General features: G+C 66.0%; 41 protein-coding genes (1 of these 41 cut by a window edge). 21 read left to right on the forward strand and 20 right to left on the reverse strand.

Going from position 1 to position 41,610, the window contains the following annotated elements; all coding sequences use genetic code 11:
- The 4 genes from E1J61_RS14265 to E1J61_RS14280 all read right to left on the reverse strand — a co-directional run.
- Positions 1-616, reverse strand: the 5' portion of a protein-coding gene (locus tag E1J61_RS14265) for an ABC transporter permease (RefSeq protein WP_133094678.1). The gene continues 311 nt to the left of window position 1, outside the view; the window shows 616 of its 927 coding nt (coding positions 1-616); it begins with the start codon at positions 614-616; its stop codon lies off the left edge, out of view.
- Entirely contained in the window at positions 616-1,572 is a 957-nt protein-coding gene (locus E1J61_RS14270) for an ABC transporter permease (protein ID WP_133094679.1), read from the reverse strand. Before E1J61_RS14270 ends, E1J61_RS14265 begins: the two co-directional genes overlap by 1 nt.
- Positions 1,573-1,807: 235 nt before the next feature.
- Positions 1,808-2,947 (reverse strand): acyl-CoA dehydrogenase family protein, encoded by a 1,140-nt coding sequence (locus E1J61_RS14275; protein ID WP_133094680.1) that lies wholly within the window; start codon positions 2,945-2,947, stop codon positions 1,808-1,810.
- A gap of 45 nt (positions 2,948-2,992) precedes the next feature.
- The gene (locus tag E1J61_RS14280) at positions 2,993-4,177 is read right to left on the reverse strand and encodes an acyl-CoA dehydrogenase family protein (RefSeq protein WP_133094681.1); all 1,185 of its coding nucleotides are present in this window, start codon (positions 4,175-4,177) and stop codon (positions 2,993-2,995) included.
- A gap of 533 nt (positions 4,178-4,710) precedes the next feature.
- On the opposite strand from E1J61_RS14280, the gene E1J61_RS14285 reads away from it, so the two are divergent.
- From E1J61_RS14285 to E1J61_RS14320, 8 genes are all read left to right on the forward strand, one after another.
- The gene (locus tag E1J61_RS14285; protein WP_133094682.1) at positions 4,711-6,063 is read left to right on the forward strand and encodes an MFS transporter; all 1,353 of its coding nucleotides are present in this window, start codon (positions 4,711-4,713) and stop codon (positions 6,061-6,063) included.
- Between the two features lie 59 nt (positions 6,064-6,122).
- The gene (locus tag E1J61_RS14290; protein WP_133094683.1) at positions 6,123-8,204 is read left to right on the forward strand and encodes a 3-hydroxyacyl-CoA dehydrogenase NAD-binding domain-containing protein; all 2,082 of its coding nucleotides are present in this window, start codon (positions 6,123-6,125) and stop codon (positions 8,202-8,204) included.
- A gap of 186 nt (positions 8,205-8,390) precedes the next feature.
- The gene (locus E1J61_RS14295) at positions 8,391-9,242 is read left to right on the forward strand and encodes an STAS domain-containing protein (protein WP_133094755.1); all 852 of its coding nucleotides are present in this window, start codon (positions 8,391-8,393) and stop codon (positions 9,240-9,242) included.
- 14 nt (positions 9,243-9,256) lie between these two features.
- On the forward strand, positions 9,257-9,625 hold the full coding sequence (locus E1J61_RS14300; RefSeq protein WP_133094684.1) for an STAS domain-containing protein: 369 nt from the start codon (positions 9,257-9,259) through the stop codon (positions 9,623-9,625).
- Positions 9,622-10,035 (forward strand): anti-sigma regulatory factor, encoded by a 414-nt coding sequence (locus tag E1J61_RS14305; protein WP_133094685.1) that lies wholly within the window; start codon positions 9,622-9,624, stop codon positions 10,033-10,035. The genes E1J61_RS14300 and E1J61_RS14305 overlap by 4 nt, the downstream gene beginning before the upstream one ends.
- A gap of 28 nt (positions 10,036-10,063) precedes the next feature.
- Entirely contained in the window at positions 10,064-11,062 is a 999-nt protein-coding gene (locus E1J61_RS14310) for a SpoIIE family protein phosphatase (protein WP_133094686.1), read from the forward strand.
- A 2-nt stretch (positions 11,063-11,064) separates the two neighbouring features.
- Complete coding sequence (locus tag E1J61_RS14315) at positions 11,065-11,973, forward strand: sensor histidine kinase KdpD (RefSeq protein ID WP_133094687.1); 909 nt, start codon at positions 11,065-11,067, stop codon at positions 11,971-11,973.
- 2 nt (positions 11,974-11,975) lie between these two features.
- Positions 11,976-13,961, forward strand: a complete 1,986-nt coding sequence (locus tag E1J61_RS14320) for a response regulator (protein ID WP_133094688.1) — start codon at positions 11,976-11,978, stop codon at positions 13,959-13,961.
- 16 nt (positions 13,962-13,977) lie between these two features.
- On the opposite strand, the gene E1J61_RS14325 is transcribed toward E1J61_RS14320, so the two are convergent.
- Positions 13,978-14,436, reverse strand: a complete 459-nt coding sequence (locus tag E1J61_RS14325; protein ID WP_133094689.1) for a hypothetical protein — start codon at positions 14,434-14,436, stop codon at positions 13,978-13,980.
- A 375-nt stretch (positions 14,437-14,811) separates the two neighbouring features.
- Here E1J61_RS14325 and E1J61_RS14330 point away from each other — a divergent pair, with 375 nt between their 5' ends.
- From E1J61_RS14330 to E1J61_RS14350, 5 genes are all read left to right on the forward strand, one after another.
- Positions 14,812-15,117 (forward strand): DUF485 domain-containing protein, encoded by a 306-nt coding sequence (locus E1J61_RS14330; protein ID WP_133094690.1) that lies wholly within the window; start codon positions 14,812-14,814, stop codon positions 15,115-15,117.
- Positions 15,114-16,775 (forward strand): cation acetate symporter, encoded by a 1,662-nt coding sequence (locus E1J61_RS14335; RefSeq protein WP_133094691.1) that lies wholly within the window; start codon positions 15,114-15,116, stop codon positions 16,773-16,775. The genes E1J61_RS14330 and E1J61_RS14335 overlap by 4 nt, the downstream gene beginning before the upstream one ends.
- 304 nt (positions 16,776-17,079) lie before the next feature.
- Complete coding sequence (locus tag E1J61_RS14340; protein ID WP_133094692.1) at positions 17,080-18,327, forward strand: CaiB/BaiF CoA-transferase family protein; 1,248 nt, start codon at positions 17,080-17,082, stop codon at positions 18,325-18,327.
- Between the two features lie 125 nt (positions 18,328-18,452).
- The gene (locus tag E1J61_RS14345; RefSeq protein ID WP_133094693.1) at positions 18,453-19,430 is read left to right on the forward strand and encodes a tripartite tricarboxylate transporter substrate binding protein; all 978 of its coding nucleotides are present in this window, start codon (positions 18,453-18,455) and stop codon (positions 19,428-19,430) included.
- 214 nt (positions 19,431-19,644) lie between these two features.
- Positions 19,645-20,586 carry a GntR family transcriptional regulator gene (locus E1J61_RS14350; protein WP_133094694.1) on the forward strand — a complete coding sequence of 314 codons (942 nt, stop codon included), beginning with the start codon at positions 19,645-19,647 and terminating at the stop codon, positions 20,584-20,586.
- Positions 20,587-20,610: 24 nt separating this feature from the next.
- On the opposite strand, the gene E1J61_RS14355 is transcribed toward E1J61_RS14350, so the two are convergent.
- Positions 20,611-21,441 (reverse strand): alpha/beta fold hydrolase, encoded by an 831-nt coding sequence (locus tag E1J61_RS14355; protein WP_133094695.1) that lies wholly within the window; start codon positions 21,439-21,441, stop codon positions 20,611-20,613.
- Positions 21,442-21,451: 10 nt separating this feature from the next.
- Positions 21,452-22,693 carry an MFS transporter gene (locus tag E1J61_RS14360; RefSeq protein ID WP_133094696.1) on the reverse strand — a complete coding sequence of 414 codons (1,242 nt, stop codon included), beginning with the start codon at positions 22,691-22,693 and terminating at the stop codon, positions 21,452-21,454.
- A gap of 102 nt (positions 22,694-22,795) precedes the next feature.
- Between E1J61_RS14360 and E1J61_RS14365 the strand changes: the two genes are divergently transcribed.
- Positions 22,796-24,826, forward strand: a complete 2,031-nt coding sequence (locus E1J61_RS14365; protein WP_243736865.1) for a transcriptional regulator — start codon at positions 22,796-22,798, stop codon at positions 24,824-24,826.
- A 33-nt stretch (positions 24,827-24,859) separates the two neighbouring features.
- Here the strand turns inward: E1J61_RS14365 and E1J61_RS14370 are convergent, their stop codons facing one another.
- The 4 genes from E1J61_RS14370 to E1J61_RS14385 form a co-directional block, all read right to left on the reverse strand.
- On the reverse strand, positions 24,860-25,627 hold the full coding sequence (locus tag E1J61_RS14370; RefSeq protein WP_133094697.1) for a ParA family protein: 768 nt from the start codon (positions 25,625-25,627) through the stop codon (positions 24,860-24,862).
- An 82-nt stretch (positions 25,628-25,709) separates the two neighbouring features.
- Positions 25,710-26,138 (reverse strand): GNAT family N-acetyltransferase, encoded by a 429-nt coding sequence (locus tag E1J61_RS14375; protein WP_133094698.1) that lies wholly within the window; start codon positions 26,136-26,138, stop codon positions 25,710-25,712.
- 145 nt (positions 26,139-26,283) lie between these two features.
- Entirely contained in the window at positions 26,284-26,655 is a 372-nt protein-coding gene (locus tag E1J61_RS14380; protein WP_133094699.1) for a PHA-granule associated protein 4, read from the reverse strand.
- 342 nt (positions 26,656-26,997) lie between these two features.
- Positions 26,998-27,264, reverse strand: coding sequence for a hypothetical protein (locus E1J61_RS14385; protein ID WP_133094700.1), 267 nt, complete (start codon positions 27,262-27,264; stop codon positions 26,998-27,000).
- A 180-nt stretch (positions 27,265-27,444) separates the two neighbouring features.
- On the opposite strand from E1J61_RS14385, the gene E1J61_RS14390 reads away from it, so the two are divergent.
- On the forward strand, positions 27,445-28,032 hold the full coding sequence (locus tag E1J61_RS14390; protein WP_133094701.1) for a hypothetical protein: 588 nt from the start codon (positions 27,445-27,447) through the stop codon (positions 28,030-28,032).
- Positions 28,033-28,496: 464 nt separating this feature from the next.
- Positions 28,497-29,573: a porin gene (locus tag E1J61_RS14395; protein WP_133094702.1), complete on the forward strand. Its 1,077-nt coding sequence runs from the start codon at positions 28,497-28,499 to the stop codon at positions 29,571-29,573.
- A 53-nt stretch (positions 29,574-29,626) separates the two neighbouring features.
- Here E1J61_RS14395 and E1J61_RS14400 read toward each other — a convergent pair whose 3' ends face one another.
- From E1J61_RS14400 to E1J61_RS14410, 3 genes are all read right to left on the reverse strand, one after another.
- On the reverse strand, positions 29,627-30,103 hold the full coding sequence (locus tag E1J61_RS14400; protein ID WP_133094703.1) for an RES family NAD+ phosphorylase: 477 nt from the start codon (positions 30,101-30,103) through the stop codon (positions 29,627-29,629).
- Positions 30,100-30,555: an antitoxin Xre/MbcA/ParS toxin-binding domain-containing protein gene (locus E1J61_RS14405; protein ID WP_133094704.1), complete on the reverse strand. Its 456-nt coding sequence runs from the start codon at positions 30,553-30,555 to the stop codon at positions 30,100-30,102. The genes E1J61_RS14400 and E1J61_RS14405 overlap by 4 nt, the downstream gene beginning before the upstream one ends.
- 103 nt (positions 30,556-30,658) lie before the next feature.
- The gene (locus E1J61_RS14410) at positions 30,659-31,465 is read right to left on the reverse strand and encodes a hypothetical protein (RefSeq protein WP_133094705.1); all 807 of its coding nucleotides are present in this window, start codon (positions 31,463-31,465) and stop codon (positions 30,659-30,661) included.
- A gap of 452 nt (positions 31,466-31,917) precedes the next feature.
- On the opposite strand from E1J61_RS14410, the gene E1J61_RS14415 reads away from it, so the two are divergent.
- The 3 genes from E1J61_RS14415 to E1J61_RS14425 all read left to right on the forward strand — a co-directional run bounded on the left by E1J61_RS14415 (position 31,918) and on the right by E1J61_RS14425 (position 35,408).
- Entirely contained in the window at positions 31,918-33,444 is a 1,527-nt protein-coding gene (locus E1J61_RS14415; RefSeq protein ID WP_133094706.1) for a Fic family protein, read from the forward strand.
- Positions 33,445-33,564: 120 nt separating this feature from the next.
- Entirely contained in the window at positions 33,565-34,008 is a 444-nt protein-coding gene (locus E1J61_RS14420) for a DUF305 domain-containing protein (RefSeq protein WP_133094707.1), read from the forward strand.
- A gap of 11 nt (positions 34,009-34,019) precedes the next feature.
- Positions 34,020-35,408, forward strand: coding sequence for a hypothetical protein (locus E1J61_RS14425; RefSeq protein ID WP_133094708.1), 1,389 nt, complete (start codon positions 34,020-34,022; stop codon positions 35,406-35,408).
- 8 nt (positions 35,409-35,416) lie between these two features.
- Here E1J61_RS14425 and uraH (E1J61_RS14430) read toward each other — a convergent pair whose 3' ends face one another.
- The 3 genes from uraH (E1J61_RS14430) to E1J61_RS14440 are packed head-to-tail and all read right to left on the reverse strand — an operon-like array spanning position 35,417 to position 37,643.
- The gene (gene uraH, locus E1J61_RS14430; protein WP_133094709.1) at positions 35,417-35,752 is read right to left on the reverse strand and encodes a hydroxyisourate hydrolase; all 336 of its coding nucleotides are present in this window, start codon (positions 35,750-35,752) and stop codon (positions 35,417-35,419) included.
- A 27-nt stretch (positions 35,753-35,779) separates the two neighbouring features.
- Positions 35,780-36,301 carry a hydroxyisourate hydrolase gene (gene uraH, locus E1J61_RS14435; RefSeq protein WP_133094710.1) on the reverse strand — a complete coding sequence of 174 codons (522 nt, stop codon included), beginning with the start codon at positions 36,299-36,301 and terminating at the stop codon, positions 35,780-35,782.
- Between the two features lies 1 nt (position 36,302).
- Positions 36,303-37,643 carry an MFS transporter gene (locus E1J61_RS14440; RefSeq protein WP_133094711.1) on the reverse strand — a complete coding sequence of 447 codons (1,341 nt, stop codon included), beginning with the start codon at positions 37,641-37,643 and terminating at the stop codon, positions 36,303-36,305.
- Positions 37,644-38,054: 411 nt separating this feature from the next.
- On the opposite strand from E1J61_RS14440, the gene E1J61_RS14445 reads away from it, so the two are divergent.
- Positions 38,055-39,011, forward strand: a complete 957-nt coding sequence (locus E1J61_RS14445; protein ID WP_133094712.1) for a LysR family transcriptional regulator — start codon at positions 38,055-38,057, stop codon at positions 39,009-39,011.
- 130 nt (positions 39,012-39,141) lie between these two features.
- A complete protein-coding gene (uraD, locus tag E1J61_RS14450; protein ID WP_133094713.1) occupies positions 39,142-39,666 on the forward strand; it encodes a 2-oxo-4-hydroxy-4-carboxy-5-ureidoimidazoline decarboxylase in 525 nt (174 codons plus the stop codon).
- On the opposite strand, the gene E1J61_RS14455 is transcribed toward uraD, so the two are convergent.
- From E1J61_RS14455 to E1J61_RS14465, 3 genes are all read right to left on the reverse strand, one after another.
- Positions 39,650-39,916, reverse strand: coding sequence for a hypothetical protein (locus E1J61_RS14455; protein ID WP_133094714.1), 267 nt, complete (start codon positions 39,914-39,916; stop codon positions 39,650-39,652). The genes uraD and E1J61_RS14455 overlap by 17 nt on opposite strands.
- 106 nt (positions 39,917-40,022) lie before the next feature.
- On the reverse strand, positions 40,023-40,478 hold the full coding sequence (locus E1J61_RS14460; RefSeq protein ID WP_133094715.1) for a toxin-activating lysine-acyltransferase: 456 nt from the start codon (positions 40,476-40,478) through the stop codon (positions 40,023-40,025).
- Positions 40,475-41,610 (reverse strand): TolC family outer membrane protein (locus E1J61_RS14465; RefSeq protein WP_133094716.1); only part of this gene is annotated, 1,136 nt, incomplete at its 5' end. The genes E1J61_RS14460 and E1J61_RS14465, both read right to left, overlap by 4 nt.

The raw sequence follows: 41,610 nt of genomic DNA on the forward strand, positions 1-41,610 counted from the left end.
CCCCCATCGACTGCGCCGCATGCACGTACATGTTCTCGCGCACCGACACCACCGCGCTGCGCACGATGCGCGAGCCGCCGATGCCGAGCAGCAGGCCCAGCGTGCAGACGATCTGCCAGCTGCCCGGGCCCAGCACCGACACCACCACGATCAGGATCACCAGGTCGGGAAAGCTCATCCAGGCATCGACCATGCGCTGCACCACCAGGTCGAACTTGCCGCCCAGGTAGCCGGTCAGGATGCCCAGCGCGAGCGAGATCGCCGTGGCCAGCGTTGCCGCCGACAGCCCGATCACTACCGACAGCCGGGCGCCGTACAGGCAGCGCGAGAACATGTCGCGGCCGAGGTTGTCGGTGCCGAACGGATGCGCCCACGAGGGCGGCTGCAGCCGCGCCATCATGTTGATCTCGTTCATGCCATACGGCGCCAGCAGGTCGGCGAACACGCCGCAGAACAGGAACACCGCGCAGATCACCGCGCCGGCGGCGCCCAGGGGCTTGTCGCGGAACAGCCGCCGCAGCAGCGCGAAGCGAGGCTGGCGTTGCCGGCCGGAGCGGGGCAGGGCGCCAGGCAGGGTGGCGGAAGCGGCGTGCGGATCGACGGTCGGGGGTGCCATCAGCGGTGCCTCACTTTGGGGTCGAACAGCCCATAGCTCAGGTCGACGAGCAGGTTGATCAGCATCACCGCGACGCCGACCACGAGGAAGATGCCGGTGATCAGCGGATAGTCGCGCTGGTGCACGGCATCGAGCAGCAGCAAGCCCATGCCCGGCACCACGAAGATCTGCTCGATCACCACCGCGCCGCCGATCAGCAGCGGCGCCTGCAGGCCGATCAGCGTCACCACCGGGATCAGCGCATTGCGCAGCGCATGCCGCAGGATCACCAGCGGCTCGTTCAGGCCCTTGGCCCACGCGGTGCGGATATAGTCCTGGCGCAGCACCTCCAGCATCATGGTGCGCGTCATACGCATAGTGATCGCCGACAGCGCCATGCCGAGCACGATGGCCGGCACCAGCATCTGCCTGACATGCTGCACGGGGTCCTCCAGGAAGGGGACGTAGCGCACTTCGGGCGACCAGCCCCACCACACCGACGGGAACACCATCACCATGGTGCCCAGCCAGAAGCTGGGCACTGCCAGCATCAGGATCGAGAAGGAACGCGCCACATAGTCCGCCGCGGTGTCCTGGCGGATCGCCGACAGCACGCCGATCGGCAGCGCCACCGTCAGCGCCACGGCCAGTGCCAGCACACCCAGCGAGAAGGTCGCGGGAATGCGCGCCATCACCATCCTCAGCACCGGCTCGCCTTGCCAGAGCGACTGCCCCAGGTCGCCATGCAGCACGATATTGCCGACCCAGTGCAGGTACTGCTCCCACATCGGGCGGTCGAGGCCGAGCGCATGGACCAGGTCTTCGCGGGTGCGCGTATCGGCGCTGATGTCGTTCTGGCTCAGCATCAGGTCGACCACGTCGCCCGGCACCAGCCGCACGATGGCGAACACGATGATGCTGGCGAAGACCAGCGTCGGCAGCAGCGCCAGCAGGCGGCGCAGGAGATAGGCGCTCATGGCCGGCCTCCGTGCATGGGCCGGCATGGTGGCGTGCCGCCAGCCATTGCGGTCGCTAGCGTGAATGCGGGGAATGCTGGTGCCCGGGGATTTGCCGACATGCTGCCTCCTTGCTGGCGGTCGGGCCGGTGCGGGCGCGTGGCGCCGCAACCGGGGCGTCCGTTGCCGCCTCAATGTTGCGTGATGTCCTGCAGGCCCCTGCGGATGGGGCCGAATCTCTCAGCTTCTCAGCCGCTCAGTAGCCGCGCAGCGTGGCCCAGCGGTCGAGCTGCCAGTTCGCGTCGCCCAGCCATTCCTGCGCGGTGCGGGCGCGCTTCATGAAGAAGCCGATATCGAATTCGTCGGTCATGCCGATGCCGCCGTGCATCTGCACGCCTTCCTGCACCGCCAGCGTGGCGGTATCGCCGGCCTTGGCCTTGGCCACGCAGACCAGCGGCTCGGGACCGTCGGCGTTGCCTTCGTCGAGCCGCTGCTGGCAACGCAGCACCGCGGCGCGCGCCAGTTCGATCTCGGCAAAGAGATGCGCGGCGCGGTGCTGCAGCGCCTGGAATTCGCCGATGGCCTTGCCGAACTGCCTGCGTTCCTTCAGGTACGCCAGCGTGCGCGCGAACGAGGAATCCGCGATGCCGAGCAGTTCCGACGACAGCACCGCGCGGGCGATGTCCAGCACGCGCTCCAGCATTTGCGCCCCGGCACCCTCGTCGCCCAGCAGGGCGTCGGCCGGCACCCGCGCGGCGTCGAAGACGATGCGCGCGGCATTGGTGGCATCGGCCAGCACGGACCGTTCCACCTGTACGCCGGCGTGGTCGCGCGGGACCAGGAACAGCGAGACGCCGTCGCTCGCGCCGGCGGCGCCCGTGCGCGCGGCGACCACCAGCGTATCGGCCACATGGCCATCGACCACGAAGACCTTGCTGCCATCAAGCACATAGCCGTCCGCGTCGCGCCGCGCCTGCGTGGCGATGCGCTCGGGCCGGTGCCGGGCAGTTTCATCCAGCGCCAAAGCCATCAGGTGCCGGCCCGCGGCGAGCGCCGGCAGCAGCGCGCTGCGCTGGCTGTCGTTGCCGTACAGGCCGACCAGCGATGCGCCAAGCACGGCGGTGGACAGGAAGGGCAGCGGCGCGAGCGTGGTGCCGATCGCTTCCGCGATCACGCCGGCCTCGACCGCGCCGAGGCCGCTGCCGCCATAGGCCTCGTCGATCATTACCCCGGTAAAGCCCAGCGCGGCGCAGCGCTGCCACAACTCGCGCGAGAAGCCGACGGGGTCGCGGGTGTCGCGCAGCTCGCGCAGCGCGGAGATCGGGGCGTTCTCTTGCAGGAACGTCATGGCGCTGTCGCGCAGCATCTCCTGCGTGTCGGTCAATACGATGGGCATGGCGGCGTCTGGCAGATGTTGGGTCGTGGAGGATGGCGCGGCGGCTCAGGCGCCGGGCAGGCCGAGCAGGCGCTTGGCGACGATATTGAGCTGGACCTCGCTGGTGCCGCCCTCGATCGAATTCGCCTTGGTGCGCAGCCATGCCCGCGCCACCGCGCCTTCCTGGCTGCGCGGGCCTTCCCATTCGAGCGCATCGGTGCCGCCGACCGACATCAGCAGCTCGTAGCGCCGCTTGTTCAGTTCCGCGCCGTAGTACTTCAGCACGGACGAGAACGCGGCCATGCCTTCGCCTTGCCGCGCCAAGTCGCGGGCGCGCTCGCCGGCCGCGGCGAAGGCGGCCTCGTCGACCTCGAAGCGGGCGATCTGCGCGCGCAGCACCGGGTCGTCGAGCCGGTGGCGCTCGTCCACGCCAATGGCCTTGGCGGCATGGCGCCCCAGCGGCTGGCGGAAGCCGCGGCTGCCGATCGCGCTGATCATCTCGCGCTCATGCGTCAGCAGGTACTTGGCGATGGCCCAGCCACCGTTAAGCTCGCCGACCAGCTGGTGGCGCGGCACCTTCACGTCGTCGAAGAAGGTCTCGCAGAAGGGCGACTTGCCGGAGATCAGCACGATCGGGCGGGTCGAGACGCCCGGCGACGCCATGTCGAACAGCAGGAAGCTGATGCCGGTGTGCTTCTGCGCCGCGAAATCGGTGCGCACCAGGCAGAAGATCCAGTCGGCCTTGTCGGCATACGAGGTCCAGATCTTCTGGCCGTTGACCACAAAATGGTCGCCGTGCTCTTCGGCGCGCGTCTGCAGCGCGGCCAGGTCGGAGCCGGCGTTGGGTTCGGAATAGCCCTGGCACCAGCGGATTTCGCCGCGCGCGATCCTGGGCAGGTGTTCGCGCTTCTGCGCCTCGGTGCCGTATTTCAGCAGCGCGGGCCCGAGCATGGAGATGCCGAAGCTCTGCAGCGGCACGCGGCAGTGCAGCCGCTGCATCTCGGCGCGCAGCACCCGTGCCTCGGCCGCGCTCAATCCGGCGCCGCCATACTCGCGCGGCCATTCCGGCACGGTCCAGCCCTGTTCAGCCATCCGCTGCAGCCACAGCCGCTGCGCCTCAGACTGGTAGCGGAACTTGTGGCCGCCCCAGCAGATGTCGTCCTCGTCCTGCATCGGCAGGCGCATCTCAGGGGGGCAATTGGCCTCCAGCCAGGCGTGTGCCTGCTGCCGGAACGTTTCCAGTGCGTCCAAGCTCGTCTCCTTGTTGTGCGCCTGTGGGCCCGTGTCCTGCGCTGTTGCCTGGCGGCCGGCAGAATCAGGGGCACTGCAATAGCAGTCTTGATTTTCGAAAAACGTCGACAGCTACGCAGCGGCAGGAACTTTTATACAAGCGGCTTCTGGCATCGTCAATACTCCAAAACCTAAAATGGACGGCAGAGCGCTGTCATCAGGAAATGGAGGGAAGAGCCACGATGGGACTGGAAGCAGCCACGGCAAAGGCATTGCCGCGCTAATGCGGTGCAGCAAACGTGCGTGATATGCGGAATTTTCATGGCATGTATGGCCAAAATCGCGGGACTCGTGCCGCATTGCGACCGCCTTGGAAGGGCTCGCCTCCCCGCTTTCGATGCCAGCTCGCCGCCTCGATTCCCTAGTTTCGAAACTGCTCAATGTCGCCATGCTCGAAAAACGAACGCTTGTGCTAGCATTTATCGCAGCCATACCAGAAACACGAAAAAGCATCCGGCATCGACCATTGCGCCGGACCCACAGCGGGAGACAACGTGACAACGCAGGCCGGCATAAGCGGCGCGCTGCTGGGCGAAGCCGCGGAGGCGGAGCAACAGCGCGCCGAACAGCATTTCCGCGACCATGTCGACCGCCACCTGCCGCGCAACGCGAAGGCGTTCCTGATCCATGGGATGCTTGGCATGACCGGTTTCCGGCTGGTGACCGCGCCCACCTTCGTGCCCGCTTACCTGTACCTGCTGTCGGGTTCGAAACTCACCGTCGGCCTCGTGCTCGCGGCCCAGTATGCCGGCATGGCAGCCTCGTCGATCTGGGGCGCGACGCTGATCGAGCATCGCCAGCGCGTGATGCCGCTGATCTACCTGGTGGGCTGGCTGGTGCGCGGCCAGATCCTGGGGCTGGGGCTATCGGCGCTGCTGCTGAGCGGGCGCGGCGCGCTGGTGGCCGCGGCGGCTTTCCTGCTGCTGTTCGGGCTGCTCAACGGCGTGCAGAACGTCAGCTTCAACTACCTGACCTCCAAGATCATCCCGCTGGCACGGCGCGGGCGGCTGACTGCGCTGCGCAATTTCTTCGGCGGCCTCACCGCGGCGGCGGTGGCGTGGATGGGCGGGCGCTACCTGGTCGGCAACGATGTGTTCGGCAACGGCTATGCCGCCACCTTCCTGGCCGCCTTCGTGCTGACCAGCCTGGGGATCTCGGCGCTGGCGGGCATGCGCGAGCCGGCGCTGCACGACGTGCGCGTGCGCGCGGGCTTCGGCCGGCGCGTGGGTGAGTTGCCGGCGCTGCTGGCAGCCGACCGGGATTTCGTGCGCTTTTTCCTGGCGCGGGCACTGGTGGCACTGGGCATGATGGCGATGCCGTTCTATGCGATCTACGCCGGCCGGCTGCTGGGGCTGGATGGCGCCACGCTCGGGTACCTGAGCCTGGCCTACCTGCTGGCGCAGACGGGCAGCAATCTCGCCTGGGGCCGCGTCGCTGACAGGCATGGCTACCGGGTCGTGTTCCTGGCCAGTATCGCCACGTGGGTCGCCGCCACGGCGTGGCTCCTGGGGTGCGCCACGCTGCCGGGCTTCCTGCTGGCGTTCTGCGGCCTGGGCGCGGGCTTCGGCGGCTTCTTTATCTCGGCGGACAACCTGGTGATGGAGTTCGGGGCGCGCAAGGACCGGCCGATGCTGCTCGCCGTTTCCGACACGGCCACGTTCAGCATGATGGCCGTCGGTCCGGTGATCGGCGGGCTGCTGGCCCAGTCGGTGCACTTCCCGCTGGTCTTCGTCGTGGCCATCGCGGTCAAGCTGGCCGCCTTTGTGCTGGCACTTCGCATTGCCGATCCGCGGTCGCGCCGGAACCGGCCGGACCGCGCCGACGACATGGTCGGGCTGCGTGACTGAGGCATTGCCGGCCGATTCCCCTGTCCCCTTTCCTTTCCCCGAAAGTACAAGGAGCTTGCATGACCGCCATCAACGCAGTCACCAGCCTGGCCGTGGACGGCAATATCGCCGTGCTGACCGTCGATTCGCCGCCCGTCAACGCGCTTTCCGCCGCGGTGCGCGCCGGCATCCTGCAGGGAATCGAGCGCTGCATCGCCGATCCGGCTGTGCAGGGCATCGTGCTGGCCTGTGCCGGCAAGACCTTCATTGCCGGCGCCGATATCACCGAGTTCGGCAAGCCGTTCGTGCCGCCCGGGCTGCCCGAGGTGCAGGCTGCCATCGAGAACAGCCCCAAGCCCGTGGTCGCCGCCATCCACGGCACCGCGCTCGGCGGCGGGCTGGAGGTGGCGCTGGTATGCCATTACCGCATTGCCGCGCGCAGCGCGAAATGCGGCCTGCCCGAAGTCCATCTCGGGCTGTTGCCGGGCGCAGGCGGCACGCAGCGGCTGCCCCGGCTGGTCGGCGCGGAAAGGGCGCTGGAAATGGTCGCCTACGGCACCCATGTGCCCGCGCCCGAGGCCGCCGAGATGGGCCTGCTCGACGCGCTTGCCGACGATGCCACGCTGCGCGCCGATGCGATCGCCTTCGCGCGCCGGATCGTCGGGGAGCAGCGGCCGCTGCGCAAGGTGCGCGACCTTGACGACAGGATCGCCCCCGCGCGCGGCCAGGGCGAACTGTTCGCCGCCTTCCGCCAGGCCAACGCGCGCCGCTTCCGCGGCTTCGAGGCGCCCGAGGCCAATATCCGCTGCATCGAGGCGGCGGTCGAACTGCCCTTTGACGAAGGGCTGCGGCGCGAGCGCGAGCTGTTCCAGGCGTTGATGGGGGGCACGCAGTCCGCCGCGCAGCGCTACGTCTTCTTTGCCTCGCGCCAGGTCTGGAACGTGCCCGACATCGGCGCCGATGTGCCGGCTACCCCCGTGGCCAGGGTCGGCATCGTCGGCGCAGGCACCATGGGCGGCGGCATCGCCATGAACTTCCTCAACGCAGGCATGCCGGTCACCATCGTCGAGACCACGCAGCAGGCGCTCGACCGCGGTCTGCGCACCATCCGCGCGAACTACGACAACACCATGAAGAAGGGGCGCCTGGGCGCCGCCGAGGTCGAGGCACGCATGGCGCTGCTGACGCCCACGCTGGACCTGCAGCAACTGGCCGAAGCCGACCTGGTGATCGAAGCCGTGTTCGAGAACATGGAAGTCAAGAAGGAGCTGTTCGGCCGGCTCGACCGGATCGTCAAGCCGGGCGCCATCCTGGCCACCAATACCTCGGCGCTGGATGTCGACGAGATCGCCGCGGCCACGTCGCGTCCAGAAGCCGTGATCGGGCTGCATTTCTTCTCGCCGGCCAATGTGATGAAGCTGCTGGAAGTGGTGCGCGGCGAGAAGACCGCGAAGCCCGTGGTGCGCACGTCGATGGAACTGGCCCGCAAGATCGGCAAGGTCGCGGCTCTGGTGGGCGTCTGCCCCGGCTTCGTCGGCAACCGCATGCTTGCGCAGCGGCAGCGCGAGGCGCAACGGCTGGCGCTGGAGGGTGCGCTGCCGTGGGACATCGACCGCGTGCTGTATGACTTCGGCTTCCCGATGGGCCCGTTCGCGATGAGCGACCTGGCGGGACTGGACCTGGGCTGGGTGCGCGAGCGTTCGACCGGATCGACGCTGCGCGAGATCCTTTGCGAGATGGACCGGCGCGGCCAGAAGACCGGCGCGGGCTACTATGACTACGACGCGCAGCGCAACGCGCGGCCGTCGCCGGTGGTGGAGCGGGTGATCCGCGACTTTGCCACGCGCCAGGGCCGCACCCGCCGCGCGGTATCCGACCAGGAAATCCTGGAGCGCTGCGTTTTCCCGATGATCAACGAGGGCGCGAAGATCCTGCAGGAGGGCAAGGCGCTGCGGGCGTCCGATATCGATGTGATCTGGAACAACGGCTATGGCTGGCCGGTATACCGGGGCGGCCCGATGTTCTATGCCGACACCATCGGGCTGGACAAGGTGGTGCGCACGCTGCGGCAGTACGAGGAAATGCTCGGCGAGGAGTTCCGGCCCGCGCCGTTGCTGGCGGACCTGGCGGCGCGCGGCAAGCGGTTTGCCGATCCGAAGTAGCCATCAGCCATCGGGCATAGGACAGGCCCGGAACGGGCGCAGCCGTGCACGGCAGTGCACACGGCTGCGCCCGTCTTTGTTTTGCAGGGCGCGATGAAACGTGGAGTGAGCTATCAATCCCTCCTAGAATGCACTGACACCGACTCCTTTGTCTCCTGTGCATCGCTTACAACTTTCGCCATGCCCATGCGTCCAGAAAACCAGCGCCTTGCCGACCTGTTGCACGCCGAAGCCGAGAACCTGGCCGATAGCTGGGCCACCGAATACCAGTCGTTGTCCGGCGGCCGCGGCTTCACCGGCACTCTTGCCAGGGAGCAACGCTCCATCCTGCGGAGCCTCCAGGCAGCCTTGCACGCCAATGGCGATGCAGGCGGCTTCGAGCAGGCGCCGTTCGCCGAGCTGCGCGAGGCGCTCGCCGACCTGTCGGCCTCGCGTGCCGCGCAAGGCGAGACCGCGGACGTGACCAGCGGCTTCGTGTTGGCGCTCAAACGGCCGATCTTCGAGGCGCTGCAGCGCGACCGCAGCAACCTGGAAGCGCAAATCGAAGTGATCTGGGCCGCGTCCGCCATCGTCGATCGCATGGCGCAGTGGACCATGTCCACCTACCAGCGCAGCCGCGAGGACATGATCCGGCGCCAGCAGCAGGAACTGTTCGAGCTGTCGACGCCGGTGATCAAGCTGTGGGAAGGGGTGCTGGCGATACCGCTGATCGGCACGCTGGACAGCAGCCGTGCCCAGCTGGTGCTGGAAACCCTGCTGCAGCGCATCGTCGAAACCGGCTCCACGCTGGCCATCATCGACATCACCGGCGTGCCGACGGTCGACACGCTGGTGGCCCAGCACCTGCTGAAGACGGTGACCGCGATCCGGCTGATGGGCGCGGAGAGCATCATCAGCGGGATCCGGCCGCAGATCGCGCAGACCATCGTACATCTGGGCATCGACCTGCAAGGCATCGTGACCAAGGCGACGCTGGCCGACGCGCTGGCCACCGCCATGCGGCTGACGGGGCACATAGTGTCCCACCAGCCGGTCTGATCGGAGGCACACGCATGGAGCGGATTCCGATCCTGCGCATGGGGTCCTACCTGCTGGTCACGATCCAGATCGACATGCAAGACCAGACCGCCCTGCGGCTGCAGGAAGACCTGGCGGCCAGCATCGAACAGAACACCGCGCGCGGCGTGCTGATCGACGTCTCGGCGCTGGAAATGGTCGATTCGTTTATCGGCCGCATGCTTGTCGGCATTTCCGATATCGCTCGCATCCTGGGCGCGGCCACGGTCGTGGTCGGCATCCGCCCGGCCGTGGCGATCACGCTGGTGGAACTTGGGCTGCCCCTGACTGGCGTCAGGACCGCGCTCAACGTCGAGCGCGGCATGGCGCTGCTGGACAAGGCGCAGCGGGGTGAGCTCAGGTGACGCAATCCGCGCTCGGCACCACCGGAACGATCCCGCTGCGCGACGAGCGCGATGTCGTGCAGGCCCGCTCGGTCGTGCGTACGCTGACCGCCCAGTTGCAGTTTTCACTGGTCGAGCAGACTAAGATGATTACGGCGGCCAGTGAACTGGCCCGCAACGCGGTGGTGCACGGGCATGGCGGCGAAATGCGCTGGGAAGTCATCGACGAAGGCGTTCGCCGCGGCTTGCGGCTGCATTTCGAGGACAAGGGCCCTGGCATCCGGGACGTAGACCTGGCGCTGACCGATGGCTGGACTACCGGCAACGGCCTGGGCATGGGCCTGTCCGGCAGCCGCAGGCTGGTTAACGATTTCTCCATCCGCACCCAAGTCGGGGAGGGAACCTGTGTCAGTGTCACTCGGTGGAAGTAGCGGACAGGGTCCCGCCGCCGTGCTGCCCATGGACGACGCCAGCCGGGTCGGCGAAGCCCGCCGGCTCGCGGCCGACCTGTGCGCGCGGCTGGCCTTCGACAGCGTGCTGGCGGGCCGGGTCGCCGTGGTGGCGAATGAGCTTTGCAGCAACCTGGTACGCCATGCCGTCGGCGGCCGGATATTCATTGGCGCCCGCGCCCTCGGCGACCGCATGCTGATCGAGCTGATCTCGCTGGACAACGGGCCTGGCATGCGCGATCCGCAGGCCTGCCTGCGCGACGGCTATTCCAGCGCGGGCAGCGCCGGTCAGGGGCTGGGCGCGGTACGGCGCATGGCCGATGACTTCGATATCGTCAGCCGCTTCGGACAGGGCAGCGTCATCCTGGCGCGGTTCTATCGGGACCGGGAGCCGGGCGGGTGCCCGGTGCGCGGGGCGCCGGTGCGCGGCTGCATGGTCGGGGCGGTGTGCCTGGCCGCACCCGGCGAGCAGGTCAGCGGCGACGGCTGGGCCGTGGCACAGCACGATGGTGGCGCCGACGTGGTGCTGGCCGATGGCCTCGGGCATGGCCCGCTGGCCGCCGACGCAGCCAGCGCCGCGCTGGCGGCGTTTGCCGAGAAGCCCTGCGGCAGCCCGTCCCAGGTCCTCCAACGTGCCCACGCGGCATTGCGCAGCACCCGCGGCGCGGCCGTCAGCGCGGCGCGGCTGGACCTGCGCGGCAACCAGATCCATTTCGCCGGGGCCGGCAATGTGATGGGCCGCGTTATTTCCGGCACGGCAGACCGCACGCTGCTGCCGCAGCATGGCACCGCCGGAATCCAGGTGCATACCATCCAGGAGCAGGTGCTGGATTGGCCGGCCCATGCGCTGTTGATCCTGTTCTCGGATGGCGTGCAGTCGCGCTGGCAACTGGACGATGCCAGCCTGTTGCGGCACGACCCCACGCTGATCGCCGCGTTTATCGTATGGAAGTTCAGCCGCGGCCGGGATGACACCACCGTGCTCGTGATCCGCCGCGCTGAGGGTTGAGCATGGCCAGCCACGACTACTCCCGCTTGCCGCCGGACACCCCGCTGAGCCCGGACGAACTGCGCGAGGCACTGGAAGCCAAGATCCGCGAGTGCGATGGCCTGCGCGCGGAACTGGAGGAGACCAACCGCGGCGTGGTGGCGCTGTATGCAGAACTGGACATCCAGGCGGAACAGCTGCGCCAGGCCACCGAGCTGAAAAGCCGTTTCCTGGCGTACATGAGCCATGAATTCCGCACTCCCATCGTCGCGATCCAGAGCATCACCCGCCTGCTGATCGATCGCGTGGACGGTCCGCTCACCACCGAGCAGGAACGGCAGGTGATGTTCGTGCGCGAGACCGCCGCGGAGTTTGCCGACATGGTCAACGACCTGCTCGACCTGGCCAAGCTCGAAGCGGGCAGGGTCGACGTGTCGCCGGCATGGTTCGACATGGTCGCGCTGTTCGATACGCTGCGCGGCATGTTCAAGCCGGTGCTGACCAATCCCGAGGTGTCGCTGATCTTCGAGGAGCCGCACGAGGTGCCGAACCTCTACAGCGACGACCGCAAGCTGTCGCAGATCCTGCGCAACTTCATCTCCAACGCGCTCAAGTTCACGCCGCGCGGCGAAGTCCGCATTTCCGCGAGGCTGGTGGGCGAGGCCGAGGTCATGTTCTCGGTCAAGGACACCGGCATCGGCATCCCCGCGGCGATGCATGGCGCGGTGTTCCAGGATTTCGTCCAGATCGATTCGCCGCTGCAGCGCCGCCTGCGCGGCTCCGGGCTTGGCCTTGCGCTCAGCAAGCGGCTGGCCGAGGTGCTCGGGGGGCGGGTCGGTTTCGAAAGCGAAGTCGATGTCGGCTCGCGCTTCTACGTCACGCTGCCGCTCACCTATCCTGCAGCGCAGGCGGCGGGCGCGGCAAAGGCATGATCATGGACCCGCAATCCACGCAGCAGGCAGCACCATCCGCGTCGCCTCCGTGCGTACTGGTAGTCGACGACAATCCGGTCACCCGCTATTCAACCGTGCGCGTGCTCAAGAGCGCAGGGTTCCAGACGACCGAGGCCGATTGCGGACTGGATGCCTTGCGCCTGGCGGGGACGCCGGGCATTTCCGTGATGGTGCTCGACGTCAACCTGCCCGATATCGACGGGATCCAGGTGTGCGAACGGCTGCGTGCCGATCCGGATACCGCGACGCTGCCGGTGGTCCACCTGTCAGCCACCTACGTGCAGGATTACGACAAGGCGCGCGGGCTGGATGCCGGCGCCACGGCCTACCTGGTCCATCCCGCCGAACCGGAAGTGCTGATTGCCACGGTCTCGGCGCTGGCTCGCGCCGCCGCGGCCGAGCGTTCATTGCGCGAGAGCGAGGCGCGCCTGCGCGCGATCTACCAGCAGGCCACCAGCGGCATCTGCGTGCTGGACGCGCGCGGCCAGCTGATCGACGTCAATCCCGCCATGCTGACGCTGCTGCAGCGGCCCGCATCGGATCTGCTCGGGCAGCGCGTCACAGCGCTCGCGCCCGGCGATTTCGCCGCGCGCGCCGCCGAAGCCACGGTGCCCGCGGACGAGGGCTGGCAGGGATCGTTCCCGCTGCTCGATGCGGCGGGCGAGCCGGTCCACCTCGACTGGAACATTTCCCCCACAACGCCATCGGGCGACCGGGTCGCGGTCGTGACCGACGCTACCGAGCGGCTCCACCTTGAGCGCCAGCAGGAGCAGCTGATCGAGCGCGAACAGGCGGCGCGTGCCGGCGTCGAGCGCGTGAACCGCATGAAGGACGAGTTCATTGCCATCCTGTCGCACGAGCTGCGCAACCCGCTCAATGTGATCTCGGTCTGGACCCATGTGCTGGGCCGCCACGTGAGCACCGACGAAGGGCGCCGCGGGCTGGCCGCGGTCGAGCGCAATGTCGCCATCCAGCAGCGGCTGGTGGCCGACCTGGTCGACGTGTCGCTGCTCAATGTCGGCAAGATGAAGCTGGAACGCGAGATGGCGAACCCGGCCACCGTCATCCGCGCCGCACTCGACAGCATGCAACTGATGGCCAGCGAGAAGCGGTTGTCGCTGGAGGCGCAGATCGCCCCGGACCTGGCGCAGGCTGCGTGGCTCGATCCGGCGCGCTTCCAGCAGATCCTGTGGAACCTCATCTCCAACGCGATCAAGTTCTCGCCTCAAGGCGCCACCGTCCGCGTGATCGCGAAGTCCGATGCGGAAACGCTGAGCGTGTCCGTGGTCGACACGGGCCGCGGCATCGATCCGGAATTCCTGCCGTTCCTGTTCGACCGCTTTACCCAGAGCGACGGCCCCAATCGTCGCGTGCAGGGCGGGCTGGGCCTCGGGCTGGCAATCGTCAAGCGCCTGGCCGAGATGCATGGCGGCATCGTGCAGGCCTGCAGCGAGGGGGTCGGCCGCGGCGCCACCTTTGAAATTGCCATCCCGCTGCTGGCGCCGGGCACCGAGCCAGTGGAGGCAGAAGCTGCCGGCGGCACTGACCACGGCGCACCCGAGAGCGCAACGCGGCTGGACGGACTCGATATCGTGCTGGTGGAAGACGACAGCGATGCGGCCGCCGCCCTCACTGCCATCCTGGCCGGCTTTGGCGCCCATGTCCGCAGCGCGCGCGACAGCGACGACGCCCTGGCGCAGATGGCGAACGCCTCGCCGGACCTGATCATCAGCGACATCGGCTTGCCTGGCCGCGACGGCAATGAACTGATCCGCGAAGTGCGCGCGCAGGAGGTGATCGGCTCGCGTGCGCGCGTGCCGGCCATCGCCCTGACTGCCTTCACGCGCCAGCAGGACCGGCGCCTGGCAATGGAAAGCGGCTTCGATGCGGTGTGCGCGAAGCCGCTGCGCCTGCAGGAACTGATCAGCGCAATCGAGATGGCGCTGCCGGGCGGGAAGTACGGCTAGGCCATACTGGCATTGCTTACGCCAATGCCCCATCGGAATAGATGTTGAACTTGCGCGCCGGGTCAGCCGATACACCACTGCGGTCCATGCCTGCCAGTGCACCGTCGGAATAGACGTCGAACTTGCGCGCCGGGTCAGCCGATACACCGCTGCGGTCCATGCCTGCCAGTGCACCGTCGGAATGGACGTCGAACTTGCGCGCCGGATCAGCAGATACACCGCTGCGGTCCATGCCAGAGAGAGACTGCGCATTGGCGGACGCAGCCTCGGTGCTGGCGCCTTCGGCGAACACGTCGAAGCGGCCGGCGCGTGCGCTGTCGCTATATGCATCACGCATGTCGACCCGGAAGGAATAGCCGTACTTGTCGCCGGCGTGCCCGCTGTCGCGCGGCGTGGCGGCATGGGCGATGCTGGCGGTGCAGGCCACTGCGATCGCGGCGGTGGCAAGGAACGTGTGAGCGAACTGTCGAATCATGGCGGTACTCCGATGAACGGTAACAAGAGGGCAGAACGCTGCAGCGTCCGCTTGCATTTACGCAGGAGCCATGCCACCGGATGCAGCGGGAAGAAAATGCCGCCGACGTCCCGCTACCCGGGGAAATGCCGTTCGTCCATGACAAGAGTGTTGGGCGCGGCCCGACTTGCGGCGCATGCTTCGCCCATGCCAACCAACAACCTGCATCGCCACGGAGCCTCCTGTCCCGCGCCTCACTCAGCGTTTACCCGGTGCCGATTTCCGTCCCGTGTAAGAAGCAGGTAAGGGGCGGCCATTACCTTATGCAGCACGGACTCGCGGCGTCCCGCCGCGGGTGCATCCGGCAAGACCACGCATAGATGGCAGGAGACAGGAATGCATGAAGATCTGGTCAGGCGACTGAAGGCCAATCCCAATTATCTGCAGCTGGTGCGCAGGCGTTCGCGCCTAGGCTGGCTGCTGACCGCGGCAATGCTGGTGATCTACTACGGCTACGTGCTGTTGATCGCCTTCGACAAGGAACTGCTGGCCAGGAAGATGGGCGAGGGCGTGATGACGTGGGGCATGCCGATCGGGCTGTTCGTGATCGTGTTCACGGTGCTCATCACCGGGCTGTATGTGCAGCATGCCAACCGCACCTACGACGAGCTGACCGAACGTATCAAGCGGGAGGTCGCATGAACGCCCGCCACGCAATTCTCGGCGCCGCGGCGCTGCTGCTGTCGGCGGGCGTGTTCGCCGCCGGCGGCGACATGGGGCAGGCCGTGCGCCAGCCGACCAACTGGACCGCCATCGGCATGTTCGTGGTGTTCGTGCTCGGCACGCTGTACATCACCAAGTGGGCCGCGTCCAAGACCAAGTCGGCCGCTGCGTTCTACACGGGCGGCGGCGGCATCACCGGCTTCCAGAACGGCCTGGCGATCGCCGGCGACTTCATGTCGGCGGCGTCGTTCCTGGGCATCTCCGCTGCGGTGTATGCCAACGGCTATGACGGCCTGATCTATTCGATCGGCTTCCTGGTGGGCTGGCCGGTGATTACGTTCCTGATGGCCGAACGGCTGCGCAACCTGGGCCGCTTCACCTTTGCCGACGTCGCCGCATACCGCTTCAAGCAGGCGCCGGTGCGCGCGTTCGCGGCATCGGGCACGCTGGTGGTGGTGGCGTTCTACCTGATCGCGCAGATGGTCGGCGCGGGGCAGCTGATCAAGCTGCTGTTCGGGCTGGAATACTGGGTCGCCGTGGTCATCGTCGGCGCGCTGATGATGGTGTACGTGCTGTTCGGCGGCATGACCGCGACCACCTGGGTGCAGATCATCAAGGCGTGCCTGCTGCTGGGCGGGGCCTCGTTCATGGCATTCATGGTGCTGGCGCAGTATCACTTCAGCCCCGAGGCGCTGTTCGCCAAGGCGGTGGAGGTCCATGCCAAGCAGGAATCGATCATGAGCCCGGGCAACTTTATCAAGGACCCGATCTCCGCGATCTCGTTCGGCATTGCGCTGATGTTCGGCACCGCCGGCCTGCCGCACGTGCTGATGCGCTTCTTTACCGTGCCCAATGCCAAGGAGGCGCGCAAGTCGGTGTTCTGGGCCACCACGTGGATCGGATACTTCTACATCCTGACCTTTATCATCGGCTTCGGCGCGATCGTGCTGGTGGGCACCAACGCGAGCTTCCAGGACGGCAGTGGCAAGTTGCTGGGCGGCATCAACATGGCGGCGGTGCACCTGGCCAGCGCGGTGGGCGGCAACGTGTTCCTCGGCTTCATCTCCGCCGTGGCCTTTGCCACCATCCTCGCGGTGGTCGCGGGCCTGACGCTTGCCGGCGCCTCGGCCGTCTCGCACGATCTCTATGCCACGGTCTTCAAGAAGGGACAGGCAACGAGTTCGGTCGAACTGCGCGTGTCGCGCATCACCACCATCATCCTCGGCCTGGTCGCGGTGGTGCTTGGCATCGTGTTCGAGAAGCAGAACATCGCCTTCATGGTGTCGCTGGCGTTTGCCGTGGCGGCGTCGGCCAACTTCCCGGTGCTGTTCATGTCGGTGCTGTGGAGGGGCTGCACCACGCGCGGCGCCACGGTTGGCGGCTTTATCGGGCTGTTGTCGGCGGTGGTGCTGACCATCCTGTCGCAGGCGGTGTGGGTGGACGTGTTCCACTTCAGCAGCGCGCCGTTCCCGTACACGTCGCCGGCGCTGTTCTCGATGACGGCCGGTTTCCTGGGGATCTGGTTCTTCTCGGTGACCGACAAGTCCACGCGGGCCCGCGTGGACAAGGCCGGCTTCGAGGCGCAGGAGCTGCGCTCCGAGACCGGCATCGGCGCGGTGGAGGGAGCCAGCCACTGAAGCAGGCAGGTAACTACCGGCAAATGTGAAGCAAGCATGGCGCCCGGGCATTCGACCATCGTCGGATGCCCGGGCGCCATGCATTTGGGACCCTGGCTCGGCGCGTTGTCAAATTCCATTGAACATTTTGTCAATATCGATTGGGATTGTATAGGCTATTTATCCAAGCAAAAATGATGGGCTGACCGCGCCACACCATGGCGCCACACCACGGCCACGCCTGCCATGCGTTGCCGCCAGCCCGGCATGGGCTACGATTTCCCAAAGACGGCTCGTACCCCGAAACAGCCCAAGGAGACAAGACTTGCAGACGCCCGAATCATCCCAAGGCATCGACTTCCCGCTTGAGGGCGTGCGCGTACTCGATCTGTCGCGTGTGTTCGCCGGCCCGCTGTGCGGCCAGGTCCTGGCCGACTTCGGCGCCGAAGTCGTCAAGGTCGAGCACCCCGGCCGCGGCGACGATACACGCGACTGGGGCATGCGCATCGGCAAGACCGAGACCACGTACTTCAACAGCATGAACCGCAACAAGCGGTCGATCACGCTGGACCTGCAGAGCACGGAAGGCGTGCAGATCGTCTATGACCTGTTGCCGCAGTTCGACGTGGTCATCCACAACTTCAAGACCGGCGGCGCCGAGAAGCTGGGCCTGGGCTACGAGCAGCTCAAGGCCATCAAACCCGAGCTGATCTATTGCGCGGTCTCCGGCTACAACAGCAGCGGCCCCGAGGCCAAGCGCCCCGGCTACGACCTGGTGATCCAGGGCGAAGCCGGGCTGATGGCGCTCAACGGCGAAGCGGACACGCCGCCACTGAAGTTTGGCGTGGCCGTGGTGGACCTGATGACCGGCATGTACGCCGCCCAGGCCGTGCTGGCGGCACTGTTCCGCCGCGAACGCAAGGGCAAGGGCCAGCTGATCGAAATGGCGCTCTACGACTGCGGCCTGATGGTGACCGGCTACTACGGCCTGGACGCCATGCTGCTGGGCCGCGATCCGGCCCGCTACGGCAATGCCCACCCGTCGATAGTGCCCTACGGCATGTTCGAGGCAGCCGATGGCCCGCTGATCATTGCGGTCGGCAACAACAGCCAGTTCGACAAGTTCTGCCGCCAGGTGATCGAGCGTCCGGACATCGTCGAGGATCCGCGCTATGCCACCAATGTGGAGCGCGCCAGGAACCGCGAGACGCTGACCCCGCTGATCACGGGCCTGATCCGCAGCTTTGCGCGCGACCTGCTGCTCGAACGCATGAGCGCCTGCGGCATTCCGTGCGGCAAGGTGGCCGGGCTGCACGAGGCCCTGACCAGCGAGCGCACGCGCCAGGGCGGCCTGCTGCGCGAGATGCCGCACCCGGTCGCCGGCACCACCCATGTGTTCGCGCCGCCTTACCGGCTCGATGGCCAGCGCCTGCCGATCCGCAGCGCGCCGCCCACGCTGGGCGAAGGCACGCGTGCCGTGCTGCAAAACCTGCTGCAGATGAGCGATGAGCAGCTGCAGGCGCTGCAGGCCAGCGGCGTGCTGACGCTGCCGGACGCGCCCGCGTCCGCCTGAGCATTCGCGCCGCGCGTCGTGCCATGCAGGCCATGGCCCACGCGCAGCGCGCCCGGCAAGGGGGCTGGATTGCCTTGCGCTGATTCAACTGGAACATGAAAGTGCGTATTCGAGACATTACCCGTATGGTTCACTCCCGCCGCCGCGCGCTCCTGGCGCTGGCCGCCGCACCGCTGCTGGCCAGCGGCGCCTTCGCCCAATCGTGGCCGGCCAAGCCCATCAAGCTGGTCGTGCCGTTCCCGCCGGGCGGGCCCACGGATACCGCATCGCGCATCGTCGGCCAGAAGCTGGGCGAAGCCCTCAAGCAGCCGGTGGTGGTGGAAAACCGCGCCGGCGCGTCGGGCTCCATCGCCGCGGCCCAGGTCGCCAAGAGCGCGCCGGACGGCTACACGCTGATGATGCTGGCCACGCCGACGCTGCTGGCGCCGTTCCTGTACAAGAAGGCGGGATACGACACCACCAAGGATTTCACGCCGGTGGCCACGGTCTATGACCTGCCCATCGTGGTGGTGGTCAACCCGACGCTGCTGCCCAACGTGACCGACCTGTCCAAGCTGATCGCGCAGGCCAAGGCGCAGCCGGGCAAGCTCAACTACACCAGTTCGGGCGCCGGCAGCTTCGGCCACCTGAGCATGGAACTGCTCAAGCAGATGGGCGGCTTCGAGATGCAGCACGTGCCGTACAAGGGCGGCGTGCCGGCGATCAGCGACACCATCGGCGGGCAAGTGCCGATCATGTATGCCGACCTGGTCGCGGCGCTGCCGCACATCCAGGCCGGCAAGCTACGCGCCATCGCCGTCGGCTCGCCGCAGCGCGTCGCCATGCTGCCCGACGTCAAGACCATTGCGGAGCAGGGCTTCAAGGGTTATGACGCAGTGTCGTGGGGCGGCCTGCTGGCGCCCCCGGGCACGCCCAAGGACGTGGTCGACCGCATCTCCGGCGAAGTCGGCAAGATCCTGGCCGACAAGGACGTGCAGGACAAGCTGCTGAAGGCGGGCGCCATCGCCAGCTACCAGGCGCCGGCGCAGATGAGCCAGCGCATCCGCGCGGACTATGCCAAGTGGGGCAAGGTCATCCGCGACAAGGGTATCGCGGTCGAATAACGGCCGGGCAGTGCCCGCAGGCCGGACGCGCCGCGATGGCGCGCCCGGCCTGATTCACCGGTGCCACCCACGCAAAGTGGTCCGTACACCCACATGAAAGCCCAGGTAGCCAGGCACCATGTGCGCTTGCGCAGCCTTGCGAAAACCGACACTTGTATGACCCACCAACTAGCGACTAGCTTGAAAGCCTTGGGCCGATTCACGATGGGGCAACATGATGGAAAGGATCCTTGGTCGCCTGGTTTCGGTGGTTGCAGCAGGTGTTGCTGCGTGCCTTTTCGGCGTCGGCGGTGCATGGGCCTCCGACCTCGCATGCAAGTCGCCGCCGGGCGAATCCACGGTCCGCTGCTTCAACCCGGACGGTTCCGGCGTGCGATGCACGATTGTTGCCACTGACGAGCCCAGGCCGCGCCAGCGCCACGGGCTGATCTGCGATTCGTCCCGGTTGTCCGACCGCTACGAGAAAATCTACGCCGAGCAGCAGCGGATGTTGCGCAAGGGCAGGATCGACGATGGCGACATCTCGGCGTGGCGTGCGCGGCGTGATGCGTGCGACTCGGCGCGCTGCCTGGAAAGCCTGTTCGCAAAGTTCTGGCGGGAACGGGACTCGATGAAAACTGCTTCGGAGCGGCCTGTCCCCACGCCGCCCCGGGCCAAGGTGCCGAAGGCCTCGTCCACACCAGCTACGCCGGCCATCGCAGTCATCACACCTATCTCGCCTATCTCGCCTATCCCGCCGACCCCGGTGCCGCCCCAGGCACTGACCGCCGCTCATGAAGAGACGACTGCGCAGCCCGTGCCGGATCCATCACCGGCGCCAGCATTGCCTGCTCCGCAAGCGGTCCTGATCGCGCAGGTGATGGCGCAGCCGGCTCCCGCGGCTGCGCCAGCGCCGGCAGCCCGGGAAATGGAATCGCTCCCGTTCATCGAAAGCTTCAACACCACCCCCGCCGTGTCCTACCCGGCCGCGCTGACCGCGGAGAGTGTGTTTTCCGGGCTGGCGGTGCTCGGCATGGGGGCAGGTTTCCTATGGACACGGCGAACGGCGGGACCAGGGCGCGCACGGTCACGCAGCATCTCCGCAGCCATCGCGATCCTTTTCTTCGGCTTGCTGCTGGTGAATGCGCTGTTGCTGCCGTTTACGCTCGCCTTGTAGCCGCGATGGATGAACGGACGAGGCTCATTGCCGGTGGCGTTCGAGGAACTCCGCGATCACCGGGTTGACCGTCTCCGGATGCGTCAACGGGCCCATGTGCCCGAGCTGCGCGAACTCCACCACTTCCACCCGCGGCAATGCCGCCGCCAGCAGCCGCGCCACGGCATGCGCTGACCGCGTCGAGCGCTTGCCCACCAGGCAGAGCACCGGTACGTCGAGTGACCGGAATGCCTGCAGCGGCGTGGGCTCGGTGAACAGCGCGTGCGCCCAGCGGCGGACATTCTTCACCGACGCGGCAATCGGTGCCTTGCGTTGCGCGGGGGTCTGCCGCCACGCTCCCGCTCCCATCCAGTAGTCGATAAAGTGTTCGGCGGCGGCGTCCTCGTTGCCGGCGTCGAGCGCAGCCGCCGCGGCGGCGACGGTATGGCGAATGCCATCGGCGTCATTCGGCGCGGGCTGCTGCGCATCGAGCAGCGAGAACAGCGTGGGCTCGTACAGCACGAGCGCGCGCACGCGGCCGGGTTGCGCCAGCGCGGCGACCAATGCCACCGCGGCGCCATACGAATGCCCCACCAGCGCCGGCGATGCGCCAGCCTTGCCAAGCACCGGCTCGATCAGCGCCACCTCGTCGCGCAGCGAAATGACCCGGTCCGAGGGCCAGCGCGGACCCTGGCCCGCGTCATAGGAATCCGGCGCCAGCACGTGGAAGCGCGGGGCGAGCTGTTCCATCAACGCACGCCATTGTCCGGAGGTGCCGGCATTGGCATGGATGCAGACGACGCCGGGTCCGGCTCCGGCCTCGCGGCAGAAGGTCTGGGAGGGCACAGGCAAGGATGCCGAGTGGAATGAACGCATGACAGTCTCCTCAGGTGGGTTGGATCTGCGCGGCAGCGAGGGGCAGGGGGCGTGCCTCGCGGATCGGCAGGTGCAGCATGGCGGCAAGCAGGCAAAGCGCGATGTCGGCGAGCCACATCCAGTCGTAGCGGCCGGTCATCTCGAAGGCCTTGCCACCAAGCCAGGCGCCCAGGAATCCACCAAGCTGGTGCGACAGCATGACGACGCCGAACAGCGTGGCCAGGTAGCGGGCACCTCGCAACCTGGCGACCAGCCCAACGGTCGGCGGGACCGTCGACAGGTACGTGAAGCCGAGTCCGGCAGCGAACAGCGCGAAGGTCACCGGCGTCTTGGGCGCCATGAAGAACGCCAGGATCAGCAGCCCTCGTGCGAAGTAAAGGGCGGTCAGCGCGTATTTCATCGACACGGTCTGGATGGCCTTGCCGATGAACAGGCTCCCCAGGATGTTGCACAGGCCGATCAGCGACAGCGACCACGCGCTGACTGTGGCGGGCATTCCACAAAGCGCCACCACGCCGGGCAGGTGCGTCGAAATGAACGCAATATGGAAGCCGCAGGCGAAGAAGCCCGCGTTGAGCAGCAGGAAGCTGGGATCGCGCACCGCGCCCCTCAGTGCCGTGCCAACCGAGCCGCCGGCAGCGGTTCCGGTGTGGGCGACGGCATGGGCCGGCGCCGCGCGGGTGATGGCCCGGATTGCCGGGATCGCGGCCAGGCCCGCCGCCCCGAGCAGCACCAGGGCCGGCTGCCAGCCCGCGGAGCCGATCAGCAACTGGGTCAGGGGCAGGATCGTGAACTGGCCGACCGAGCCGCCCGCGTTGACAATGCCGCTCGCCAGGGCGCGATGTGCCTCGGGGATCAGCCGGTTCGCCGCCGACATCAGCATGGCTAGCCCGATCGCGCCGGACCCGGCGGCCGCGGCGACCCCGATCAGCAGCATCAGCGCGATGGCACTGTCCGCGGCCGGCGTGGCCGCGACCGCGGCGGCAAACAGCGTGGCGCCGGCGATCATCACCGGCCGCGGCCCCCAGCGGTCCGCGATCGCGCCCGCCACCGGCTGCGCCACCCCCCACATCAGCTGCGACACGCCGAAGGCCAGGCTGACGGTGGCATAGCCGACGCCGGTATGAGAGTTGAGTAAGCTGATGAAGAGCGGCAGCGACTGGCGCAGGCCCAGCCCCAGCGCGAAAACCGCTCCGGCCGCGAGCGCGATGGTGAGATGACCGCGGCTGCGCACATGCACGGTGGTGTCCATGATCCCGTCTCCTTTCCTGTGTTCAGGTCGTTCAGGTCGTTCAGGTGCCGATCTTTTGCCGCGCGCGTGGAAGATGGCGTGGTAGCCGCCGTGGAAATTGCCGTGGAATCGAACCTGCCGCCCGCAGCCGGCATCCCGCCGGTGCAGATCCAGCTACTTGGTCCGGTCCGCGTCCGGCAGCAGGGCGTTGCGCTATCGCTGCCGGCGTCGAGGAAAGTACGCGCGCTGCTCGCATACCTGGCGCTTGCGCCGCGGCTTGTGCTGCGCAGCCAGCTCTGCGAACTGCTGTGGGAGGTGCCCAACGATCCACGTGGCGAATTGCGCTGGTGCCTGAGCCGGATCCGCAAGCTGGTCGATTCCGCAGCACGGCAGCGGCTGCGCACCAGCGGCGACACGATCTGGCTGGACCTGGCAGACGGGTTTGTCGATGCGCTGGCGGTCTCGCAGGCCATGGAGGCAGGCGTCGCCGCCCTCGCGCCGGAGCGGCAGCGCGCCCTGGCGATGCTGTTCGAAGGGGATTTTCTCGAAGGCCTCGAGCTTGCGCGCTGCCCGGCGTTCAGCACGTGGCTCACCGCGCAACGGCGGCGCTTCCGGGCCTGCCACGCCGCGCTGCTGGAGCAGCTCGCGCAGGGCGCTGCCGACGAGGAGACGTTCGGCTACCTGGACAAGTGGCGCGAGCTGGCGCCATTCGACCAGCAGGTGCACGCCACCATCCTCGCTGCGCTCGCCCGCCAGGGCCGCCTTCGCGAAGGGGAAGAGCACGTCGCCGCAACCACCAGGCTGTTCGAGGCCGAAGGGTTGGACAGCCGGCCGATCCGCAATGCCTGGCGCGCGGCCATGGCCACGCCGGCGGGCGGGGCAGTGGGGCGCAATGCGGTGGTCGAAGTCACCGCGGTCGCAAGCGCCTCTGAGGCCGCTGAGGCCCCCGAGGCCTCGCCGGCACGTCCCCGGCACGGCTCCATCGCGGTGATGCCTTTCGTCGACCCGTCCACCGCGGTGCCGGCGCGCGGCGGCGCTGCCGATGCACTGGCGCACGACATCATCACGCGGCTTGCCAAGCTGCGCAGCCTGTTTGTCATCGCGCAGGGCACCGTGTTCGCCCTGCATGAGCGCCATGTCGGCGCGGAAGCCGCAGGCCGGACGCTGAATGTCGACTACGTCGTGGGCGGCACCGTCAGCACGCGGGAAGGGCGCCTGACCGTGACTGTCGAACTGGCCGAGACACGCAGCGCCCGGATCGTCTGGGCGGATACCTTCCACCACAAGCTGGACGATGCCTTCCTTGTGCTGGAGGAAGTCGGCAACCGCATCGTCGCCTCCATCGCCGGCGAGATCGAGACGCTGGAGCGCAACCGCGCCATCCTGAAGCCACCGGGCTCGCTCGATGCGTGGGAAGCCTACCACTGCGGCCTGTGGCACATGTACCGGTATCGCCGCGCCGACAACGAGATGGCCCGGCATTTCTTCCAGGCGGCGCTGCGACTGGACCCCACCTTCTCGCGCGCCTACGCCGGCCTGTCCTTCACGCATTTCCAGGACGCGTTCCAGAACTGGGAGAAGCGCGGCCCGGAAATCGACAAGGCCTACGAAGCCGCGGTACAGGGCATGATGGTGGATGACCGCGACCCCGCGGTGCACTGGGCGATGGGTCGGGCGCTGTGGCTGCGGGGGCGTCCGGAAGAATCCGTCGGCGAGCTGGAGCAATCCATCGACCTGAGCCCCAACTTCGCGCTGGGGCACTACAACCTGTCGTTCGTCCGCTCGATCTCCGGCGACCCGCAGGCGGCGATCGATTCATCGGACCTGTCGCGCCAGTTGAGTCCGTTCGACCCGATGCTGTTCGGCATGCTGGCCACGCGGGCGATGGCGCTGGTCCGGCTCGGGCGCTTCGAGGAAGCCGCCGGCTGGGCCGTCAAGGCCGCCGCGCGGCCCAACGTCTTCCCGCATATCCACGCCATCGCCGCCTGCACGCTGGCGCTGGCCGACTCGCTGGAGCAGGCGCGGGCCCAGGCCGCGGCGATCTACAAGGTCGCGCCGCGCTACTCGCTCGAGGATTTCCTGCTGACGTTCCCGTTCGATGCCGACGGGGAGGCGCTGTTCCGGGAGGGAGCGCGGCGCATCGGGTTCCGGTGACGGGTTCCGGTGCAGGTGCTGGAATGACGGCCTTCAGCCCGCCAGTTCCCGGTGCAGCGCCAGGTACTCCTGCGACAGCTTGTGCCGCGGGTCAAGGTGGATCATCGGCATGGCGTGCTGATGCGATTCCCGGATCTTTACCGACGAAGACAGCCGCGACTCGAGTACCGGCAGTCCCTCGGTGACCAGTTCTTCGACCAGCTTTGCCGGCAAGCTGGCACGCGGCTGGAACTGGTTGATGACGATGCCCTCGACCTCCAGCGCATCGTTATGGTCTTGCTGGATTTCCTTGACGTTATCGAGCAGCGTGTAAAGCGCTCGCCGCGAAAAATCATCGCAGTCGAACGGGATCAGGCAGCGCTCCACGGCAATCAGCGCCGAACGGGTATAGAAATTCAGGGCTGGCGGAGTATCGATGTAAATCGCGTCGTAGGTCGCCTCCAGCTCGACCAGGGCATCGCGCAGCTTGTAGATCTTGTAGCGGGATTCAAGCTTGCCATGCAGCGCGTCGAGGTCGGCATGCGCGGGCATCACATCGAGATTCTCAAAAGGCGTCGGGTGGATAAATGACGCCAGGTCCACCGGCTTGAAGCTGTAGGTCAGGGACGCCTCGAAGAAGTTTGCCGCGCTCGGGCTTGCGTCGCCGGCGCGCGCGCCCATCAGGTACTGGGTCGAATTGCCCTGGGCATCCAGGTCAACGACCAAAGTGCGCAAGCCTTCGCTGGCGCTGATCGCCGCGAGATTGCATACGATTGTTGACTTGCCAACTCCGCCTTTTTGATTGAATACGACGCGCCGCATTTCTTCCCCTGCCGAAGACCGTTTTGAAGGCGAAAGCATACCTTAGCGAGGGAGGGCGCGGCCACGGCACAGGTGGCGATTTTCACAGCGCTATTTGCATCAGTGTCCCGGCTTCGACCTGGTCGCGGCGCATGGCCGGGGAGGCAAGAACCGCCGGAGCGAGTTCCGCGTAGCTGATAGGCGTAAAGCCCATTCGCGCGAAGTAGCCGGAGGCATTGCTGGTCTGCAGCACGATAGATTCGACGCCGTCGCGACGCACGTCCGCGACAATGGCGGAAATGAGGAGTTCGCCGAGGCCGGATGAGCGGGCGCGCTGTGCAACGGCAAGGCCCCTTAGGACGCCCGTATTCTCATAGCGCTCCAGCCCTGCGCAGCCGAGCAGGCCGGCGTTATCCCGGATTACCATATATTGGCCGATCCGGTCCTGAACCCCCGCCACGGATAATGATGAGGCGTGCAGGAGCGCCTTAATGTCCGGCCAGTCCGCCTCGGTAGCATAGTGAGGACGCATAGCGGAAACCCTCGCATAGTTCGTCCTCTTATCCTACTTTCGAGGGGACATAATGCCTGTAGGGATTGATCCTTAGGTGAATTTGCCTATCGCCACCTCAGGCCACGACGCCACACTGCAGGGCGCAGTGATCCCGCCGATATTACTAGCGCCAGACCAGGGTGGTTTCCCCGAGCAAATGGCCGGGCAAGATGTAGTCGCCATGCTCGATGGCAAGCGACTCGAGTTCGCACAGGATCGTCTCAGGCAGTGCAACCATGTCGAACCTGCAATAGAGGTATCGCTGCCGGAAGGTCCGCTTCTCTTCACGCAGTCCGCGTGTCAGGGCGTCGGCAGATTCGACGCAGATATGCTCGACTGTCCGGTACTGGACATCGACGCCCAGCTTCTGGCCCAGCCGCCCGAGCTCGATCGCATCCTCCCACGCTGTCTCATAGTCCAGCTCGACAGTACCTTTCGCGCAGGCGTTGATGTACGCCACTGCGCTGGCCCGGCTGCGTGCAATGAAGGCGCTCATCGGCAAGTCTCCGCGATGGAGTCATCGCGGGTGACTATACCTATGAGGCGGGGCATGACGCAAGCGGATGCGAAGCGCATGGCGTGGCCATCTTGCCTGGCACCCGACTGGAGACGACATGAGGCCGGGCGTCCCCGTGTCGGTGTCATTTGAAGAGGAGGGCGCTACCGATTATCAATACCGTCAACAGCGCCCCCAGCCACACTGCGTCCAACGCGCTTGCGCGCCGCGCCGCGCGGCAGGCCCCGGATTCGGACTTGTGGAATTCGGCCAGGCCGCCTGAGTAGAGTTTCTCCCAACGCATTTCCATCGTCAGCCTCCCGTGGTCCATGACTGAATTCTTCAGCGCAAACCAGGACTTGGCAACGAGGAGAAGGTATATATGCGGCTAATCCTTTTGGCCGATAGCGGGAAAAATGATTGCGAGTATGCTGTGCGCCGTCCGATGTTTTCACTCCACCCAGCGAAGCTGCAGGTCATGAACCGGCTTTCGCGTCGCGAGACCGCACCGGACCATTTGCAGTACAGCAGGAACCGGTTTCGCAATTGCCAAACGAAACAAGCCAATGCCGCCGCCACCAGAATGGCGGGAAAGAAGGTTGCTTCCATGTCTCCTCCCTTACCGCGCGCTATGTTTGCCGCTGTCCATTAGTCTAGGTGAACAAGACAGCCTGGTAGGGTCCTGTGGCTTCGCGCCCACAAGTCCAGGTTTGCAGCGCGGCTTGTACTTTGGCGTGGATGAACTAAACCTCACGTAACCGAAAGTTTCTCCGCGCCATGGAGGCGAGCATGCATTTCAACAAGCTACTCGTAGCCTGCGCGCTGGCCGCAGCCAGTGGTGCAACGCCAGCCCAGCCAGAATCCAGCGTGCACGTCGCGTCCGGCGTCGGGGCAATGATGGCGACCGAGACCGTCAAGACCACCGCGACCGTGGTGGCTATCGACAGTGCCACGCGCACAGTCTCGTTAAAGGACAAGCAAGGCAAGGTTACCGAGTTGCAGGTCGGCGACGACGTGCGGAACTTCGACCAGGTCCGCATTGGCGACGTGGTGGCCGTCGAGTACAAGCGAGCGCTGTCCGTCAGCATGACCCGTCAGACCGGCATGCGCTCGGCCATCGAGCGCGAGACGATCGAACGCGCGCCGCCCGGAGCCAAGCCCGGCGGCAGCATAGGCCGCGAGGTGACCGTGACCGCGGATGTCGTGAACGTCGACCGCAAGACCGGCATGGTGACGCTCAAGGGCCCAAAGGGGAAAACGGTCGACGTGCATGTCAGCGATGCGCAGCAGCTCAAGGCCATCCATCGCGGCGACCAGGTGCAGGCGGTCTACACAGAAGCGATTGCGGTGTCGATGGCGCCGAAGACGAGCCGCTGAAGGGCGGACATGGCCGGGAAATCAAGCCACCTGAGGCATGTCAGGCTCGCCTGCATTTAACATAAGGTTTATTATGCGAAGAAACAAACAATCGCGGGGCGCATTATGGTGAAACCGCATAGCGCCTGAGCCCTGAACGCGACTGCACGAGCGGGAGCAATTTTGCTTTTCGGTTCATGTCCCTTCCTTCCCATGTTGACCCGTGGCTCCGGGCACTCGGACGATATGTCCATCGAGTGACATGTTTGTGAACTGGCCGTTTATGGCGGGCGTACCGGCCGGGTTCTGCGCCAGCAAGTCGAGGGCGGCCAGTTCGGCGGCGCACCTTCCCTCTTCGACCGTCAGGTCTCGCACCGTGCCCAGGTGCGAGGGCATGGCCTATGCTTGCCTTAGCAGGCCTGCTTCGTTCCGCCTGCCGTCGGGGCGGAGGGACCCGTGAGTAAAAACAGAAAACCGGAGGAGCCATGAAACAGACAATCGCCCTGCTTGCCGCATCCTTGGCTGCCGGCACTGCCCACGCCCAATCCAGCGTGGCGCTGTTTGGCATTGCCGATATTGGCGTCGAATACAACAACCACGTTGGTCCCGAGGGCGACAACCTGTTCAGGCTGAGCTCCGGCAACCAGTCCGGCTCACGCTGGGGCCTGCGCGGCACCGAGGACCTGGGCACGGGCCTGAAGGCAGTCTTCCTGCTGGAAAGCGGTTTCGACCTGGACACCGGCAACTCGGCCCAGGGCGGGCGCCTGTTCGGGCGCAATGCATACGTCGGAGTGGAAAGCCGATATGGCGCACTTCTTTTCGGTCGGCAACAGACTGCCCTGCGCGACTTCAATGCCTTTTATGATCCCGCCGCGACTGCCGACCGCTACGGCATCCTGGGGATCGCGCCGGAGTTTGGCGCGCGCGCGGACAACGCCGTGAAATATGCAGGCACCTTTGGCGCGTTATCCGGCGCAGCCTTTTATTCGTTCCAGAACAATGGCAATGAGGTGGCGGGCAGCAACGTCTTCGGCCGCGATTACGGCGCCTACCTGAGCTACGCCAGCGGTCCCGTTGCGGTGGGCGTGGGCTATGACGATGTGCACGTCGGCACGCCGGCCAACCAGGCGCCCTCGCTGCGGCGCTATGCGATCGCCGGCACGTACACGGCGGGCGCGGCCAAGATCTTTGCCGGGTATCGCCTGGCCAAGGCTTTCGACGGCGCCATGCTGCCAGGTGCGCAAGCTCCCAATGCCGGTGCGAACCTCTACTGGCTTGGCCTGACTTACAAGCTGACCCCCGCTTTCTCGCTGATGGGTGCAACCTATTACCAGGACTTCCGCCACACCGGGTCGGACCCGTGGCAGTTCGTTGTGACGGGCGACTATACGTTCAGCAAGCGCACCGATCTGTACGCGTCCGTGGCCTACGCCCTGAACAAGGACCAGTCGTACCTGGGCGTCAACGGCTACAACAGCGGCAGCGGGTCGACAGCGGTCATTAACGTCCAGCCCGGCCAGAACCAGCTGGGTGCGGTGATGGGCATCCGCCACCGGTTCTGACTCCCTGCCTGTAGTGCCGGGAGCCGCCGGGCGCGTTGCTTGTGCCCTGGCTTCTAGCCCTGCGCTTTCGGCTCCGTCAGCAGCGACAGAATCCTGGGATCGTGATCGACGCGCGTGGCCAGGACAATCCTGACGGCGGTCGCATCCGGATGTTCGGGATTGAGGACGTAGTTGGAGGCGTATGGCACCAGCACGCTCGGCACCTTCAGCAGCAAGCTGGTGCGAGCGGCAAGCCATTCCGTGCCGGCGCTTCTGGACCACTGGCTGTCGGTTTTCCAGTCTTCGGGCAATGCCGCAATTTCGGCCACCGCCACCGACTCGGGGACTTCTACCTGGAGCAGCTGGTATTGCTTCGGCAGGTCCTCGATCCTCGCCACCTCGTGATGGACGAGGATCTCCAGGAATGCCAGCGCCGGATGCTCGGCGAGGTAGACGACTGGCTGGCCTGGAAAATGCCACCGGCCGCCCGCCCGAAGTCCGCCCAACCCTTTCAGGTCGGCGTAATTGCTGATCCGCCACAGGTACATCAGGCGAAATACCCTTCGTCGATCTGAAGCAGTTCTTCCTCGACCAGGCGTGCGCCCTGTTCCGTGCCCGCCAGTTCAAGCGGCGACTTGCCGGCAAAGCGTTGCTGGCCGGCTCTCAGCCAGGCCAGTGCCCGATCGGCTTCGCCGAAGGTGGAGATGGCTTGCGCGAGAATCCGCGCCAGCCGAATGGCCTTGTCCGATTCGTCCACCGTGAGCGACTCGCCGCGCTCGCGCCTGTGGCTAAGCGTGCGGCGCGGGATAATGAAGCTGATCTCGTCCCACACCAGGCCTGCATGCAGTAAACGCTCCATGGTGTCGGCGGGCAGCCGCTCCACGGCGAGCGCGACAAGATCGGCGCCTGAGCGAATGTCGGCGCTGAGAACGTCACTCAGGCTGTCAAGATAGCGGTTCCGCGGCGCCACGCTACCCGAGGGCTTGAACTCTATCGTCTGCATATCTGTACCTTGGCAATTTGCCATTCGATTATAGGCATTTTGCCAAAGTCGTGCCGCGACACGCAATATCGACCTTGAGGCACATAAACAGGCGCCCCGCAGGTTACTGCTTGGTGAAGTCGACGATAGGCCTGAGCTGCGTGAAGTCGTTGGGATAGTACGGCGGCACGGCCTGGGGATTTTTCTTGCGCGCGAGATCGATGAACTTGCGGTCCGCTTCCAGGACGAGCATGACTTCGTGCCGGTGGATTCCGTTGGAGTGCGCTCGCTCGAGGTCGCGAACACTCTTGGCCCGATAGGCGATGGTCCGCATCAACAAGTCGTAGAGCGCCTTTGGCCGACGCGCTTCTGCCCTCTGCCGCGCCTCTTCTTCGTTCCGATGCAGGCGCGCCCACAGGGACGACGCGGTCAAGCCTGGTGCGTGCTCCGCCAGGGACGCGAGTTGAGCCTTGGGGGCGTCGGGGTCGAAAGAAATTCCCTCGGCGGCCAGGAATTCCCTGAGCTCGAATATCCTTAGCTCCAGCAGCTTGTCAGAAGTGCTTCGCGTGCCGGGTCTGGCGATTTGATCGACATCGATCCAGTTGGACGGGAAGGACCCCAGCCGCTCGAATGTGTCGCGCCATTCTTCATATTCGCCCCACTTCCACTGGCGGCCCTTGAAGAAGACTTCATAACCTTTCTCGAAGTAGCCTCCGAGATTGAGCCCATCGCTACCCGTCTCCGTCACCAGGTCCCGCAGTTGGGATTTCTCTTCAGCGGAAATGCCCTCGACCGTTTCCATGACTTGCGCGAAAACCCGGTCGTAAGCGCGCACAGGAACAAGCGCTGTCGGCGCAGACGGCATGCGCAGCGCTGCGGGCCGCGGCGCGATTGCCTTTTTCTTGGTGCGGAACAAATCCAGGAAAACCACTTTACTCCCCTACGAACAACGCAGCCCACAGCCTTCAGCTGTGCACTGTCCATCACTACCTGTCAAAACATCATCATTTTACCGGGACGCGGCGGCATTCGCCGCTGCCCCCCGATTGCCTGCTCGGCCAGCCCGACGAGCGAGCGCTTGTAGTTTCGCCGAAACCAAACGATGCAGTCTCGGCGACCGTGGAGATCGTCCTGCTCGATCTTTTCCCGGGAGCTAACGTGCACCGTCAATCACAAAACGGCCGTTGATTATATGCAAACTGGTAACCATCATCGCGAAGGATAGTTGCATCGGTAAGTCGTATAGGCAAATTCGCAAACCGGGGTGCCCGGCCAGCATAGGCAATTTAGTAAGATGACCCAGCCAAAATAGACGAATCGGTAAGCGGCATATAAACTCTGGTAACCGCCCATGCATCCATTAATTCACACCGCAGTCCGTCTATGGCTCACGCTCCACTCGGCTACAGCGCCCTGATCGCGAAGTTCAGGCTTCGCGTACCGCCCCTGCATTCCACCTCCGAGCTTTCAGACAAGACGGGGGTCCTGAGCACGCATACCGGTGCGGACGGCAGCGTGAAGACGGTCTATCCCAGGAACCGCTACCGCGGCGGCGACACGACAGTTGACCACCTCACCTTTGCGTTGCGCAAGGAGCCGTTGAACCTGACCGTGCTCGCCGCCCTGTTCGAGCACCAGCCGGCGATTGACGAGGTCGCCCAGTGGCTGGCGTCCTCGCCCGGGTCGCGCTATGCACGGCTGGGTGGCTTCTACGCGAAGTGGCTTGCCGGCGCTGAATTCGACTACAAGCTGCCAGCCGGAACCGCGCGGGTTCCAGCGCTTGACGAAGCGGACTATGTAACCGGCACAAGCCAGCTCGACGCACAGTTCGGGATCCTGAACAACCACCTCGGCCCGGCGGCATTCTGCCCCCTGGTACGCCGCACCGAGCGCCTTGAGGCATTGATCGGCGCCGACCTGCCGGGAAAAATCGCCGCCGCGATCAACCGGCTCGAACCGGAAGTGCTCGCCCGCGCGGTGGACTATCTCTATCTCGCTGAAACCCGATCGACGTATTCGATCGAGAAGGAGCTGCCCGACAACCAGCGTGTCGCCAGGTTCAGGCGCCTGCTGGAATTTGCCGGCGCCCCGGTGCGGCTCGACGAGGCGCAGTTCTGCGAATGGCAGAACGAGATCATTGCATCGATCCGGGCGGAGTACGCCTATCGCGACCGCCAGAACTGGCTCTCGCGCGGCGGACGGCTGCGCAACATTGTCGACTACATCCCCCCGCCCCCGCAGCAGGTCGAGCCGATGATGGAAGGCCTGGCACAGGTTGCGGACCTGATCAGGACGAAGGCGGCGCACCCGCTGATCATCGCGGCATGCGTTTCGTTCGGCTTTGTCTATATCCACCCGTTCTATGACGGCAACGGTCGGATCCACCGCTTCCTGATCCACCATCTGTTGCGCCAGGCCGGCGTGACGCCGGAGGGTGTCGTATTGCCGGTTTCGGCGAGCATGCTGAAGAACCTGCAGGTCTATGCCGGCTTGCTCAAGGACTACTCGGCGCCCCGCACGGGGCTGCTGAACTATGTCCTGGACTCGGACAGCGACACCATCCTGATCAAGTCGCCGCAGCCCAACTGGCTGTATGCGTCGTTCGATGCGACCGCCCTTTGCGAGTTTGTCTTTGAATGCATCCAGCAGTGCGTCGAGGAAGATCTCGCGCTGGAGATCCGGTACCTCAAGGCGTTCGACGCCAGCGTGGCGCGGATCGAAGGATGGCTGGACCTGCGCCAGCCGCGCCTCACCAACCTGATCGACCTGGTGGTCCAGAACCACGGCGAGCTGTCGAACCGCAAGCGCGCCAGATTCACGGAATTGTCCGATGAAGAAATCGCGCGGATCGAAGAGGTGGTGCGCGACGAATTCGCCGACTACTTCGAAGCCACGGTGAAGGCGGACTGACCTCGGCTGAGGGTGGTGTCTCGACGACGGCGAAAAAAAATCCGGCAACGTGGAATAAAGCCGGCTCCAGGTGTGTTTACTTCAACGTAGCCCGCCCAACGACAACCTGGAGAACGCCACATGAAGCTCCCCCTGCCCGCTTTCATGCTCGCCGCCCTTGCGGCGACGGCCGGATCGAACTGCCTGGCAGGCGGTGTCGAGGTGTCGCATAGTCATGGCCAGACACCAGTGGTGCGGCAGCCGGAACCCTTTGTCGCCAGCACCGCAAAGCCGTTCGCACAACGGATGGACGACGCAATGGCCGTCATGGATGCCGGCATGCGCGCCGCCGCCATGAACGGCGACCCCGACCACGACTTTGTCGCGATGATGATCCCGCATCACCAGGGCGCCGTCGACATGGCCAAGGCGTTGCTGCTCGACACCAGGGATCCTGAACTGCGCAACCTGGCGCAGGGCATCATCACCGACCAGCAGAACGAGATCCGCCTGATGCAAGCCTGGCTTGCCCGCCATCCGAAGGCCGCGCCGAGCCTCAACCCGGCACCTGCCCATTCTCACTAAAGGAAGCCCACATGAAGCAGACCTCGCAGCTTGCGCTGGTCCTGGCCACGGCGTCGTCGCTTGCCGCCGCGGCACCGGCCGCCAGCGACCGCGTCTACACGGCGGACCAGAACAGCAACACCGTGTCGGTCATCAACCCTGCCACCAATACGCTGCTCGGCCAGATCCGCCTTGGCAACGCGCGGCCCGATATCCTTTCGCCGCTCTACAAGGGCGAGATCAACGTGCATGGCCTGGGCTTCTCGCCGGATCACAAGACGCTGCTCGTCGTCTCCAACGGCTCGAACTCGGCAACGTTCATCGATACCGCCACGAACCGGGTCAAGGGCGTTGCCTATATCGGCCGCTCGCCGCACGAGGGCTTCTTTACCGCCGACGGCAAGGAAGCGTGGGTGGTCGTGCGCGGCGAGGACTATATCTCGGTGATCGACCCGGCCAGCTACAAGGAGATCCGCCGCATCCCGACCGCACCGGGGCCCGGCATGGTGCTGTTCCATCCCGACGGCAAGCTCGCCTTTGCCGTGTCCAGCTTTACGCCCGAGGTCGATGTGATCGACGTCGCCACGCACCAGGTGGTCAAGCGCATTCCGGTCGCCAGCCCGTTTTCGCCCTTCCTGCAGTTCACCCCGGACTTCAGCGAAGTGTGGATGACGCACAAGGACGTGGGCAAGGTCACCCGCATCGACACGAAAAACCTCAGCGTCAGGGGCGTGTTCGATACCGGCTTTATCACCAACCATCTCGGCTTCGCCAGGACCGCGCGCGGCACGCTCGCCTACGTGACGGTCGGCGGCGAGAATGCGGTCAAGGTCTACACCACCGACGCCGAGCCGCGCCTCGTCGCGACCATCCCCGTCGGCGCGCTGCCGCATGGCATCTGGCCGTCCGATGATGGCAGCCGCATGTATGTCGGCCTGGAAAACGGCGACGGCGTCGACGTGATCGACATCGCCACCCAGCGCGTCATCGCCCGCACCCCGGTGGGACAGGCACCGCAGGCCCTGGTCTATGTCTCCAACGCCGTGCCGGCCGGCGATGGCAAGGCAAACCTCACGCCGCGCGCAAACAGCGATCCCATCAACATTCCGCTCAAGGCTACCGCCGGCTCGGGGCGCGGCTTCGTCGTGGCACGCAACCTCGGCCTGGTCGATGCGCTGGAAGTGTTCCTGTTCCAGCTCAAGCCGCAGACTGTCTACGACGTCTACGTGTCCGGCCACCGGACGCCCGTTGCAAGCTTCAGGACCAATGCCGCAGGCGCCGCCAATGGCACGGCCATCGGGCCGTTGCGCGAGGTGGTGCCCGCCTTGTCCGGGAAGCAGCCCGACGCCGCCACGCTGCTGGTGGTCGAGGGCAACGCGCCGCCGACCACCTCCCATGCGGTGCTGACGGGCACGCAGTAGCTTGCGCTTCAGCTGCCCCGGTAGGTGCCGAAGCTCCACGGCGAGCACAGCAGCGGCACGTGGTAGTGCTGCGCGGCGTCCGCGATGGTGAAGCGCACGGGCACGATGTCGGCGAACGTGTCCGGCGTCCTGAAATAATCCGCCACCCAGAAACGCAGCTCGAAGTCGCCGGTGCGGGCCTGGGCGGCGGGCAGCATGGGCGAGTCAGTGCGGCCGTCGTTGTTGGTGCGCGCCTTTGCGATCAGTTTCGGGGGCTGCGTGCCGACGTCGAACAGTTCGATGTGCATGCCGGCAATCGGCTTGCCGAGCGATACGTCGAGCACGTGGGTGCTGATGCCTGCCATGGTCTGTCTCCTTTCAGTGCGACGGCATCAGCTGCCGCGGTAGTAGTTGTAACTCCACGGCCCGAACAGCACGGGCAGGTGGATGCGCTGGCTGGCGTCCGTCACGCGCAGGCGCAGCGGGATCTTCGACAGGAACAGCGGCTGCGGCAGGCTGGCCTTGCGGGCCGCGAAATACTCGTCCACGTGCAGCACCAGTTCGTAGGTGCCGGTGCGGTAGGCATCGCCGAGCAGCAACGGCGGTTCGCTGCGGCCGTTGGCGGCGAGCGTCACCGTCTGCAGCAGGCGTGGCTGTCCGTTCTCGACGCGGTACATGTCCACGCGCATGCCGGCGGCGGGCGTGCCGTGCCAGGTGTCGAGCGCGTGCATGGTCAGCCGGGGGCTGAGGCCGCCCTGCTGCACCGGGCCCGCGGTCTGGTTGGGTGCGGGCGCCGTTGCCGGGCCGGCGGCCAGTGCGTTGCCGGCCAGCAGCGCACTGCCTCCCAGCGTGATCGATTGCAGGCCAAAGCGGCGGCGGGCGGCATTGAAGCCGGGATCGTGATCGTCGTGCATGTCAGGCCTCGCGCTTGTGATGGAGACGGCGGATGCCGAACACAACCAGCACCGCAGCCAGGATTTCGATGGCGGCCACCAGGTACAGGCCGCTGCTGACCGTGCCGGTCGCGGTCTTGATCAGGCCCATCACATAGGGCGCGCCAAAGCCGGCGAGGTTAGAGACAGAGTTGATCAGGGCCACGCCCACCGCGGCGGCGCTGCCCGCCAGGTAGCGGTTGGGCAGTTGCCAGAACACGGGGATGGCGCTCATGGTGCCGACCAGCGCGGCGGTCATGGCCAGCAAGGTGATCACCGGCGACAGCGCCTGCGCGCCCAGCATCACGGCCAGCACGGCCATCGCTGCCCCGCCGGTCAGCGCGGCGCCGCTGAAGTGCCAGCGCACCTCGTTGCGGCGGTCGGAGTGGGCGCCGTTGGCGATCATGCCGATCGCGCCGCAGAGGTAGGCCACCGCCGCGATCCAGCCCACCGCCATGGGCGTGGTGAAGCCCACTTCCTTGATGATGGTCGGGATCCAGAATGTCAGCGTGGAGTTGGCGCACAGCAGGCAGAAGAAGATGGCGATCAGCAGCCACACCTTGCGGTTGGTGAACAGCGTGCGCCAGTCGTGCCCACGCTCGCCCATGGCGGCGTTGTCGCGCTTCAGGGCATCGAGCACCACGCGCTTCTCGTGGTCGCTCAGCCAGCTGGCCTGCTCCGGCTTGTCGGTCATGTAGAACCATGCAAAGATGCCGGCCAGCACGGACGGGATGCCTTCGAGGATAAACAGCCATTGCCAGCCATGCATGCCGTGCACGCCGCCCATCGAGGTCATGATCCAGCCGGCCAGCGGGCCGCCGAGCACACCAGCGATGGCCGATGCCGACATGAAGGTGCCGAAGGCGCGGGCGCGCCGCTCGGACGGATACCAGTAGGTCAGGTAGAGGATCACGCCGGGATAGAAGCCCGCCTCGAACGCCCCCAGCAGGAAGCGCAGGATATAGAACTGCGTTGGCGTGGTGACATAGGTCTGCAGCATGCAGATCACGCCCCAGCAGATGGTGATGCGCATGATGGTCTTCTTGGCGCCGATCTTCTGCAGCAGCATGTTCGACGGCACTTCGAAGAAGAAATACCCGAGGAAGAAGATGCCGGCGCCCAGGCCATACACCGCTTCGCTGAATCGCAGCGAATCCAGCATCTGCAGCTTGGCGAAGCCGATGTTGACGCGGTCCAGCCACGCCAGCACCCACAGCACGCCAAGAAATGGCAGCAGGCGCCACGACACCTTGCGGAAGACGCTGGCTTCCGCATCGTCCGCCGTGCCGGCGAACAGCGGAACGCCCTGTTTTGTAATGGACATGGAGTCTCCTGTCTTGTCGGTTTGTGTGGTGCGGCCGTTGCCGCGGGGATGCTGCGGCGTCGGCCTTCCGTCTGGATTGGGTGCAAGTATAGGAACGCGCCCGGAATGCGGAACGGGAGGGCTGGTATAGGCCCTATATCAGCTTGGATATGGCCCGGAAAGCCTTGCCTGGAGCGGGTTTCCGGTCATTTGTCGGGTCCCTTGGCAGACCTATGGATTACCCTAGGGCGCCGGCTTTGCCACCCTGCGCGGGGCACCGGTGGGCAGCATTCCCGCCCGCGTGCGGGTTCGACCGCGTTGCCGTGCGGTGCGCAAAAGGCTACAAAGCCGCCATGGGCAGCACGTAACATGCGACGGTTGCGCCGCCGGCTGCCCACGCCTACTTACCGACCAGAACGCCCGAGACTCCGCATGATCCGCGCCGACGACCCCTTTGATACCTACCTGCTGCGCGTGCTGTGCATCCTGATTGCCGAGCAGAGCGTCTCGCGCACCGCCATCCGCCTGAACCAGTCGCAGCCGGCAATCAGCTCGGCGCTCAAGCGGCTGCGCGCAATCTTCAACGACCCGCTGCTCACGCGTGAGAAGAACGTGATGGTGCCAACCGAGCGCGCCCTGCAGATCGCCCGCAACGCGCAGGCGGCGCTGAGCGCGCTGGACAACCTGCTGGTGTCGGACGACCGCTTCGACCCCGCCACCACCGAGCAGAGCTTTACCGTAGCCATGCCGGACTACCTCGCGCCGCCCTTCTTTGCCCACGTGGTGCGGGAGTTCCGCCGCGTGGCGCCGCACGCGCGGCTCGCGGCGATTCCGCTGACCGCCACTTTCGACTATGAGCAGGCGCTGTCCGAGGGCGCCATCGATATCGTGATCGGCAACTGGCCCAATCCGCCCGAGCACCTGCACCTGTCGGTATTGCTGGAAGACGAAGTGGTCTGCATGGTGGCGCGGGACAGCGTGCATAACCAGCCGGGCAAGTTCACCGCGCAGGCCTACCTGGGCGCTGCGCATATCGTGCCCACGCCCTACTCGCGCGACCAGCGCGGGCTGGTCGACACGGGCCTGAGCACGATGCGCGTGCACCGCGACAACCGCGTGAGCTGCCCCTACTTCAACCTCGCGCCGAGCCTGATCCCGGATACTGACCTGATCCTGACCACTGGCCGCCACTTTGCCAACTATCACGCGCAGCACGTGCCGGTGGCGGTGCTCAGGCCGCCGATCGAATTCCCGTTCATGCGCTTCTACCAGCTGTGGCATCCCGCGCGCCACCGCTCGGCCGCGCATGCGTGGCTGCGCGGCATGCTGACGGCGGCGTCGCAGGCGCTGCGTGACCTGCGTGACCTGGGCGCTGCCGGACGCGCCTAGCGGTATCGGATTCTGTTATGCGTCCTATACGGCCGGGCCCCTCGCCGCGGCCATGCCTGCTTTCTATACTCGGCCCGTATTCGGTTTCCATGCCCGGCCCACTGCGGCGGGCCTTACGGGAGAGCAGTCCATGTCACAGTCACTCGATCTAGCGCCGGTCAATGCGCTGGACCAGTCCGGCTTCACGCAAGCGTTCGGCAGTGTGTTCGAACATTTTCCGCTGGCCGCCGAACGCGCCTGGGCGCAGCGGCCCTTTGCCTCGGCCAGCGCGCTGCACGATGCGATGATGGATGTCATCCGCAAGCTGGATGCGAAAGCCCAGTGCGACTTCCTCAACCTGCACCCGATGCTGTCCGCCGGCAATATCCGCTCCGGCACCATGACGGCGGATTCCAATGCCGAGCAGAAGAGTGCGGGGCTGGACGCGATGTCGGCGCAGCAGGAAGCCACGCTCGACCGCATGAATGCCGCTTACCACGCGCGGCACGGCTTTCCGTTCATCATCTGCGTGCGGCACTACACGCGCGAAGGCATCTTCGCCGCGCTGGAACGCCGTATCGACCGCAGCACGCAGCTGGAGCTGGACGAGGCGCTGGCGCAGATCGGCGCGATCACGCGCGGGCGGCTGCAGGCACGGCTCAGTACGCTGGCCTGAATGCCGTGACGGGTGCGGGACGCAGGCCATCAGGCGATCCAGGCCAGCCGCGCGTCCCGGCTTTCAGCGCTGCGCGCCGCGGCTTTGCGCCATCCATGCCTCGAAGGTGTTCCTGCCCAGCCAGGCTGGCACCTTCCGGCACCAGCGTACCTTCCTTGAGTTCGGCGCCGAAATACCGGGCTTCCGGATCCGTCACGACCTTGCGCGGATCTTCAGTGGCCTTGAGGTAGCGCTGCACCAGTTCGTCCATGCGGAATCGTTCGGGGAGCCGAAAATTCCGCAACTCTGGCGTGGCGGCTTCTTGTTTCGACAACAGGATCTTGCACAGGGATGGCGCGGGTGGAGTGCACGGCCAACTACAGCGTGACGACCGTAGCAGAGGAAGACGTCTCGTAGGCAACCTGATGAATTACCTTTCCCGCCAGCGCTGTCTGCCTCAGATCCGCCAGCACTTCCGAGGCGCCGCCGTAGGGTGCGATCAAGTCAATCAGGAAGACCTGGTCACCCGACTTCCAGTCGCCGGGCGCCAAGTGGAACGGCGGGCGCGCATAGCGTTCTATCACCGCTTCCGACAGGTAGGCCCAGGTCACAAACGCGGTAGGCATCTCGCCTTTCATGTAGAGCTTGGCCTGCTCGAGCACAAGCGGAGGCATGACGCGCCATTCCAGGTCAGCGAAGAACGCGTGGCGGGTCGAGGGGTTGTTCATCATCAGCCAGGACACGGGCCCAAGTAGCGGGATCTTCTTGATGACGCGCTGGGCCTGCTCGGCGGCGAATTTGGCCAGTTGCTCGGTGTTGGTAGGGGTCGTCATTGGGTTCTTACGTTCGGTGATTTGGTGGCGTTCGATGCGGCTGGCATGGCAGGCACCGCTGGTGTGGTCTGACTGGCATCCTCAGTCAGCAAGGCATTGACGGCAACGACGTCGCCTTCTGCCAGCGTGCCTGCGGCAGATTTCAAGCGTAACCCCTGCAGGATGGTGTCATAGCGCGCCCTTGCCAGGTCGCGCTGCGCGGCAAAGAGCTGCTGCTCGGCGTTGAGCACATCGATGGTGACGCGCGTGCCGATCCGGTAGCCGATCTTGTTGGCGTTCACCGAATCCAGGCTCGAAGTGACCGCCGAAGTCAGCGCCTCCACTTGCGACAGGCCGCTGGTGACGCCGCCGAAGGCCTGCCGCGCCTGCGTGGCAGCCTGGCGCCGTGCCGCTTCCAGTTCCGCGCGGCTCTTGTATCGGTGGGCAATGGCTTCCGACACCCGAGAATTGACTGCGCCGCCCTGGTAGATGGGGATGGTCAGCTGCAGGCCAATGGTGCCGGATTTGACCCGGTTCTCGATATCGGCCGGCGAGGTCATGGACCCGGACGTGTAGTTCCGGCCATAGCCAGCGGTGAAATCGAGCGTCGGCAGGTGGGCCGCCCGGTTCTTGGACACTTCCTTCTCGGCCACTTCCACCGCAGCCAATTGCGTGCGCACTGCGGGATTGTTCTGGCGCGCACTGCCCATCCAAGCGCCAACGTCTGCCGGCTGGGGCGCTGGCAGGCTGACATCGGTCCGGAGGCCGGCCAGCGGGTCGGGCAATGGCCCAATCAGCTTTTCCAGCTCAGCCTGCCGGGATTCCTTGTCGTTCAGCGCCTGCACCAGCTGAGACCGCCCGAGATCATGTCGGGACTGCGCCTCGTACACATCGGTGATCGTTGCCTCGCCCACGTCGTAGCGGTGCTTGGCCAGCACACGCTGCTGTTCCACCGCACGCAGCTGCGCCTTGGCGACCGTTACACTGTCGCGTGCCGTCAGCACGTCAAAGTACGCCTGTGCCGTGCGCAAGATCAGGTCGCTCTCGGCCTGCGCAAACTGCGCCTCGGCCTGCTCGACTTGCGCGCCAGCTTGCGCGATGCCAATCCAGTTGGCGACGCGCACGACCGGCTGCGACAGCTGCAGGTTCCACG

The sequence above is a fragment of the Cupriavidus sp. L7L genome (genome assembly GCF_004353535.1).
Classification (GTDB): domain Bacteria; phylum Pseudomonadota; class Gammaproteobacteria; order Burkholderiales; family Burkholderiaceae; genus Cupriavidus; species Cupriavidus oxalaticus_A.

Bases quoted from the DNA above. Each gene is read 5' to 3' on its own strand.
- E1J61_RS14460 (WP_133094715.1), bottom strand. From the start codon at position 40,478: ATGACGACCCCTACCAACACCGAGCAACTGGCCAAATTCGCCGCCGAG.
- E1J61_RS14370 (WP_133094697.1), bottom strand. From the start codon at position 25,627: ATGCGGCGCGTCGTATTCAATCAAAAAGGCGGAGTTGGCAAGTCAACA.
- E1J61_RS14395 (WP_133094702.1), top strand. From the start codon at position 28,497: ATGAAACAGACAATCGCCCTGCTTGCCGCATCCTTGGCTGCCGGCACT.
- E1J61_RS14345 (WP_133094693.1), top strand. From the start codon at position 18,453: ATGGTTCACTCCCGCCGCCGCGCGCTCCTGGCGCTGGCCGCCGCACCG.
- E1J61_RS14375 (WP_133094698.1), bottom strand. From the start codon at position 26,138: ATGCGTCCTCACTATGCTACCGAGGCGGACTGGCCGGACATTAAGGCG.
- E1J61_RS14270 (WP_133094679.1), bottom strand. From the start codon at position 1,572: ATGAGCGCCTATCTCCTGCGCCGCCTGCTGGCGCTGCTGCCGACGCTG.
- E1J61_RS14315 (WP_133094687.1), top strand. From the start codon at position 11,065: ATGGCCAGCCACGACTACTCCCGCTTGCCGCCGGACACCCCGCTGAGC.
- E1J61_RS14355 (WP_133094695.1), bottom strand. From the start codon at position 21,441: ATGCGTTCATTCCACTCGGCATCCTTGCCTGTGCCCTCCCAGACCTTC.
- E1J61_RS14425 (WP_133094708.1), top strand. From the start codon at position 34,020: ATGAAGCAGACCTCGCAGCTTGCGCTGGTCCTGGCCACGGCGTCGTCG.
- E1J61_RS14380 (WP_133094699.1), bottom strand. From the start codon at position 26,655: ATGAGCGCCTTCATTGCACGCAGCCGGGCCAGCGCAGTGGCGTACATC.
- uraH (WP_133094709.1), bottom strand. From the start codon at position 35,752: ATGGCAGGCATCAGCACCCACGTGCTCGACGTATCGCTCGGCAAGCCG.
- E1J61_RS14325 (WP_133094689.1), bottom strand. From the start codon at position 14,436: ATGATTCGACAGTTCGCTCACACGTTCCTTGCCACCGCCGCGATCGCA.
- E1J61_RS14390 (WP_133094701.1), top strand. From the start codon at position 27,445: ATGCATTTCAACAAGCTACTCGTAGCCTGCGCGCTGGCCGCAGCCAGT.
- E1J61_RS14275 (WP_133094680.1), bottom strand. From the start codon at position 2,947: ATGCCCATCGTATTGACCGACACGCAGGAGATGCTGCGCGACAGCGCC.
- E1J61_RS14360 (WP_133094696.1), bottom strand. From the start codon at position 22,693: ATGGACACCACCGTGCATGTGCGCAGCCGCGGTCATCTCACCATCGCG.
- E1J61_RS14455 (WP_133094714.1), bottom strand. From the start codon at position 39,916: ATGGACGAACTGGTGCAGCGCTACCTCAAGGCCACTGAAGATCCGCGC.
- E1J61_RS14440 (WP_133094711.1), bottom strand. From the start codon at position 37,643: ATGTCCATTACAAAACAGGGCGTTCCGCTGTTCGCCGGCACGGCGGAC.
- E1J61_RS14330 (WP_133094690.1), top strand. From the start codon at position 14,812: ATGCATGAAGATCTGGTCAGGCGACTGAAGGCCAATCCCAATTATCTG.
- E1J61_RS14295 (WP_133094755.1), top strand. From the start codon at position 8,391: ATGCGTCCAGAAAACCAGCGCCTTGCCGACCTGTTGCACGCCGAAGCC.
- E1J61_RS14385 (WP_133094700.1), bottom strand. From the start codon at position 27,264: ATGGAAGCAACCTTCTTTCCCGCCATTCTGGTGGCGGCGGCATTGGCT.
- E1J61_RS14320 (WP_133094688.1), top strand. From the start codon at position 11,976: ATGGACCCGCAATCCACGCAGCAGGCAGCACCATCCGCGTCGCCTCCG.
- E1J61_RS14405 (WP_133094704.1), bottom strand. From the start codon at position 30,555: ATGCAGACGATAGAGTTCAAGCCCTCGGGTAGCGTGGCGCCGCGGAAC.
- E1J61_RS14300 (WP_133094684.1), top strand. From the start codon at position 9,257: ATGGAGCGGATTCCGATCCTGCGCATGGGGTCCTACCTGCTGGTCACG.
- E1J61_RS14310 (WP_133094686.1), top strand. From the start codon at position 10,064: ATGGACGACGCCAGCCGGGTCGGCGAAGCCCGCCGGCTCGCGGCCGAC.
- uraD (WP_133094713.1), top strand. From the start codon at position 39,142: ATGTCACAGTCACTCGATCTAGCGCCGGTCAATGCGCTGGACCAGTCC.
- E1J61_RS14420 (WP_133094707.1), top strand. From the start codon at position 33,565: ATGAAGCTCCCCCTGCCCGCTTTCATGCTCGCCGCCCTTGCGGCGACG.
- E1J61_RS14290 (WP_133094683.1), top strand. From the start codon at position 6,123: ATGACCGCCATCAACGCAGTCACCAGCCTGGCCGTGGACGGCAATATC.
- E1J61_RS14350 (WP_133094694.1), top strand. From the start codon at position 19,645: ATGATGGAAAGGATCCTTGGTCGCCTGGTTTCGGTGGTTGCAGCAGGT.
- uraH (WP_133094710.1), bottom strand. From the start codon at position 36,301: ATGCACGACGATCACGATCCCGGCTTCAATGCCGCCCGCCGCCGCTTT.
- E1J61_RS14445 (WP_133094712.1), top strand. From the start codon at position 38,055: ATGATCCGCGCCGACGACCCCTTTGATACCTACCTGCTGCGCGTGCTG.
- E1J61_RS14415 (WP_133094706.1), top strand. From the start codon at position 31,918: ATGGCTCACGCTCCACTCGGCTACAGCGCCCTGATCGCGAAGTTCAGG.
- E1J61_RS14335 (WP_133094691.1), top strand. From the start codon at position 15,114: ATGAACGCCCGCCACGCAATTCTCGGCGCCGCGGCGCTGCTGCTGTCG.